The sequence below is a fragment of the Nitrosomonas nitrosa genome (assembly GCF_003051105.1).
Classification (GTDB): Bacteria; Pseudomonadota; Gammaproteobacteria; order Burkholderiales; family Nitrosomonadaceae; genus Nitrosomonas; species Nitrosomonas nitrosa.
In genome coordinates this window covers 1-52,700 of record NZ_QAOO01000020.1, presented here as the reverse complement: position 1 = coordinate 52,700, position 52,700 = coordinate 1, and the positions used below count along the sequence as shown (strand labels likewise).

Genomic DNA, 52,700 nt, shown 5'->3' with positions numbered 1-52,700 from the left:
ACAGTAAAGGGAGAAGGTGTTGAATATGTATCCCGCTTCCCATTTGCAGTGGGAACAGGGGGTAAATCAAATATGCCTTATATCATTGGTGCAGTACTCTTGATAGCAGGCGTCGGCTTCTTCTTCATGCGCAGTGGTGGTAGTAATAAAAATAATACCGAAGCTGCGTAGCCAGCATGTCAGAGGTAGACGACGATAATGCGTGAGATATCCAATCTTCTCTGACCTGCGCAACGATACCTGACTAAATAATGGGATTTAGGAGTACCTCTAAAAGTTCGTAGATTTAAACAAGATGGGGTGAGAACAAAAAATACTGACGCAGCCTATACGAGGTATTGTGACAAAATATAGTTCTTTAGAGATACTCGTAGATTAAGGTTTCCTTCGATTCTTTTGGTAATGCCAATAAACCCCTATGCAGATCGCACACGCAACGATTAATATCGCGATAATGTTATGCAGGTATTCCTTAATCAGATGCTCATTGGCACCAATGTAATAGCCGAGTAACGCCAAAATAATGACCCAGATTCCTGCACCGAGACTGGTATAAATACTAAATACCGCTAAATCCATTTTTGCTAATCCGGCAGGAAGTGAGATATATTGTCGCACGACTGGTATGAGTCGCCCTGTAAAAGTAGAGATATGGCCATGGCGCGCAAAAAAATCTTCCATTTTTTGCATTGTAATCTCGCTAAACATAACATATCTGCCATACTGGATAAGGAACGGCCGCCCGAATCTAACTGCTAAATAATAATTAAATAAAGCGCCAGCCAAACTGCCCGCAATACCACTGAGAATCGCAGCGAAAATGTTCATTTCTCCTTTGGAAGCAAGGTAACCGGCAGGAATCATTACGACTTCGCTAGGAAAAGGAACAAAACTGGATTCTAATGCCATCATTATAAAAATTCCTGGATAGCCAAGTGCACCAACAGTTTGCACTATCCAGTTAATGATCTCGTACAAAAGTAACGACCTAAATTAGAATTGAAGTGGATTGCCGCAAATTATGGCAGGGCTTCTTCTTGCTGCTTTTTTTCTGGTTTTACAAGATCTTCGCGCTTGACGCCTAGTAGCATGAGTATTGGGCTGGCAACTAGCGTCGAAGAGTAAATGCCGAATAGAATGCCGATGGTCAATGCAAGCGCAAAATAGTAAAGTGCTTCACCACCGAAGAGCAGCATCGCAATAACGACCATTTGAGTGCTGCCATGTGTAATGATAGTACGAGACATGGTGCGAGTAATCGCATTGTCAATAACTTGTGTAACAGGCGCCTTGCGTAGTTTACGAAAATTTTCTCGGATTCGATCGAATATGACGACCGACTCATTAACTGAATAACCCAAGATCGCAAGCACGGCAGCTAAAACGGTCAAAGAAAATTCCCATTGGAAGTAAGCGAAGAAACCTAGAATGATGATAACATCATGGAAATTCGCAATGATGCCTGCAACACCGAATTTCCATTCAAAGCGCACTGCAAGATACGCCACAATGCCGAGTGAAACAAACAGCAAGGCCAATGCGCCATTTTCAAGTAATTCCTGGCCAACTTGAGGGCCAACGAATTCAATTCGGCGAATTTCGATAGTGTGATCGGCATTCTTTAAAGCGTCTATCACAAATTCTGATAATTTGGTACTGGAGAGTTCATGTTTAGCGGGTAACCTAATCAATACATCGCGCGAACTACCGAAGTTCTGAACTGAAACATCGGTGATCTCCAATGTATTAAGCACCGAACGAATCGCACCCAGATCGGCTGGTTGTGAATAACTGACTTCCAGCACTGTTCCGCCAGTAAAGTCAACACCCAGGTTTAAACCTCTTGTAGATAAAAAGAAAATGGCAAGAACAAAAGTGATGACAGAAATGGTAGTGGTATATTTCCCCCAGCTCATGAAGGGAATATCGCGTTCAAATCTAAAAAATTCCATGGTTTTGAGAGTCCTGAATAGCTGCTTGAGAGCCGTTTCTAATACTGATTTGAGAATATGAGGCGCAATATCAATTGTAATTGGTTACGAGCGCTTTGAGGTTTTAGGTTTCCAGACTGCACCAATCGAGATTTTTTCTAATTTACGCTGATTACCATAAATCAGATTGACCATGGCGCGTGAAATTGTTACAGCACTGAAGACGGATGTAAGAATACCTAGGCATAATACTACGGCAAATCCCTTGACTGGACCTGAACCAAAAGCAAACAAGGCAATACCTGCAATCAACGTGGTAATATTCGAATCCAAGATCGTGCCGAATGCGCGTTCATAGCCCGCATTAATGGCAATGTGGGGAGATACGCCACTACGAAGTTCTTCTCGAATTCGTTCGTTGATAAGAATGTTTGCATCAATTGCCATCCCAAGCGTTAGTGCAATCGCTGCCATGCCAGGGAGCGTGAGCGTAGCTTGTAGAATCGAAAGTAAACTGATCAGAAGCAATAAATTTGCACTGAGGGCAAGAACGGAGATGACGCCAAACGCCTGATAGTAAAGCATGATGAATAGTGCTACCGCCAGGAATCCAAATAAGGTCGAATTGAATCCTCTCGAAATGTTATCTGCACCCAGGCTCGGCCCAACGGTTCGTTCTTCAATGATTTCCATTGGTGCGGCAAGTGCGCCTGCTCTTAATAGCAAGGCTACGTCGCGTGCCTCTGTGCTACTCATGCGACCACTAATTTGGACACGCCCTCCACCAATTTCTTCACGTATCACCGGTGCAGTAATCACTTCTGAGTGATTCTTTTCAACGAGCAAAATAGCCATTCGCTTACCGACATTGGCGCGGGTGAGTTGTTTGAAAATCCGTGCGCCATTGCTATCAAGTGTGACATGTACCGCAGGCTGGTTATCGCTGTCAAAACCAGGTTGTGCATCCGTGATGCGATCACCTGTCAGTAAAACTTGTTTTTTGACTAGAAGCGGATTTCCTCCACGTTCAGTGAATAATTCGGCCCCAAAGGGAACCTGGCCTTGCAAAGCAGTCTCGAGATCACTTTCATCATCGACCATCCGAATTTCCAAGGTGGCCGTTCTACCCAAAATATCTTTAGCTTTGGCTGTGTCTTGCACGCCAGGCAGCTGCACGATGACCCGATCAGAACCAGCCTGCTGAATGATTGGTTCCGCCACACCGAGCTCATTAATACGATTGCGTAAAGTGGTAATGTTTTGTTGTAAGGCAGCACTTTGCATACGGGTATGCGCATCCGGCTTGACAGTTGCAAGCAAACGGAAATCTCTATCGGTATCTTGTGTGCGCAGCTCTAGATCGGCATATAATTTTTTGAGTTCTGTTTCTGCTTTTGAACGTGATTGCTCGTCTCTAAATTTGATAACGAGTTGAGAATTATCCCGATCTAATCCTGCCGAAGGAATTCTCAATTCGCGCAAATTGCTGCGAATATCGGCACTATATCGATCTAGAGACTTGGATAATGCGCCATTCATATCAACTTCCAGCATAAAATGAACGCCACCCCGTAAATCAAGCCCTAGATACATGGGAAGCGCACCAATACTCGTTAGCCACTGAGGAGAGTTAGGAATGAGATTGAGTGCGACAATGTAATCTGCGCCCAACTCAGATTGCAAAATGTCTCTAGCTTTAATTTGAATATCGGTGTCGGTAAAACGGACTTTAATGCTATTTCCTTCAACAATGGCACCATTGGTATCGATGCCATGCTTTTTAAGCGTTTCTTCTATTTTCTGTAGCAGTGTGGTGCCCGTTTCCGCTGTGATCCGTAAGGGTGAAATTTGTATTGCAGGCGACTCACCAAAAAAATTAGGTAAGGTATACAGAAGACCAATCAGAAGCGAAATCACAACAATCAAATTTTTCCAGACAGGGTAGCGGTTCATGATATTAATTGATTAAAGACAGAGGACAAAAGTGATTAGATTGAGATGAGCTTGAACCATTTGGATCATTAGCTTTTATCTGGCGTAGTTTATTTTTGTGATTCGTTGGAAGATGTCGCGTTGCTATCTTCGCTATCACTTTCTTGGGTATCACTTGCTTTTTGTGGTTTGTTATTTTTAGGCATTTTGTTGCCTTTACCTGTATCGATATTTTTTAATGTCCCTTTCGGTAATAAGGTTTGTACGCCTGCTTTGAGCACGGTAATTTCAATATTGGGGGCAATTTCCAGAGTAATGTAGCTTTCTCCTACACTTGTAACACGGCCTAATTCCCCTCCACTGATAATCACTTCATCCCCTTTTTGCAAACCTTCCCTCATCAATTTCTGTTCTTTTGCACGCTTGGTTTGTGGGCGAATCAACAAAAAGTAAAAGATAACGAGAATACCAATTAATGGCAGAAGGCTCATCAAACTTGGCTCGGCTTGTGTGCTAGTTGCCGCTTGGGCATAAGCTTCATTTATCAGCATTATATTTTCTCCCTAAGAGGTAGATTAAAAATAACCATTTTAGCATGCTGCGGCATAATGCTGTATTTTACAATTTGGAATAAAAATGCAGATCAAAAATCAGACCTGATTTTCTGCAACTCAATTTTTTGGAGAGACTGTCTATTGAATCTTTTAGTACAAGAGCCGTGTTGCGCTTCTGATTAGGTTTTAGCACATAATTTTGACGGAATGAGGTACTGCTGCTATTATGCGAACCATTGGCGCGGGGTGGAGCAGTCTGGCAGCTCGTCGGGCTCATAACCCGAAGGTCGTAGGTTCAAATCCTGCCCCCGCAACCAGCTTATCCTCGCTCAAAATATCCGTTTTCATACACCTTTTCAGTAGATGCAGATTTACGGGATGAACGTGTATTTAGGTTAATCATCACGTTCTTGTCTGACAAATCTTTTTCGAAAGAAAATTTGTCGACATCAGAATCTTCCTGCCAACGCTATTTTTGATCACATGATTCGGCCATCATTTTGACATGTTGCAACAAAAGATCGTGATTGCTAATCTTTCTGCTTGAAAATAATTCGGAATGCCCAGCTTAAAATTCTGATATGCAATCTTTCCGAGTCGTCTGAATGAGCGCATTCATTTTTTCGGATTTACTTTCTTTTTTGGCTCGATTGCGATTGGCAATATTTGTAAAAATTATTGATTTTGCTAAGTTATTGCGTTTTGTGCATGAGATTATGGCTATCTACACCAACGGTTCCGTACCTTCTTCCAGAATCGCCAGATAAGCCTTGTACGCAAACAGCCGGTCGCGCTGACGACCGGTTATTTCTTGCACGATTCCGGCTTTCTCCAGATGCTGGAGAGCTGTATTGATCGTCGGCATGGTAAGTCCCAATGGAACGACCAAATCTTTCGGAGCAATGATCGGTTTTTTTCGCATGTGGGCAAGTATCTTCAGAGCCGATGGCGCAGCTTTGCCGAGAGCTGTTTCGACTCTGCGCTGGTCGGCATTGAACAGGTTAAGAATGCGCTTGGCCGTAGCCACGCCCTGATCGGCGATTTCAATGACACCGCGCAGGAAAAAGCTGACCCATTCTTCCCAATCCCCGGTATCGCGGATATATTGCAGCTGATCGTAATATTCATCCCGTCGAGTCTTGAACCAGAGCGAGAGATAAAGAATCGGCTCTTTCAGAACGCCATCGGCGCAAAGCAGCAACGTAATGAGCAACCGCCCGACGCGGCCATTGCCATCCAGAAATGGATGGATGGTTTCAAACTGCACATGGGCCAGCGCAGCACGAATGAGAACCGGCAGGCCGTCATCATCTGCATGAAGGAATTTTTCGAAAGCGCCGAGGCATTTTTCCAGCCGTTCCGGCGGAGGTGGAACAAAACGGGCTTTTGAGGGCCGTGGGCCGCCGATCCAGTTTTGCGACCGGCGAAACTCCCCTGGTATTTTGGTGGAGCCGCGTCCTTTTGAAAGCAATATTTCATGAATTTCCCGAATCAGCCGCAAGGATAGCGGGAATCCACCACGCATCCGCTCCAGACCGTGATTCAGCGCTGCTATGCAATTGGAGACATCTTGGACATCCTCTTCAGTAGGTGCGCCGGGAGCTGCTTCGCTTTCATGAATCAGAAGACCGGAAAAGCTCGATTGTGTCCCTTCAATCTGCGAAGACAGTAGCGCTTCTTTCCGAACATACATGTAAATGAACAATCCAATATCCGGCAAAAATCCGGCTAGACCATCCAGACGGCCAAGAGCAGCGCTGGCAGAAGCCAGCAAACTGCCAAGCTGCCCCATATCCAGCGGCGGTTTAGGAGGCAGAGTGGACGGAACAAAGGCCTGATATTTTTCCTCTGCCACCGAGCAGGATACAAATTCACCCGTTTCTCTGACCTTCTTCATGGGATCGTTTCCGCCTTTAATTGGCAAACAAAGTAAATTAAAGAATGCATGACAAATTTAATTAGACGTCTTCATTAGTTAAACATCTTTCGCAGGGAAAGGAAATTAATTAAATATATGGCACTAAAATTAATTAACCATTTATGTTAGTGATGCCGCTGGAGAATTGATTTCACGTCTGGAGTCTTTGCTTGACGATTTGTTTGAGAGTGGTCAATTAATTAATCTCTCAGTGATTTTATGTATTTCTGAGTAAAACGCTGGCTCTTCTGTCTGGAAAGGATAAGTTTAAGGGCTCATGGCATCGCCAGTAGACTGTTATGCGAAAGACAGTATCCACTATTAGTTAGCATCTTCCGTACAGAAATGGTTTATATATAGATCATTGTCATATATTATGATCTTTATATGGATCATTATTGTCTTGACATAAAGCTCAATATCTATTATGGTGGTTCACAGAATAATCATAAAGGCTTTTTATGATCTATATATGAACCAAAATAAATTGATGCCAAAATCAATTATACGAACTTACTCACGTTATAGTCGTGAAGCGTCTCTCCTCCTTGGGGAGTTAATTCGCGTTGCACGAAAAGAACGAAAGCTGACCGCTCAAGAGGTTGCAGATCGTGCTGGTATTTCGAGAGGTTTGCTGCAACGTATCGAGAAGGGTGATCTTAAATGCGAGATCGGAGCCGTTTTCGAAGTGGCAGTCATCGTCGGTGTAAAGCTGTTTGATGCCGATGAAACCACACTGACAAGGCATATCCGTCAAACTGAAGATAAGCTGTCGTTATTGCCGAAATCCGTGCGCAGAAAATCCAAGGTGGTGCATGATGATTTCTAGTCATGACAAAGAAGCTTATGTCTGGATATGGTTGCCGGATGAAACGGAGCCTGTCGTTGCAGGAAGGCTCGAAGCTGATAACGGCAATATCCTATTTAACTACGGTAAGCGTTACCTTGAGCGTGCCCGCGACAAAAAACCAGCCATTGCAATTTACGAGCCGGAATTACCTTTAAAAGCAGGCGTATTGCCCCTACACGAAGGCTTGGCCATGCCGGGCTGTATTCGGGATGCCGCGCCGGATGCGTGGGGACGACGCGTCATTATCAACAAAAAATTGGGACGCAAAGGTGCAAGCACGGATACAGGCGAGCTGGATGAATTGTCCTATTTATTAGAATCTGGCTCTGATCGTATCGGTGCGCTCGATTTTCAGCGCTCGCCAACCGAGTATATACCACGCTCAGCAAACAATGTGAGTATGGAAGAGCTCGTTGAATCGGTTGAACGGGTTGAAAAGGGCGTTCCACTTACACCCGAGTTGGATCACGCGCTCTTCCATGGCAGCTCCATCGGCGGGTCACGTCCAAAGGCATTGATCCTGGATCAAGGCAAAAAATACGTCGCCAAGTTTTCTTCCAGCGCTGACTTGTATAGCGTTGTCAAAGCTGAATTTGTTGCAATGCGGCTCGCTGCGTTATCTGGCTTGAATGTTGCGCCTGTAAAGCTCATCAAGGCTGCCAATAAAGACGTGCTTTTGATAGAGCGCTTCGACCGCACAAAAAAAGATCAAGGCTGGTCGCGTAAAGCAATGGTCTCGGCACTGACACTGCTTGGTCTTGATGACATGATGGCGCGTTACGCAAGCTATGAAACCTTTGCGGAAATTATCCGCCATCGTTTTACTGATCCAAAAGCGACACTTGAGGAAGTCTTTTCGCGCCTCGTCTTTAATATTCTTTGTGGTAACACGGATGATCATGCGCGAAATCATGCTGCATTTTGGAATGGCAAAGAACTGACGCTTACACCGGCTTATGATATTTGTCCGCAAGGCCGCACGGGTAACGAAGCTTCACAGGCTATGCTTATCTCCGGCAATAATAATCTTAGCCAATTAAAATCTTGCCTTGCAACCGCTCATAACTTTCTGCTTTCCAAAATTCAAGCACGTGCCATCTTTGAAAAGATGATTTCTGCAATTAAACGGCATTGGGATGGCGTATGTGAAGAAGCTGAACTCAGCGAAGTTGACAAGAGACTGCTATGGGGTAGACAGTTTTTGAATCCCTTCTCGATAGAGTGATTTTCCAAACTAAGTCGTGGAAACCTCGGTAGTTTCAAATGAACGTTCAGTTTCTGAATTGAGAGGCGCTTTCTACCTCGATAATAAACCCATTAAGAAATCAAAATGAGTTTTGCGAATTTGTTTATAGCGTCCGCCCAGAATGTCATAGATTTTGTTCTCATCAAGATTACCAGGGCAATCACTTGCGTGTCGTATCAATATGCGGGGATTGAGGTGCAAGCGATTGCGCAAATCGGCTAAATCGGAGAGGTGTTGCGGTGTAAGTCTGATCCATTCCATCGGGGGAAGCACACGCCAAGCGTTCAGGACAAATTGAACATGTTCCTCCGGCGCTTTGTCACGGACACCAGCCAGCCAATGATCGATTGCGCTGGGCTTGATTGCGTCATTCAGTGATCCTGCAATATTGAGAAGAGCTATTGCGCCGATACCCGTTCGTTCATGTTCGAGTTGAAGCTCCTTCTGGATTTCGGGAGTAATCTTGATCCATTTTGGCATCTCCGACCAGCGCCTGAACACATCATTCCAATGATCAGGCCGCGCCGTTCTCGTCTTGCCATTGAGCCAGCGATTGATCATCGCGGCATCAAGACCTTTTGGGCGATCATTTGCGCCACGTTACATGGCTGAAGCACCAGCACCGCTTGAGCTTTTCAAGTCCTGAAGATACCGTCGCAGCTCATCAGATATTATGATCAATTCCATATCCATGACCTGCCAATTCCAAATCCTGCTCCTTTAAAGAATATTCTCGCAATCGCTGGATTCATGCAAGAAACATAAGCAGATGCGGCGAATAGCGATCATAATATCCGCATAATATGCGGTTATTGCAGTTGCAAAATGCGGAGAATATGGCGGATAATCTCCGCATGAGGTGCGTAGGATGAATCGCTATATCCATGAGTTGTCTGACTGGCCTGATTTCCGCTGGGATCATAAAAAATTATCCGGGTTGCTGGCGTCTGTGCGTCACCGGCAGGGACGTCTGATTGGCAGGATGGATGCGTTGGGATTTCCCTTAAAAGTGGAAGCCACGCTCCAGACCCTGACGCTCGATGTGCTAAAATCTTCCGAAATTGAAGGTGAAATTCTGGATCGTGACCAGGTTCGCTCATCTATTGCCCGGCGGCTAGGGTTGGACATTGGCGCGTTAGCACCCGCTGATCGTCATGTTGATGGTATTGTCGATATGATGCTGGATGCGATGCAAAATTATGCGCAACCACTAAGCACTGAGCGTCTGTTTGGCTGGTATGCAGCCTTGTTTCCGACTGGTTATAGTGGCATGCATAAAATTATCATCGGGCAATGGCGCGATGATTCAAGCGGGCCGATGCAGGTGGTATCCGGCGCTGTTGGAAAAGAGCGGATACATTTTGAAGCCCCTGCCGCCAAGCGCCTTAAAAAAGAAACCGATATGTTCCTGAAGTGGTTTAATGGCAAGGACGATACGGATACCGTTCTCAAGGCAGGCATTGCCCACCTTTGGTTTATCACACTTCATCCTTTCGAAGATGGCAATGGACGTATCGCGCGTGCGATTGCCGATATGGCATTGGCACGATCAGAACAAAGCTCGCAGCGCTTTTACAGCATGTCGGCACAAATCCGGCAGGAAAGAAAAACCTATTACGATATGTTGGAAAAAACTCAAAAAGGTGGCCTCGATATTACATCCTGGCTGGAATGGTTTTTAAATTGCCTTGACCGTGCAATCAACAGCACGGAAGAAACGCTGGGCAGCGTGCTGCACAAAGCCCGATTCTGGCAGCATTATAAGAATGCGCCATTCAATGATCGACAGCGCCTGATGCTGAACAAGCTGTTGGATGGGTTTGAGGGTAAGCTTACATCCTCAAAGTGGGCAAAGATCGCAGAATGTTCTCAGGATACGGCTCTGCGGGATATTTTGGGTCTGATAGAACGCGACATTTTGATTAAAGATGTCGGTGGTGGGCGCAGCACTAGCTATTCCCTAAACAGGATACCAGAAGCCCAATGATGGCTGCTTTTGCTAGTTGATTAATATTATTGGGAATTTTGGATTGCCCTAACATTGCCAAAATTTGTGAATGAGTCTGTTCATCTTTGATGAAGAAACGCTCTTTGGCTCTTTCTGTGAGCTGGAGTATTTTCATCAAATATGCGTGAGCGTATTATTCAGTCAGAGAAGTACTCTGGGCCGGCTGATTTAATTTTTACCGTTCCACATAGGTTATATGGTAATATTTCGTTCTGAAAGGCTGATTGCGGAAAAACAGGTTAAGGGGGTTGTGCATTCCCGCAACCATACAACAATCGAGCGCAATTACAATTAAAGAATCTGCTAAAGTTGGAATTATGAGCCCTTTGCTGAGAGGATTTGCAAAGGGTTTTTTAATTGCAAATCAATGATAAGCTATCCGCAGATTAATGTAGAATAGTCCTTTATACGGCGGGCCTCCCCGCATTGCATGGTAGTGAACCTGGTCAGGTCCGGAAGGAAGCAGCCACAGCTATTTTCTGCAAGTGCCGGGGGTTTGGCTCGCCACCCTAATTTAACCGGCTACGGATAGGTAATATTTGCTTTCATTCTTTGTCTGGTAAATAGCGTGTCCCAATCACAAGTTCTTGCCCGAAAGTGGCGTCCCAAAAATTTTTCCGAGTTGACAGGGCAAGATCATATCGTCACTGCGATTACACATTCTCTCGAACAAAACCGGCTGCACCACGCCTACCTATTTACGGGCACACGCGGTGTCGGCAAAACGACGATTGCAAGGATATTGGCCAGAGCGTTGAATTGTGAAACAGGGGTAACGGCTATGCCTTGTGGGCAGTGTTCAGCTTGTATTGCCATCGATAAAGGGAATTTTGTCGATTTGGTTGAGTTGGATGCCGCCTCTAATACGCAAGTAGATAGTATGCGCGAGCTGCTTGAGAGCGCTTGTTATGCGCCGACCGCTGCGCGTTATAAGGTATATCTGATCGATGAAGTGCATATGCTATCCAAATCGGCTTTTAACGCCATGCTCAAAACCTTAGAAGAACCCCCGGAGCACGTTAAATTTATTTTGGCGACAACTGATCCGCAGAAGATTCCGGTTACAGTACTGTCTCGCTGTCTTCAATTCAATTTGAAACAAATTCCTGTTGCCTTGATTGTGACGTATTTGGAAAAAATACTGTCGCAGGAACAGGTGGTTTCTGATTCAGCCTCTTTACGCTTACTAGGCAGAGCGGCGCAAGGAAGTATGCGCGATGCGCTGAGTCTATTGGATCAGGCCATTGCTTATGGTAAGGGTGCTGTTACGGAAGCAAATGTCCGTGCTATGCTGGGTGTTATTGAACAGGACTACCTCCTTGCATTGCTGGAAGCGTTGGTTCGTAAAGATGCTGTGAAACTGTTGTCGATAGCTGACGAAATGGAGGCGCGGAGTTTGTCGATGGACAATGCTTTACAGGATCTCGCGACCGTGCTCCATCTCCTGGCAATGGCGCAGGTAGCCCCGCAAGCGATAGATGAGACGTTGCCGGAGCGTGAGCAGATATTTGCGTTAGCTGAACGTTTTACTGCTGAAGATATTCAATTGTTTTATCAGATTGCACTTCATGGACGGCAAGACCTGAATTTGGCGCCCGATGAGTATGCCGGGTTTACCATGACATTGATGCGGATGCTAGCATTTTTTCCTGATCGGCTATTGCCAGAAAAGGGGTTTCCTAAGCAATTCGCAAAAGATGAAAGCGCCTTGCAAGCATCGATACAAACAAAGGAGCCACTCCCGGACAATGCTTATCCAATTCCACAGAAAAAGAGTGAACAATCAGATGCGCCTAATCAAGATTGGCTAACAATCGTTAAACAATTGAATTTGGGCGGTATGGCAAAGATGCTGGCACAACATTGTGAAGCACGCTCTTATTCTGGTGATAAGATTGAACTATGCGTGCCGGAAGAGCATAAATATTTGTTAGAGAAAATTTATCAAGATAAGCTGAAGGCCGCAGTGGAAAGCTATCTTGGGAAACCGATAAGCATGACTTTTTCGATAGGCAGCGTAACGGGGATGACATCGATTGCAATGCAAGATCGCGCAAAGCAGGCAAAACAGGCTGAGGCGATCGCTGCAATTGAATCCGATCCTGTGGTGAGAGAATTAATTGAAAATTTTGACGCTAAGCTAATTGTTTCGTCGATCAAACCAGTTGAACAACGGAGACAAAAAAATGATGAAAGCTAATTTAGGTAACTTAATGAAGCAAGCCCAGCAAATGCAGGAAAATATGAAGGCGATGCAAGAGCAGTTGGCTACCATGGAAGTGGAAGGTCAATCGGGTGCTGGCATGGTCAAAGTAGTGATGACTTGTCGCTATGATGTAAAGCGAATCAACATAGACAATAGTTTGATTGGTGAAGACAAGGAAATGCTGGAAGATTTGATTGCTGCCGCTGTGAATGATGCTGTGCGCCGTGTTGAAGCAACGACACAAGAAAAAATGGCCAGTTTGACAGGTGGAATGGGTTTGCCCCCAGGGATCAAGCTACCTTTTTGATCGATAAGGGTGATTTCCTTTGTTTCGAGTACAGGATCTTTCATAGTGATGTCTGAGCAAGGACTAAATGCATAACAAACAACGGCCGCTAAGAGCTCGCAAGAAGATCGCTCCGGCTCCGATGAAGGATGCTGCTAAAGCGGATGCCGCCGTCACTCATAAGCTTCACAAATTGTTAGCGCAGAGTGGCTTGGGCTCTCGGCGTGAAATGGAAGCGTTGATAGCGGCCGGCCAGGTCAGTATTAATGGCAAAGTTGCTAAATTAGGTGATCGAGTTGGACTCAGGGATCTGGTGCGTGTCAATAAGCGAATTATCCGCATTAATGCGAGTGAGCGCCTGCCGCGCGTGATTCTTTATCACAAACCGGAAGGCGAAATCGTGAGCCGCCATGACCCTGAGGGTCGGCCCACCGTTTTTGATAGCTTGCCGAGATTGAAGTCATCACGATGGGTAGCGGTGGGCAGATTGGACTTCAATACGAGCGGATTGCTAATATTTACAACAAACGGCATGTTGGCAAATCAGTTGATGCATCCTCGCTTCGAAGCAGAACGTGAATATGCAGTGAGAATTATCGGATGTTTGACCCCTGAGCAAAAAGATCAGTTATTGAGAGGGGTAGAACTAGGGGATGCGCTTGCAAAATTCAGCGATATATCAGAGCGGGGAGGAGAAGGAACCAATCGTTGGTATCATGTGGTGATAAAAGAAGGCAGAAATCGAGAAGTGAGGCGGATGTTCGAAACGCTAGGTTTGGCAGTCAGTCGATTGATTCGCGTACGGTTCGGCCCGATTACTTTACCTGCCAGATTGAAGCGGGGTATGTGGCAGGAACTTGAGGAAGGAGACATCAAGCATCTGTTGAGTGCGGTGAACACGCTACCTGTTACCCATCATTTTTCCAAGCTTTAGTCGACTGTACTTTGTTCGTAGCTTTTTTATCAGCTAAACAAAGGTATTGGCTTTTACTGCCAGGAGACCGACAGTCCATACCCATCACTCTTCGCAAGCTGTCCATGAATGCTGAAACGAGTCGCTAGAAAATGTTCAAATCAAATCTTTTCGTTCGAGCATAAATACAAACTGATCACCCCCACTTGTTTCCAACCAGGTGAATGGAATGCGTGGAAAGGATTGTTCCAGTACCTCGCGATTATGGCCGATTTCGACAATCAGTAGACCGTTTTCAGTCAAGTAGTTGGCAGCTTCTTTTAGTAAGTTGTGTATTATCTTTAATCCATCCTGGCCACCTGCAAGTGCAATGTTGGGTTCATGGTGATACTCATCCGGTAAAGTGGCCATCGAGGCTGCATTGACATAGGGTGGATTACTGATAATGACATCATAACGTTGACCGGCTAATGCGCTGAAAAGATCTGATTGAATGGGGCGAATGACGTGTACTAGGTCGTAACGCTCAATATTTTTTTGAGCGACATCAAGCGCGTCTGGAGAAATATCAACGGCATCGATGCGGGCATTCTCGAAAGCGTGTGCAAGCAAGATCGCAAGGCAGCCTGAGCCCGTACAGAGATCTAAGGCTGTGTGAATGCCTTCAGGCTGGCTAATCCATGGAGCTAGCCGAGTCTGCAGTAATTCGGCGATGAATGAGCGTGGAATAATCACGCGCTTATCGACATAGAAACTGAAATCTCCCAGCCAAGCTTCGTGTGTGAGATAAGCAACTGGAATTTTTTCGGTGACACGCTGCAAAATGAGTTGCACGATCTGATCACGTTCGATCTGGGTAAGGCGTGCATCCAGAAATAACGTTAATTGGTCTGGGGCAAGATGGAGGGTGTGCAAAATTAAATGAGTTGCTTCATCATAGGCCGTAGCGAAGCCATGCCCAAAAAATAGATCGGCTTGATTGAAATAGCTGACGGTAAAACGTAACCAATCGCGCAATGTGCGTAATTCACTGCTCGCGTGATTGATCAGGAGTCTATCGGGTGTATTGGCAGGAGTAACCATAATAGGTGATAAAAAAATTAGCGAAGGAAATGTAGCATAAATAAATTACCGAATGCTCGATTATTCGATTGATAAGTAGAAATGAATGACGAAGATTTTATGCGCGCTGCGCTGGATTTGGCTCGGATGGCGCAGGAATTAGGCGAGGTGCCGGTGGGCGCTGTCATCGCTAGGGATGGCAAAATTATTGGCCGTGGCTATAATCGATCTATTAGTGCGATGGACCCAACTGCACATGCAGAAGTAAGCGCTTTGCGCGATGCGGCTCAGTATGTGCGCAACTATCGGTTGCCAGAATGTACCTTGTTCGTCACGCTTGAGCCCTGTGCGATGTGTATCGGGGCGCTTTTTCATGCGCGGATCAAGCGGCTGGTGTATGCGGCGGCAGACCCTAAAACCGGGGTGTGTGGCAGCGTCTTGAATTTGCCGGCCGAGACGAGGCTCAATCATCACCTGGAAGTGAGTGGCGGGGTGTTGGCACAGGAGGCTGGCGCGTTATTGAAACAATTTTTTATTAGAAAGCGTCATTCCGGCAAGAATATTTTATATGCGAATCCATATCAGCATTGATCAGCAACGGCTCGATTTGCTGGCCGAACAAGATAATCTTGTCAAAAGCTATTTGATTTCATCTGCAAAAAATGGTGTCGGTCAGCAGCGAGGCAGTTTTTGCACACCATTGGGTAAGCATATTATCCGTGCGAAGATCGGCGATCAGCAGCCGATCAATACTGTTTTTGTGAAACGTCGCCCTACAGGGGAAATCTATACACCCGAGCTGGCCAGCCGCTATCCGGGGCGAGATTGGATTCTAACGCGCATCTTATGGCTTTCCGGCTGCGAGATTGGATTTAATCGGTTGGGACGGGTGGATACCATGCGCCGTTATATTTACATTCATGGCAGCCCGGATAGCGCTGAAATGGGCAAACCTGGCTCGATTGGCTGTATACGCATGCATAATCACGATTTGCTGGATCTATTTGATCGAGTGCCAGTGGGAACGCCAGTCGAAATTACCCGATAACTTTTTTCATGGCATGATCGTAACGTCGATTGAAGCCTGAAAAGTACCATTGGCTACGCCATCCAAATTGTCGTCGACAGCAAAGGTGAGCGTGTACGTTCCAAGAGGAAGCTGATTGGCCGGTATGGTTAAAATAGGGAAACGGTCGATAACGAAGAGCTTTCCGCCATAAGCCCGGATGGGTTGATCAGAAGGGATAAATTCGAATCGATCACTTAGCCAGAATACTCCCATGGGGGTCGCCGCCCGTAGCCAGTAATCGGCTAGTTTACCGATATAAACTCCTGGGTTGAGCGAGAGGGTAATCTTCAATGTGTCATTTTGCTGCAAGGTAATCGAGCCGGCTATGTCATTGGCAAAAATTGCTGGAGAAGGTGTCGAATATTTGGGCGGGGTAGGTGCAGGCACATCGTTGAAGAACCATGCGATATTCGCATTGAAATAAATCCGACCCTGGCTGATGGTAAAGTGTAACGGGTCAATTTGTACCGCCCTAATTTCGCATACCGCAAAGGAGGCTCGACTGCCATCGAAACTAAAGACGATATCAGCATTATCGCTCAATCCGACAAACTCCAGCTGTACGGTGTAATCATCGGTCGTGCCAGCCAGTCTATCCAAACCGCTCATGGCCAAACGCAAAGTGGCGACATCATCGCCAGTGAGTGTGCGTTGTGCCTCTCCAGAAATAATGCCCTGTTGCATAACAGCTTCTGTATCGTGAATACCCCATAGTCTGCCGACATTGCGGTCAGCATTGGCAGCAAAGCTTTGGCCTGGAGGTAGATCGACAAGATCGCGGCTATAGGTGGTCTGATCGACGCGCTCAGCGACACTAAAAGGATTGTTGTTACTTTTCTGGAACCAGTGCAGATTGACGTCATCGCCCCGTAGATCATCGCCAGAGCCAATGACGGCATCTGCACCGCTGGCGAGATTGAATTGACCATCTGCACCTTTGGTTGAACTCGTGTAGTTTCTATCCATACCCGTCAAGCCTGATTCAGAAGCGAGATTGGGGTGCCCTAGCCCAAGGCAATGTCCCAATTCATGCAAGGCAACCGATTCAAAGTCAAACTGGTGAGCAGGGACATTGCTGCCTTCTCTGACGACATTCTCGGTGGTTGGAATCAAATTATTCCAGGTATCGACGGCATTCTGTATAGGAACGACCATTTCTGCCGCATAAGTGGATGAAGGTGCTATACCGACTGTGACAATCATATTACCTCCTCTGCCGTCATAGCCGGGCGGATGGGTAATAACGTTGGCGCCGTATTCTCTACCTGCAAATTCGAAAGTGCCTGGGGAAACAGGCAAGGCTATACTCATGATGAGAAATAGCAGCGTACCTGTCAGTCTGTGAAGCACAAGCGATCTTTTTGCGGCCATTATTCAATTTTCTTGAGATCAGGCCGCTCCATCAGCGCTGCCAATTGCTGTTGAACAAAAAGTAAATAGCATATTTCCACAATATCCGGGTAACGCTCCGCAGTCCATCTGAGGGCATACCAGGCAATACTCTTTTTTGCCTGCCAGTCTCCTTGCTCAAACAGGATCGTGGCTTGATAGCGATTGGGATAAATTTCAATTTGTGTGGTTGGTGCATCCGAAATGCTGTCGACAGTGGAAAAAAGCGTTGGTTGCGGTTGCTTGATTGCTTGAATTTTGTTTTGGATCAGCATCGGGTCAAACGCCAGGATTTTTTCATCTGTCAGGTTGTGCCAAAGCTGATCAAGGGTGGCGGCATCCAGATAGGTTTCATAGATACCGGCTAGCCGCATGTAGGCTGGGCGGAAAACCAGCATATAGCCATCGTTGAAAATCATCAGTGAAGCCCCTGAGAGCGCTTCTCTTGAGCCCCCTAAGGTTTCGCTATAGTAGACAATTGCCGTATCCAAGCGCGATCGATCCGGTAAAGCGGAGATCAAGGGACGCTCAGAGGAAGTTGTGATATTTTGAGATGAAATACCCTGCTTGGCATCAAGCATGAGGAATCCGATGACCAGCAAGTAAACGATCCAGTTGCAAAAAACACGTTCGGATAATAGACGCATGATCGGTAACCTCTGATTTGCTTTAAGGCTTTATGAGAGTGAGAGTCTTATCATATTACGAATGAAAAAAATTCAGAGTGTGGGTCGATCAATCACGCCCATATGGAAATGGATTTTTCCTTGCTGGCGTTCTTCCAAATAGCGTTTCAAGGGATCATGAATGACGCGAAATGCAATTTCGTTCCATGGAATCTCATGCTCTTCGAAAAGTTTGACTTCCAGACTTTCGATCCCTGGAAAGAAATCCAAATCCAGTAAGCGAGCCTGAAACAGGTGATAGACCTGACTGATATGAGGCAGACTATACACCGCGTAGAGATCGCCAATCTCTACGTGAGCATTGGCTTCTTCCAAAGTCTCACGTAAGGCAGCTTGTGCCAATGTTTCGTTGTTTTCCATAAAACCTGCGGGGACTGTCCATTTCCCTTCCTTGGGGGCAATGGCACGGCGGCACAATAGAATTTTGCCTTCCCATTCTGGAATGCATCCAACGATTATTTTTGGATTTTGATAATGAATAGTATGGCAGGTGGGGCAAACGAAACGCGGTAGCGTATCGCCCTCGGGAACGCATAGAATGACCGTTGCACTGCAATGACTACAAAACTTCATAATGAATTCTGATCGATATACGAAAACAGTGTATTTACTTTATTCCGGCTGGCTTCTTCGATGGAATGATATCTTCTGGTAGTGAGGGAGGCTTGGTGGGAGAGGATATCGGTTTGTTTGCGGGAAGTATATCGACCGTCTCGGTGGCATTATCGGAAACCGTATTTCGATCGTGGGTTGTATTGACCGATTCGCTTGGGTTATTGGGCAACAAGCCATCATTATTGTTGACGGGATGGTCGCTGTCTGTGGATGAAGATGTCGTAATGGGTGACTCATTTTTCTCAGCCGACCACCAGTATACAATGCCACCGAGTATAAAGGTGAATAGCAGTCCTGCTATGGTTATTTTTCGCCAATCGAACGGTGGTTTCTCGAAAGGAAACCGGTTATCTTTGACCACATTGTCTGAGTAGGTATCTTCAAGCGATTGCGGTATCTGATTGAGCTTGATGCGAATTTTAAGTTGCTGGTCGTTCATAATAGGATCAATAAAACATAGCCTAAACGACTTACTATTGTAGAGGGCTATGGAGCAAACAGCGAGAACATTTTAACAGTAAGTTAAAATCTGTCTGTACGGTTATTGCGTCAGAAACAGGGCTTGATTCCTATCGTTCTCGTTTATCGTTGTTCTAAACGAGATCAATTGCTAGGATGAGTAAAATCACTCAGTCGTATCGGCAATTTTCAACAATCTGCTAAAAAAGTTAGCTGTAAACATCATAAAGTTCACCGAGGAAGAAGCGAGCAAAGCGGGATTTGATCGCAATGGCTTCAGTAAATGACCCTGCTTCTGTGGCTTGAAAACCTTTGATCAAGTCCTTAATGCCGGCCAAAGATAGACGTACTGTTCCAACGGCGAGAAGTTGGCCATTTTCCGCTGGGCCTTTAAATAATTTGAGACTTAAATTGGATAAGTCACGCCACATATCAAGCCCAGGATCGTCATTGAGGATATGCTCAAGGATGATTGTATAAACCTCATTATTTTTTTCTATTTCCATTTCATAGGTGATTTTCCGTGTTCTTTTCGATACTTTCTCAAGTGTGTAAGCACCGTTGGTAATCATGCGGAAAGAACCAAGTGAATCGCTGCTGATATGTCCTGTTATCTGCGCAGGATGCGTAGGATTATCCAGGAATGCTTCGAGATGGTGAATATGAACCGTTAAAGCGAGCTTCATGGTTTCATTCACGCTGGGCTGTGTTTGAAAGTTTAAACGGCCTTCCAAAGTTTGCGAGAAACGAATGCCGGGCTTGGGATCATGCATCCGTGATGGATTGAACGGAATTTGGCGAGATGATGAAGCAAGATGCTGTAGGTAAGTTTTGCTATCAGCATAACCCATCTCGATCAAGGTGGTATGGTCAATTTTCCCAAGATATAAATCTGGATCTAACGGCAATGGATAGTCTGGCCGAATGACATGGACTTGAATCGGTTGAGACTGACCATAAGGGCTGTCATTTTTCTCAATCCGCTGATTGAGTTCATGAATGATTGCCAGTTGATTGTTTAGGGCAGTATTGGCACTGACTTCGAGCATTTGTACATAGAGATGGAGCACGCCTCCCCGGTAGACACCGGTATTGCCTAACCCCCAAAGTATCCAGATTTCTTCCGCACCTTGTTTGACTGCTTCAATGAGATTGGCATCCTGCACAAAACCGGTATCCAGATAAATTCCACCATTCTTACGCACTGGAGGGAACACACCCGGCAAAGACATGCCCGCGATGACCATATCTTCATCGATTTCTCGATGTGATATCACCTTGACGATTTTGTTTGCGTAGTCCAGCACGTTATAGGATGCACGCACTGTATCCACCTGGTTTATGGCCGTGAAATCGATGCCGAAGTGAGGCAATACCTTGTGGCGAAATGCATCGGTGTCACCAAGCCCCTGTAGATTCTCAACTTTGAGATAATCTTCGAGCGGCAGAAAAGAAATCGTATCGATGAGGCGCAGAGTACGCCAACGTTGACATATTTCATTAGGCGAGAGTCCAGACAAGAGCATGGAGAGATTGAGGCTGCCACCCGATGTCCCATCCATGAATTGAAATGCGATACCCGCTTCTTGCAGCGCCACCAAGATACCCGCCTGATACGATAAACGAAGCCCGCCACCCGGCAATACTAATGCTCGTTTAGGTTCACCAGATTTTTGAGGTGCTGTCAGAAAAACAGTTGAAGTTGTACTCATCGAGAATGACACTAACGGTTAAAATTGCCAAAAATTTCTCCGACAATGGGCGCACTAGGTTGCGGTGGCCAAGTTTCATCCAGCGGTAAATCGATGACGCTTTCAAAACCCTCTGGTGCAGTTAAGGGTGGCTCTGCTTGGTACAGGAACCAGGATTCGATATGATCATCCAAAGTGCCGACCACGCCGGGAATGAATGCGGTCATTAAAGGCTGATTCTCGATATCCAGCGTTTTTAAGATATCGGCACGAGGGTGGTCGCCAAGCACCAGCTTTGCTTTCGCGAACTTGAACAGCTTTACGCCTGCCCGGCCTTTAATATAAATACTGGATTTCATCAGCATGCCGCGAAATGCGCAGTAGTTGACTGCAGGGATATTCCACAGGGGTAGAAAGGAGAATGAAGGGCGAGCAATCTCTATGTAGGTAACGAGCTGCCCATCCAAATCATATTGGCTGCTCACGCTTTTATCGCCGATTTTAAAATCCAGATTACCTTGATGCTTGGGCATGCCCCAGATTCCTTTTCCACCTTTTACTGAGATCTTGGTAGATACCGGTAATTCGAGCACATATTGGCCCGTGCCAAAAGTGTTCATCAATGCGAGAGGAAGCAAGGGTGGGGCGGGTTTAAGCCCATGGGTACAAGCAATACCGATGCTATATTCGATATATTTGCCGATGTTCGTTCCTAAATAATTGATGACGGCAACGACCAACAGCCCTTTGTTGTTTCGCATACGCAAGGGATGTACTTCAGACGGTAAAGCGGCTTTAGCCTTATCTGCATTGATAGGAAAAACAGCCATGAGTACAGGTGAGGGTGTGCATTGCACGGGTAATTGAAAAGGGATGCCATCGACCAGTGAATGCTGGCCAGAAGTTGTTTTTATTCGCTTGGGAATACCCATATTATGTTTTCTCCAGGTTATTTGGCGAGTTCTTCAATCATGATGGGAAACACATCGCGTGCGGCATGCTTACCCATGAAGATATCCAGGTGACTGTATTCAGGTAGCCTATGCAGGGTATGAAAGTTTGGTTTTAGTTTGTCAAAATAAGCCCACGATTTTTCCTGGCTTTCTGGCAAAAAGCAGCGGTTCTTACCTCCACAAAAAAATGAGAAGCGTGCGTCCGTTTTGGGTGGCATGAGACCAAAGTCGTCCGGTAATTCAGGGTAACCCTCGACCGCAACCAAATGGCCTTTATGCACGCAACGGGCCATCTGTTTGAAAAATCTCATCGGGACGTTGCCGAATTCTTCTTTTAGCCATTCATGGGTGTTTTCGCTTATATTCTCGTGACGCCATAATGCCGGAAATCCGCTGCCATAGGTGAAGCTTACCCATTTGCAAACGGTATTGTTACATTCGTGATGTGTAAGCTTGACCAGTGCTGTCATGATTTTGGCGATCCAGTTTGGTGCTTCGACTCCCCAGTGAGGATTGACATAAGGGGTAAACACATTTACCAACGGCACGACGAAATTGAGCTTGAATCTTGACCAAGCGGGAACCACGGGGTGCAGCGTAACGGCGTTGGCAATGATCGTTGTCACTTGTGGCACCAGACCTGCTACAGCAGACATCATAAAGCTGGTCGAGCCCTGGCAATGGATGATCGCCTTCAGCGTAGCATGACCGGTTTCTTCACATATTTTTTGTACCGCCTTGGGATGATCATAAAGCGCAGCCTGATCAAGGTTCCAGGTATTGGCGGGAAAATCGATGCTGGCGCGCCAATTTTCCAACCAGACATCGTAACCCGCATTTACCAACGCATCGACGATGGTCTCTTTTTCGGGTGCACGGAAGATATTGGCACGCACACCTGCGCCATGCACCAGAATAACTGGCCCAAGTGTCGGAGGATGGGCGGCAGAACGAATATTGATCAGGTTCAACGCCATTCCATCGCCCGCCGTGAAAGGAACAATGCGTTCTGTCAGCTCCATGGAGTATTCCTTCAAGTTTAGGTCGTTAATACATCAAGGGTTGATCAACTCAGCAATACGCTCCGCAAGCGCGGCAATCGTGCGCGAAGGGTTCAGTCCAACCGCTCTAGGAATGATAGAACCATCAGCGATGTACAGGCCTGGATGGCCGAATACTTCTCCTTTATGGTCGACTACACCATCCATACTGCTTGTACCCATACGGCACCCTCCTAGCGGATGGGGTGTGATCAAATTTTTTAGGACGGACCACGTCAGGGGAACCTTGGCTTCGCCCCCTGTTACCTTGGAAAGTTGTACGTGCATATCGATTAATGCCTGGACAGTCTTTTCAGATTTCTTGATATTCCAATCGAGATGCATTTTATGGCGGAAAGGGGGGATCCAGCTTCGTGAAAGCTTTAACACGCCATCTGAAGCGTCAACAGCTTGCCCAAACCAGGGCATGATGGATGATAACGGGCTTTTATTTTTAACTAGCGTTTGTAATGTACTGAAGAAGTGCCCATAGTGATGATCCTTGCTCAAGCCAGTGACCGCATCTTTCATCAGATTCGGGAACCCCCCATCTTGCACCCAGAATCGTTGTCCTTTGAAGGAGCCATCCAGAAAATCGATGGCACTGGTGATCGTAGGTCCATGAGTGGGCGAGATATCGCGGTTCGGGTAGATTGCGGGTGTCAGGAAATCACCGTTTGAGCTCCAGCCTGTTCCAAGGACCGGGCTGAGATTAGGGAGTGTACCGTATTGATCACGACATCGTAGCAGTAATTCATTGGTACCCATGGTGCCGGCTGCTACGATCACTTTCTTGGCGTTCAGAAAGCCGGGTGACAGTTTATGCCTGTCAATATCGATGACATTGAAATCAACGCGATAACCTTGGCCATTTTGCAGAGGGGTGATGCGTTGCACCAAGTGGAGTGGTTTGACTATTGCGCCATGCTGTTCGGCAAGCGGGATGTAATTCAAATCCAGTGTGTTGCGTGCTTTGACTTGGCAACCGATATCGCAATTGCCGCAATGAACACAGGTTCCTTGTTCTTGACCAAATGCATTGATATGGTATTTGGTGTGTTGGTCACCGAAAGCATCTGGGCGATCGTAGCTAAATTCAGGATCAAAGGTGACTGCCAGCGGTATTTTACGAAAGCGGTCACCATAGCCACCTTTATCGGCAGCCTCTTTCATCAGTTTCATCTTGGCGGGCCACTGATTATCGGGCACTTCCTGCACATTGAGCATTTTGCCAGTTTTTTCATAATACGGTTTTAAGGATTGATAGGTGATTTCCTTAGGCCAATCGGATTCGAAAACAAAGGGTTCAGCTTCAACAAAAATATTAGCGTATATCAATGAACCACCGCCGACACCACTGCATTGCGCGACAGCCATATCTGGATAGGCGCGGATATCAATCCAGCCATTTAATTCTGCGGGTTTCTCGTTGGACCACCACCAGGCATCTTTTGGATCGCGCGGATAATCCTTGACTTCCCAACGCCGACCTCGTTCGAGAATACAAACTTTCAATCCTTTTTCTGCTAGCCTGCAGCCTGTAATCGCCCCCCCAAAACCGCTGCCAATCACAATGACATCGTAGTGCAGCGTTTCGTCATGGGATTTATCGATGATCTGCTTGCCAAATTTTGGGATGACATAGCTATCCCATAACTTACCTGCAAAGAAGGCACCAAATTTTTCAATCGCCCGCGTTTTTTCAGCGAGACTCGCTGCGCCTGGCACTTCGATGGTCGAAAGCAGATCAGTCAATTGCTTGACACCCAGTGTCAGAATGCCTGCTCCCACAATCGGACCTTGTTTGTTTTTCCCTTGATATAAACAAGTGTATAGGGTGGTGGTATCAGACCAGAGATCAAAACCATGATCATCCCTCACATTCTTGTGGCCAGCTAAATAGTAATCTTTTCCTTCATGCTGGAAAGCTAATTCGTAGACCATATAAGTCGTATCGGGATCATCAGTGGGCTTGAATAAATTGAAAACCCCGCTATTTGCTACGATACCCATTCCCAGGGGGGGGAAGTCTATTGTCCCGGTTAATGAGCCTAAGTGAGTTGGGTCGCTCAGGAAGCGATCCAGATCATCTAAACTAACCCTAGCGTGCATTGCAAGTGTAGTACCGTTTTGTTTACCTTCTTGCACACCCGCAGCAGGATCGATTGCTCCGAGAGCGAAGTAGCCCGACATGGTTTCTTTGAACGTCAAAGATGTACTCATAGCCCTTTTCCCAAAAAAGAATTAAAAGATAAGAATTTCAATGGGTTTAATAGATGATCTTAGATAAATAATGCTCTCGGAATATAATGCTGTCAAGTGATGACTCATTTCGCCAGGTGTTTTTGTGCGATTGAAATTCATAAGTTCTGAGAATATCGTGATGTTAGGTGTATGGTGGATTGGAAAACGCCTAGAATAGCGGTAAAAAATGATGCCATTTCCAGCTTGACATAAATATCTTAATGACACCTCGTGTGAGCAGCGTTCGAAAAAAATGGAAGAATCGATCGAAACAATACGGCAGCAGATGCAATCATTGCGTGAAACAATAGAAAATCATAATTATCGCTATTACGTTTTGGATGCGCCCATCATACCGGATGCGGAATACGATCGATTGTTTCGTGAATTGCAGCAGCTCGAGCAGCGCTATCCAGAACTGATGAGCCCTGATTCACCTACACAACGTGTGGGTGCAGCTCCGCTCAAGGAATTTAGGTCGGTCGTCCACCGTACGCCGATGCTATCGCTCAATAATGCATTTGAAGACAAGGAGGTGGAGGCGTTTGACCGGCGCATCAGAGAAGAATTGAAGATAGATGACGTCGACTATGCAGTGGAGCCTAAATTTGATGGGTTAGCGGTGGGTTTGACTTACGAAAACGGGCTGTTGGTAAGAGGAGCGACACGGGGTGACGGCTATACGGGCGAAGATATTACCGCTAATTTACGTACCATCAAATCCATTCCGCTCAGATTGCCTGTTCAGTTCCCGCCTGCTTTACTGGAAGTGCGGGGCGAGGTGCTGATTCTGAAAGCCGATTTCGAGCGGCTTAACCTAGAGCAGCAAAAAAAAGGTGAAAAGTTATTTGCCAATTCGCGCAACGCTGCTGCCGGTTCACTCAGGCAGCTCGATTCCAGTATCACAGCGAGACGCAGATTGACATTTTTTGCCTATGGCCTTGGTGTTCACGAGGGGGGGACGATTCCGTATAAGCGGCATAGTGAAGAACTGGCCTATTTAGCTTCGCTGCATTTTCCGGTGGTATGTGAATATAAGGTGGTAAGCGGAGTTGCAGCCTTACTGGCTTATTATCGACAGATGGCTGCGTCGCGGGATAGGCTGCCTTACGACGTCGATGGTGTCGTGTATAAAGTGGATGATTTGACGCAACAGAAACAACTCGGATTTGTATCACGTGCGCCGCGGTTTGCGATTGCACATAAATTTCCCGCCCAGGAAGCGGTAACCGATTTACTGGATATCGAGGTACAAGTAGGAAGAACAGGCGCTTTGACCCCGGTGGCCAGATTGGCGCCCGTATTCGTCGGCGGCGTCACGGTAACCAACGCAACGTTGCATAACGAAGATGAAATCAAGCGTAAACAAATTAGGATCGGTGACAAAGTGATCGTGCGTCGGGCCGGAGATGTCATTCCGGAAGTAGTCGGGATTGTTCCCGAGCAGCGTTCCAGTCATGCTAAACCGTTCTCGATGCCTGATCTTTGCCCGGTATGTGGTGCCCGTGCTGTGCGTTTGCCGGGCGAAACGGTTACCCGTTGTACCGGTGGCCTATTTTGCCCCGCCCAACGGAAACAGGCCATTTTGCACTTTGCTTCGCGCCGCGCTATGGACATCGAGGGACTTGGGGAGAAACTGGTGGAGCAATTGGTCGATCAATCTATTGTGCGTACGCCTGCCGATCTCTATAAACTCGGTCTAGCCGCTTTGGCGAGCTTGGCGCGCATGGCGGAGAAATCTGCCAACAACGTTTTGCAAGCAATCGAAAAAAGTAAGAATACGACACTTGCCCGATTCATTTATGCGCTGGGTATTCGTCATGTAGGCGAATCGACAGCCAAAACGCTAGCGCAATATTTCGGTCAGCTTGATCGGTTGATGGTTGCGGATGCCGGTCAATTGCAGCAAGTGCCGGATATCGGCCCGGTGGTTGCGTTAAGTATCGCTGATTTTTTTGCCGAATCACACAATCGCGAGGTGATCGAACAACTGCGAAGCTGCGGTGTGACATGGAGCGAAAGCAACGAAATGGCTGTACCCAGAAGTCACCTGATACAGGGTAAGACTTTTGTGCTGACAGGCACATTACCCAACATGGCACGTGATGAAGCCAAAGATCGAATTGAGCGTCTGGGTGGAAAAGTCACGAGTAGTGTTTCCTCGAAAACCGATTATGTTGTCGTGGGTACTGACCCGGGCAGCAAATACGACAAAGCCGTTCAATTAGCTGTGCCATTGCTCGACGAAGCTGGGTTGATTGAATTGCTGGAAGGCCGAGCAGAGAAGTGCGAGAGCAAGGATGATGTTGGTTGATGAAAAGGCCAGACAGCTTCTGGCGGATGCTGAGTTGATCGTTCCTGCTGATGTGTTGACATCGACGATTCACGGAATGGCACAAGCGATTACTGCCGAACTCTCAAATCAATATCCTTTGGTTTTGAGTGTGATGAGTGGGGCCATTGTATTTACCGGCCAAATACTACCCCTGTTAAATTTTCCTCTGGATTTCGATTATCTGCATGTGACCCGCTATAATCGTGCCCTTCAAGGTGGGTCCATTCAGTGGGAGGCATTACCTCGAACCGATTTAACAGGGCGGGTTGTTCTGGTTTTAGATGATGTGCTGGATGAAGGACTCACGCTGGCCGCAATCCGTCAACGCCTCATGGAAGCAGGAGCGAAAGCGTTTTATAGTGCGGTGTTGGTGGATAAATTGATCGATCGTGAGAAGCCGGTTTATGCAGACTTTGTCGGGATTTCGTTACCAGATCGGTATATCTTTGGTTATGGCATGGATGTGCAGGGAATATGGCGGAACTTGCCCGCTATCTATGCGATGAAAGCGTAAAGTGGAGAGAAGTATGCTCGCAATTATTGGGGGGAGCGGGATGACCAAGCTTCCTTGCTTGGAAATTTCACATCGACAGATCGTGAGAACGCCCTATGGCGAGCCATCGGGCCCACTGACATTTGGTAAGATTCGAGATCACGAGATTGTGTTTTTAGCACGGCATGGTCATGGACATACCATACCGCCTCACGCTGTCAATTATCGCGCCAATCTTTGGGCTCTCCATTTGTTTAAGCCCAAAAGGGTGATTGCAGTCGTATCGGTGGGGGGCATACGATCGGATTTGTCGCCAGGGAAAATCGTAGTGCCTGATCAAATTATCGATTATACCTATGGCAGGAAATTTACCTATTTCGATAACACTGATAGGCCCATTACCTATACCGATTTTACTTATCCTTTTTGTTCGAGAGCGCGTGATTATTTGTTTAAAGCTGCAAAACTAGCAAATGAAGTCGTAATAGATGGCGGGGTGTATGCTGTAACGCAGGGACCGCGGCTCGAAACGGCGGCCGAAGTGAATCGATTAGAGCAAGATGGCGCTGATATGATCGGCATGACGGGTATGCCAGAAGCCGTACTTGCTAGGGAGTTGGGGCTTTCCTATGCGGCAATCGCGGCAGTGGCCAATCATGCAGCCGGTCGGGGTGCGAGTATACGTGCAATTCCGTTGGAAGAGGTTTATGCTGTTTTGGATAAAGCTATGGAAAGTGTGAGAAATATATTGGAACATTTGGTAATAATAAATGACGATTAGAACTGTTTTGAAAATGGGCGACCCTCGTCTGCTGCAAGTCGCTAAGAAAGTGAACAAATTCAATACGCCCGAGCTCGATGGACTGATTCAAGATATGCAGGATACGATGGCAGCGCTCAATGGGGCGGGTTTGGCTGCACCACAAATAGGCGTTGATCTGCAAGTGGTCATTTTCGGGGTGAGCTATAACCCTCGCTATCCAAAAGCGGAGACCGTGCCCTTCACCATTTTGATCAACCCAGTTTTGACCCCATTAACGAAAAAGATGGAAGAAGACTGGGAAGGCTGCTTGAGTGTTCCAGGACTGCGCGGTAGGGTGCCACGCTATACACAGCTGCGGTATCAGGGAGTGGATCAATTTGGTCATGTCATCGATCGGAGTGTGGAGGGGTTTCATGCACGCGTGGTACAACATGAGTGCGATCACCTGCAAGGCATACTCTACCCCATGCGCATTACCGATTTTCGCACTTTCGGTTTCACTGATGTGTTGTTTCCGGGTGAAGAGGTCATGGATGAATAAATTCCATTCTTGGATCTACTCAATTACCAGGGCTTGACCACGACGAGGATAACGACTGCAAATAGAATAATAACCGGGATTTCATTGAACCAACGATAATAAACATGGCTATGTCGGTTGCGGTCATGTTTGAAATCGAGTAACAACTTGCCACAATAAATGTGATATGCGATTAGCAGAATGACCAAAGCGAGCTTTACATACAGCCACAAACCTGAGAAACCGTATCCAAGCCATAACCAGGTTCCGAAAATGATCGTCAACAGTGCGCCAGGCGTCATGATGCCGTAATAGAGTTTACGCTCCATTACTTTGAAACGATCAATGCCTGCCTGATCGGTACACATGGCATGATAAACAAACAGCCGTGGTAAATAAAACAAGCCTGCGAACCAAGTGACCATAAAAATAATATGTATTGATTTAATCCAGAGCATAATTAGGCAACCTTACGTTTATCGAAAAGATAGATCATATTTTACGCTACTGTCAGACAAGCAAACTTCGATATGATAAATTGTGGTGATAATATAGTTCAACCTGGAATCCTGACTTGAGCAGAGCAGAGCAGAGCAGAGCGTACGTCGGCCGAATGCAAAACAAGGCAGATGATGCTCGGAGGCGCCGATTGAGGGCGCCGAAGAACAAGATATATCTGTATCAGGACGATTTGGGTACGCGCCATGGCGTCTTTCAAGCGGGTGAAGAGAATAAGCCATCAACTCGTTTATAGCTTGTTTTATTTTTAGGCAACAAATGATAGCTTTGGGGCTCACTATGAACCGAATTGACTGTGTTTGTAGGCAACTCAGCATTAGACGGTTGGCAGTAGGATTTTCTTTCGTGATGATTGCATTGCCGGTATTCGCTGGACAAACTTATATTGAATCTCCGGATACCTATCTGGCTAAATTGAGGAGTTTGCAGGCTGGTGATCATTTGCAGCTCATGCCTGGTGTGTATAGACATGGCTTGCCCATTCATCATTTGCAAGGAAGTAAGAGCGCCCCTATTACCATTTCTGGTCCGGAGAATGGGTCACGCGCAATCTTTGTAGGGCGGTCAGGCCATAATACGATCAGTATCGTTAATGCGCGCCATGTCGTGATACGCGATTTGGAGATCAATGGGCAAGGCTTGCCTGTCGATGGAGTGAAATGTGAAGGCCATGCAGACTGGGCGCACCACATTACGCTTGAAAAGCTATTTATTCGCCGACATGACCATAACCAGCAAATCGTGGCCATTTCCACTAAATGCCCTGCGTGGCATTGGGTCATTCGCGACAATGTCATAAGTGGAGCAGGCACGGGGATTTACCTGGGAGATTCGGATGGGCGCGCTCCCTTTGTGGCAGGGTTGATCGAACATAATCTCGTTATCGATACCTTGGGGTACAATCTGCGAATCACGCATCAACAATCACGCCCAACCTTGTCAGAAATGCCGGGTGATGCGAGTAAAACCATCATCAGGCATAATGTGTTCAGTAAAGCCGCTAACAATGGTGTGAAGAAAATGGCTCGCCCTAATGTGTTAGTGGGACACTGGCCTCTTTCGGGAGCAGGGCAGAATGACCAGTATCTGATTTATGGCAATTTCTTCTACCAAAATCCCTATGAGTCGTTATTTCAGGGCGAAGGGAATATAGCGTTATACAACAATATTTTTGTCAATCACCTGGGTAATGGCATACGCATTCAACCGCACAAAGATAATCCCCGGAAGGTAAGCATTTTTTTCAATACAGTATTTGTTGCCGGCAGCGGGATCCATCTTGCGAACAGGCACAAAGTAGTTTCATTTCCTCAATGGATTGCTAATAATGCCATTTTTGCGCAAAGACCCCTGACAGGTATTGCCACTCATCATGATGATAATAACTTCCTAAGAAGTTATCAGGCTGCACAAAACTACCTCGTGCAACCTTTCCGGCCACCCGGACAGATGAATCTCACGCCACAGATTCAGACAATGAATCAAATCAAAATCGATCGTTCAAAAGCAAGCGTGTATCCTGATTGGAATCAGGATTTCGATGGTCATTCGAGTGATCAACGCTTTGGTGCCTATGCTTATCCTGGGTCGGTAAATTGGTTACCTCAGCTGGAGATAAAGCCAAAGGTTATGCCATAATGCATCGGACAATTAGGTGCAATAACGATATGATCAGTGTAGCTGGTACATTCACGTGCTGATCATGCCGTGCACTTCATTGATCGCCCATTCCTTGAGTATAAATCAGAGATAAGGGAGCGATAATTGCGATCACCTATATCGTCTCGTTATTCTATTCGCGATGCAGCTGGAAGTGCTACCGAAAATCGGGGTATATCGATTTACCTGGTGATCGGCTATTTGATCCTGGTGATCTATGGCAGCTTGTTACCTTTCACGCGGAATGATCTTACGTTTGATGATGCGTGGACGAACTTTCCTCATATCCCATTTCTAAATCTAGGCGTTGCAAACCGTGCGGATTTAGTAGCCAATCTATTGCTATATATTCCACTTGGTTTTCTGCTATGTGGTTTTCTGGCAGGTCGGCGTCGACATCAGTGGGTACGCATTATTGGTTCGATGGTGGCACTATTATTTTCGATTGCGATCGCAGTAAGCATCGAATTTACTCAGCAATTCTTCGCTCCTCGAACGGTTTCGTTGAATGATTTATATGCTGAAATTCTAGGTGCGGTGCTAGGTATCGTCTTATGGCTTGTGGCAGGTCGGCGCACTGTTCAACTTGTCAGTACGATTTATATTGGTGGCGAACAAGCACGTCACGCTATTTTATTGATCTATGGGTTGGCTTATTTGCTTCTGAGCTTATTTCCCTATGATTTTTTGTTGTCACTCGACGAATATGAGGGGAAATGGTTATCGGGCCATATAGGATTACTATTTGCACCCCTTTGCGGAAGCGGCTGTATGTGGAAACTCATTCCCGAGGTATTGGCAGTCATGCCTTTGGCCATACTTCTGTTTCGATCATTGCCGCATGCACCGCTTTTTCTTGCTGCTATTACTGGGGCCATGTTAGGCATTTTGATCGAGGGGCTACAGTTTGCGATAGCTTCCGGGGTTAGCCAAGGAGCATCAATCGTTTCTCGTGCAATCGGGATGATGCTAGGCGCAAGTCTGATGCGATTCATCTCGGAAATCGACTGGCGCTGGATACGTCAATATACTCGCGGGATAGTTTTAATTGGGATCTTACCTTATTTGTGTTTGCTCGCTTTGGTAAGCCACTGGTTTTCTGGCGATTGGTACAGCATATCGGATGCCATTGACCGTCTTGACGAGATTCGTTTCCTTCCTTTTTATTATCACTATTACACGTCAGAACAAAGGGCGCTTATCAGTCTGTTATTTCAAGCAGGGATCTATGCACCGGTTGGTATTTTCTTCTGGTTATGGCGTTGGGGGGTATGGTCGATTGATCTCGTTCGCGGGAGCACCCTGTTACCAGGTCTAGCTGCAGGTTTACTTGCTTGTATCATCGAAATGGGTAAGCTTCTCGTGCAAAGGACACACCCTGATCCTACCAATATTTTGATTGCAGCAGTATCGGCAATACTGGCGTATCGATTGTTGAACATGCTATTTATTACTAAAGTCAGTGGTGGTAAGCCGATTGCCAATACTGCCTCAGATAATAACCAAATAGAAAATGAAGTCAGTGCTACAAAATCAGTAGCGCAAGCTGAAGCGATTCATCAGATTGATCGCTATGCAACATTTACCGTCCAGCATAATCATTCAGATCAACAGTGCGTTAGACGGCCGTTATGGTTGACCGTATTCGGTTTGCTTGCGTTGGTTATAGCAGGATTCGCGGCTTTTACCCATCCACTGGGAGCAACCTGGACTTTACTATGGTTAGTGAGCTATGTAGTCCTGCTTTGGTGGCGCCCGGATTTGTGGTTGGTATGGGTGCTCGCTTTACTGCCCGTGCTGGATTTATCGCCCTGGAGTGGCCGTTTATTTTGGACGGAATTTGATACTTTGCTGTTAGCAACCATCAGTGTGGGTTATTTGCGCCTGTATTCAGGCCAATCCATCTGGTCGATTTTAGGCCTACCCGTGAGCATGCTAATGATGTTATTTATCATATCGGCACTCATCAGCTTAGGATTTGGCATCTGGCCATTGGCGCCACTCGATCATAATGCATTTACTAGCTACTACAGTTCTTATAACGGATTACGTGTAGCCAAGGGCTTATTGTTCTCTTTGGCCTTCATGCCGTTATTAGTGCATGCCTGGTCTAAACCTTCGTGTGCGGTACATAAACTTACTTGGGGGATGGTGTTAGGGTTAACCCTAGAGGTAGGGTACGTGTTGTGGGAAAGGGCTACCTTTTCTGGACTCTTTAACTTCCAAAATGATTATCGTATTACGGGTTCCTTCCATGGCATGCATGTTGGCGGGGCCTATATCGAGAGTTATCTGGCAGCCGCATTACCGTTTGTAGTGCTATGGGCGTGGCTGCAGCGGAAGGTGTGGGTAACAGCGTTTGCCATCGTTTTATATGGTTTGGGGGCTTACAGCATCATGGTCACGTTTTCGCGTGGCGGACAAATTGCGTTTGCAGTAGTGACATTTATCGTATTGCTGGGATTTATGTGGCTTTCGCTACGAGGCAGGACGCAACGGCTGGTGAATATATCGGCTATATCGCTGTTAACGATAGCCGCATTGGCTGTTGCATGGCCAATAGCACAGGGTGGATATAGCCAATCCCGCTGGGCGGCATTCGAAAGAGATATGATCAAGCGCACTGATCATTGGCAGGAGGCCATTCGTATTTTTCAGCTTCGTGATGCGGCACTATTTGGCGTCGGCCTGGGCACCTTTCCTTCAGCATATTATTGGGGTGCAGAAGTAGCTTCGCGCTTCACCACGTATCGTTTTATCACAGAAAACAACAATACTATCCTGCGCCTTGGAAGTGGTGATCTGACGTACCTCGAGCAATCAGTAAACGTTAGGCCCGGGCAGAAATACACGCTGACAATAGACTTGCTCAGTCAATCTGATAATGCTGCTCTGACTATGACAGTATGCGAGAAATCGCTTCTTCATTCATATACTTGTGTAACAAAACCACTTCGGATTAGTGAGCCTGGTGGAGAGTGGACACAGTACAAGTTACAGATTGATACTAAAGATTTTCTTTCTTCTTGGATGCCGTTTCAGCGTCCGGTAAAACTTTCGCTTTTTAACGATCGGCATGGAACGCTGGTAGATATTGATAATGTAGCTTTATATGATGAAATAGGTCGCAATTTGATACAAAATGGCCATTTTTCAAATGGAATGCATCATTGGTTTTTTTCGACCAATCATCATTTGCCATGGCATATTGAAAACCTTTATTTGAGTATTTTGTTTGAACAAGGCTGGATTGGGCTGATTTGTTTTACGATACTGATTATTTATACGCTTATCCGCTGCCTGTTTAATGCTCGTCAACGTGATTCTTTCAGTATTACGCTATTCGCCTCGTTTATTGCCTTACTAATGCTTGGGATATTAAATAGCTGGAACGATGAACCGCGGCTTACTTTCTTATTCTACTTTTTATTGATTACGGGATTGATAGCCGATCAACGCTCCCTATCCACTCAATATCAGATGACTTCTCTTCAGAAACAAACATAACCGTAAATTGATTATTGATGGCTATAATGGGCGAACAATACCAAGTTAACTGCATGGATTATCAACTTAATGCAGATCATCGAGAGTGTTTATCTTATTGTGTTATTGTAAAGGTTAAAATTACTTTTCGATTAGGGTGCTAGTTTATTTAGCTATGCAAGTATCAATGTTCGTAAAGTCTCACTAAAATGATCCGATATAAAACTACCACTTTAATTAATATTCTGAGTTTTTAGAATAAAAAACCCTTCTGCATCCTTTATGTTTTTTTGTTCCCGACATACCTTCCTCGTTAAGAGAAAAGCAGCTTGGCGATATGATTATGAAGGAGATATCAATAAGGGGGGTAATCTGTGAGAGATCTGCTGGTTGCCACCATATTTTTTGGTGTATTACCTTTTGTATTCGCTAATCCCCATATCGGTGTGCTTCTATGGTCATGGATTGGCTATATGAATCCTCATAGGCTGGGGTGGGGATTTGCCTACAATTTTCCTTTTGCACTCATAGTTGCTGTGGTGACTTTAATCTCTTTAGTGGTCTCCAGGAAGAAATTAACGTTTTTTTGGCACCCTATCATCGGCTGGCTAATTGTTCTGAATATTTGTTTCCTGATTTCCACGATTTTTTCCCTTCAACCTGATAGTTCATGGGCTCAATGGGATAAAGTGATAAAAATCCAGCTTTTCATTTTTATTACTTTGTGGGTGATGGGCGATAGGAAGAAACTTGAAAGCCTGATATGGGTTATCATCGCTTCAATTGGTTTTTTTGGGGTAAAAGGGGGCATCTTTACACTGGTTTCTGGCGGTGCAAACCACGTGTTAGGGCCAGAGGGTAGTTTTATTGCTGGCAATACTGAAATTGGCTTGGCATTGGTTATCATACTGCCACTTGTTTGGTATTTATTTCTTCAAGCGACTCACAAATGGGTACGTGCTGGATTAATTGCTTCCTTGGTGCTGATACCTATCGCTATTTTAGGTACCCAGTCACGTGGAGCGTTACTCGCGATCGCAGCTATTGGCTTCTTTCTTTGGATGAAAAGTAGTAAAAAGCTCGTGCCGCTTATGGTCATTCTTTTCATGATTCCTTTTATTTTCATGTTTATGCCGCAAGAATGGCATGATCGCATGTCGACAATCAGCGATTACGAACAAGATGCTTCAGCGCAAGGCAGGATACAAGCATGGACATTTGCCTATCAATTGGCTCTGGCGCGACCGCTAACGGGGGGTGGATTTGAATCTTTTCATAAGGAAAATTATGAGCGTTTTACTCCTGGCTTAGTCGAGCAGGGCACTGGAAATTATCATGATGTACATAGCATTTATTTCGAGATGCTGGGTGAACAGGGATTTTTGGGTTTGGTAGTTTTTTTGATCCTAGGATTTCTTGCTTGGAGAACTGCAAGTAAAATTATGAAATTGACCAAAAAATCTGTAGAACATAAATGGGCCTATGATCTTGCTGCTATGATTCAGGTCAGTTTGGTGGGTTACGCGGTCGGAGGAGCGTTTCTGGGATTGGCGTATTTTGATCTTCCTTACCATTTAATCGTCATGCTGGTTTTAACGCAGCGTATTCTACAGCGAGAATTAGCGATGAACGTTCAAAATCAGATCAATGAGCCTGCATATCGATTAACTTCCTATTCTGGGAAGCGGGGTAATGGTCAAGTACAAACTTTGCGAAATGGCTGAGCTGCTGCCACAGCGTCGATTCGAAGAAAGCTGGCGCAGACGGATTGAAAAGTATACAGATCATGTTCATTATGGTGTTCGGGTTGCGGGATGGTTAGTGACTGGCTTAGAAAACCGATTATGCTACTTAGTCATGTCTTTATCGTCTGTGGTAAACGCTCTTTACCCTTTTTGCTTGATCAATATCTTTCATGACACACGTTCGTAGGTAAGTCTATGAAAATATTGTCTTCCCTGTTTTCACCTGCCGGTAAAAATGCAAGATTATCTATTGTTATTTACCATCGCGTTCTACCTAATCCCGATCCCTTAGTGGGAGGAGGGGACGTCAATAGTTTTGAGAAGCAACTTGGTTATTTGACTAAAAATTTCAATGTCTTGCCTTTGTACGAGGCTATTAAGCGACTGCGGCAAGGCACATTGCCGAGTCGCGCGGTCAGTATCACTTTTGATGATGGTTATGCGGATAACGCAGAAATTGCCTTGCCCATTCTCCAGAAATATAACGTATCGGCAACCTTTTTTATCGCTTCAGGTTTTCTTGATGGAGGCAGAATGTGGAATGACACAGTAATTGAATCTGTACGCCAAGCGCAAGGGGAGCGGCTGGCTCTCGATGAGATCAATTTGGGCACCCATATAATTTCTACCTTGACGCAGCGGCGAGAGGCACTTTTTAACATTATAGAAATTCTCAAATATCTGCCTCACGAAGTTAGGCAATTGCAGGTTGAGGAAATTAGAACACGTATTGCTGCAAATCTACCGAATGATCTCATGATGACTTCCGATCAAGTCAGGCAGTTACATAATGCGGGTATGGAGATTGGCGGGCATACAGTAACTCATCCTATTCTGTCAAAGGTCAACAATACTATCGCGCTGACTGAAATAGCCAATGGTAAAGAAGCCCTAGAAGGAATTATTGGCGCGCCAGTCCGTTTGTTTGCTTATCCAAACGGCAAACCGGGAAAGGATTACTGTGCAGATCACGTCGAAATGGTCAAGCAGTTAGGGTTTGAAGCGGCTGTATCCACTGCCTGGGGTGCGGCTAAAGGGCATGATGATGTATTCCAGCTGCCACGATTTACCCCATGGGACAAAAGTGAGCTTTTCTATGTGTTACGAATGGCGCAGAATACCTTCAACAAGATCGAAGTGGTCTGATTGATTAGATTAGAAGTTGCGTAAATAGGAATCCATGAACTTTGATCCAGCTTTAAGTAATCCCCTGATGTATTACGACTGGTGTGGTGTGTTATCGTGTAAGTTCAATCAGGCTTAATAGGGGATTGAACCATTTTCAGCACAAATTATTTACACGGCAAGATTCTTTAATCTTTTCCTCCATGCCGATTTGCATTCCTGCTGTGCGACCCTCTTCCAAGGCGATGTCGAGCGCAATCCCTTTGTGCAAGCGATAAGCAGCCCACATCGCACCGGCACGATTACCCGATGCACAATGCACGAGTATGGGTGGGGTGGCGTGTTCAATGGTGTCAATAAAAGCGGATAGTTGGACATCATCGATACCTTTTGCTGTGACAGGGATATTGATGTAGCGCATGCCCGCTTGTTCGACGGCCTGTTTTTCAATATCGGTACCTTCGGCTTCAGTACGCAAATCGATGATTGTCTTAAAACCTTGCGTAGCCAGTTCCTGTACACCGCTTTCACCCAATGAGCCGCCAGTGGCAACTTGCGTTGTGGCCCGATTATAATTCGAAACTCCTTTTATCTGATTGCCGAAAGGTGCTTGGTTATGGGCTTGAATAATACTTGCAAACGATAAGAGTGACCAAACTAAGATGATGTTCTGCATGTGGTTCATCCTGATCTCCTATAATAAACTGGGCCATGTTTCGTTTTACTACAAGGTAACATAATTAAGGCTATAAATTAAGCGGATGATGAAGGAGCGATACTTGGCCATACTTGAACCCCCTCGCAACAGTACATGGCATAGCCAATCAGTAGAACAGGTATTGCTTGATCTTCAATCCCAACAGAATGGTCTTTCAGAAAAGGATGTAATACAACGTCAGCTGCAATACGGACCTAACCGTTTGAGACCACCCCAGCAGCGTAGCGCATGGAAGCGATTTTTTTTGCAATTCCACAATGTATTGATTTATGTGTTGCTGGCCGCCGCAATGGTGACGGCGGTGCTTGGTCAATGGGTCGATACCGCTGTTGTGATTGGTGTCGTCGTGATCAATGCTCTTATCGGATTCATACAGGAAGGCAAAGCAGAAAAAGCCTTGAGTGCCATCCGGCGTATGCTCTCACTCAATGCGATGGTTCTGCGCGATGGCAAGCGCATGCAAATTCCTGCCGAGGATCTGGTGCCAGGCGACATCGTGTTACTTCAACCTGGCGATAAGGTCCCGGCTGATCTACGGTTATTCAATGTTAAAAATTTGCGTATCGAAGAAGCCGCTTTGACTGGTGAATCTGTCCCCGTGGAAAAAGCGGTTACCCCTGTTCCCGAACAAGCCTCGATTGGTGATCGTTTTTGCATGGCTTATTCGAGTACGCTCGTGGTGTACGGACAAGGGGCAGGTATCGTGGTGGCGACCAGTGACCGAACCGAGATTGGACGTATCAGTGTACTGCTCGAACACGTGGATACTATCGAGACGCCCCTACTGAGACAATTGGCTGTATTTGGTCGCTGGTTGAGTGGTGTGATCATGGTGTTGGCTATCGCTATGTTGGTGTACGGCATGCTGCTTGGGCATTATCGTTTGGATGTAATGCTTCTAGCGGCAGTCAGTATAGCAGTTGCGGCCATTCCTGAGGGATTGCCCGCGATCATGACCATTACGCTGGCGGTGAGCGTCCAGATGATGGCTAAGCGGCATACCATTATCCGGCGTCTGCCTGCCGTGGAAGCTTTGGGTGCAGTCACCGTTATTTGTACCGATAAGACGGGGACCCTGACACGAAATGAAATGACGGTGAGGCAGATCATTATGGCCGATTATCGACTGGAGATCAGTGGCGCAGGCTATGCACCAGTCGGAGGATTCAGCCTGAATGGCCAGGAAATTTCAGTAGCTGAATTCCCGGAGATACATGATCTTTTTCGGGTGGGATTGCTATGTAATGATGCACAATTACATGAACGTGAAGGGCAATGGGTTATTGAGGGTGACCCAACAGAAGGTGCTTTGCTAACACTCGCCATGAAGGCGAGGTTGAACACTTTGTCAGAACATGTAAGGTTACCGCGTATCGATGTCATTCCTTTTGCATCTGAACATCGCTTTATGGCGAGCTTGCATCGTGATAAGGCTGGGCAGGGGTATATTTTTCTCAAAGGCGCACCAGAAGAAGTGCTGGCAATTTGCACACAGGAGCGGTGTAGAAGTGGTGACCGTCCATCGAGTCACCATTACTGGCTCAGCCAAATGCAAGCGGCTGCGGCATCAGGGCAACGAATACTCGCCATTGCGGTTAAATCCGCTGAAGAAGGTCAAGTGAAGCTGACATTTGATCATGTTCGTAGCGGTTTTACGATACTTGGATTAGTCGGCATTATCGATCCTCCTCGAGAGGAAGCTATTGAAGCTGTACAGAAATGTCGGTCAGCCGGAATAAACGTCAAAATGATCACGGGAGATCATATCGCAACCGCTCTGGCGATTGGTATGCAGCTTGGCATTGGAGATGGGCGGGCTGCATTACATGGGGTCGATTTAGAACGGATGGATGAAGAGCAGTTACGCGCTACTGTTTTGCACACCGATATCTTTGCTCGATCCAGTCCAGAACACAAGCTGAGATTGGTGCAAGCTTTGCAAGCAAACGGCGAAATCGTTGCCATGACTGGTGATGGCGTTAACGACGCGCCTGCTCTGAAGCGGGCTGATATCGGTGTAGCCATGGGGAAGAAAGGAACCGAAGTTGCCAAAGAAGCTTCGGAAATGGTGATTACCGATGATAACTTCGCCACGATTACGCATGCAGTGGAAGAAGGGCGGACGGTCTACGATAACATCAGAAAAACTATCGTCTACATCATGCCTACCAGTTGTGGAGAAGCCGGTATGCTAGTAATCGCTATTCTTCTTGGCATGGCGACATTGCCGATTACCCCTGTGCAGATACTGTGGGTCAATATGGTGACTGCGATCACACTTTCCTTGTCGCTTGCTTTTGAGCGAGCTGAATCGGATATTATGCAGCGTCCTCCACATCGTTCCAATGAACCCATCTTGTCACGTTTCATGCTATGGCGTATAGCATTCGTATCCTTGCTGCTGACCGGTGGTGTGCTGGGATTGTTTCTATGGGAACAGGCGCAGGGGAGCGGTATTGAGGTGTGCCGGACTGTTGCGGTAAATGCATTAGTGATGGGAGAAATCTGGTATTTATTCAATTGCCGTTATTTGCTGGCATCCGCACTATCTTACAAAGGGTTGATGGGAAACTTATACGCCCTATTTGCAATTGTCTTGCTCATAATGATTCAGCTTTTATTTACCTACAATCCTTTAATGCAGCACTTATTTGGGACGGCTGCGATTGATGCCGCTGCTTGGTCCAAGATCGTTGCATTGGGCGTAATGCTTTTTCTAGTGGTTGAAATTGAGAAATATTGGATCCGTCGCTATTACGTTGTTTGATGTTAATCACTGCTAAAGCAAGCAGGTAGTGGCTTATTCAACAGATTTTTCAATTCGCCAGCCTCTATCGTGATTTTCATTGATCGCATTCTTTGACATTTCTTGAATCATGTTGCTCTTCTGGAATGCATTGACCGATGCATTCAGTAGTGGATACAGTAAAGACCAGCTTTTATCTGCTTGTAATAAAACTGTAACAAGATTGTAATAACCTGCCTTCCAGTTATTGTTCATTGAAGAAAAAAATGAGTAAATCTGGAAAAAATCAAGATAAAAGAATTGGCAAGTTGCTGAGTAATGTTGCGCTTTGCATGGCTTCTCTTGGAAGTCCGGTTTTATCAGCCGCCACGTTAATTTTGTATGTGGATGTGGAAACAAATCAGGTCTATACCACACCAGGAAAGAATCGGGTCAAGCTGGGTGAGTTCGAACAGGTAAAAAGAGTTGAGAATTCAGCTTCTCAGGAAGAAACTCACGTTCCAGCGGTCTCCAGGGTTAACCAAAAAGTAGAAGAACCGGCGATGCGTGGAGCGCCCGCTGCAGAGCAATCAACAGCAACACAGACGGTGGCTGAGCAAAGCCAGCAAGTAGCGCCACAGAAAGCTTCGGCTGGAAAGGAAGAAAAGAAATGGTATGACCGAATCAAGATTGGTGGATATACCCAATTCCGCCAAAGTGCCGGTTTATCTGGAGATGTAGAGAATTTGTCATCTCCAGGGGATAGATCAATTGAAGAGGATACTAATTTTTTTATTCGTCGTGCGCGTTTAGTTTTCCAGGGTGATATTTCAGACCACTTAAGCCTCTATATGCAATCAGAATTTGCAAATGGGACTGTTGGTGTTCGGGATATGTATGGTGATATTTATTTCGATAAAAAGAAAGAATTTAGGATTCGGCCTGGTCTTTCTAAAATTCCAAACAGCTTTGAATTATTGCAATCTAGCCGAGATCGCCTCGCGTTTGAACGCGCGGATCCTTTAGCCAGTGGTGTGCGTAACGAACGTGATACCGGGGTGTTTTTTTACTGGACACCAGAACATGTACAAAAACGCTTTGAATTCCTTAAAAAGGATTTGAAGGGCTCGGGCGATTATGGCGTTATCGGCTTTGGTGCCTATACGGGACAAGGTCTCAACCAGAGCGATAAAAACGATAACGTGCATCTTGCCGCTAGGGTGACTTATCCATTCGAGTTCAGCAATGGGCAGTTTTTTGAAGCAGGCTTTTATGGTTATACAGGGCGTTTTGTGCCAACCGTAGCAACCAATGTGGCTGCTGGGATCTTGGATAAGCCTACCTTTGATAGTAAAGGTCATCGAGATACGCGTGTAGGTTTGCATGCCGTCCTTTATCCTCAGCCCTTTGGTTTCCAAACTGAATGGAACTGGGGTAAATCACCTCAACTGAGTGCAGATCTAAGCCGGATAGAGTCCGACGATATCCATGGTGGTTATGTGCAAGCCATGTATAAAATCGATGGTAGCTGGGGCACATGGATTCCTTATGTCAAATGGCAGAGATACGATGGTGCAGAAAAAGACAGCGTTAATGCGCCTTTTAGTAAGGTTCGCGAGACAGAAGTAGGCGTCGAGTGGAAGTACTGGTCAGGAGTTGAATTAACGGTTGCTTATGCAAACATGGAAAGGACCAACGTGAGAACGCTCAAGCATGTCAATGATGCGAATATCATGCGTTTCCAGCTGCAATGGAATTATTGAGATGTGGATACAAAACGCGTGCAGGCGATGCGTTGTGTCATCATTCTTTAGCTTAGCTATACGAAAATTGAGGGATGCCGTCATTCAAATTTATACCAGGTATATAAAGGTTTGTAGACCCATCCAACCGATTTCCCTGTGAGAAACAATTCTTTATTTCAAAGCAATAGCGTGTTTATCGATATTCCTACACCAGAGAAAATATTGATTATTTTCAATCCGATCTCTAGTGTAGGGAACACGCGGGCATTAGCTCACAGATTAGGAGAATTTCTCGTTCATCACGGTAAACTCGTTGAAGTAAGCGAGTCTGAAAAAAAGATGAAAGCCTACATGCGTAGCGTAAGTGAAATAAGCGCTTATGATTTGCTGGTCGTCGTGGGGGGGGATGGTACAGTCAGAAAACTACTTCCTTTGCTCAGTGAAACGAAACTTCCCCTTTATGTGGTCCCTGGCGGGAATGAATCGTTATTTGCCCATTCGTATGGTATGAGCGCAAATACAGAGAATTTACTCAAGGCGCTTGAGCGCAGTCAATGTTTAGAACAATTTTATGGGGTAATCAGCGGTAATGGGATTCGAGGGGCGAAACCATTTTTTATCATGGCATCGATGGGTTTTGACTCGTTGACGGTCAAACGAATTGGTAGGCGAAAAGGGCCGATCAGCGATTTTACTTATGTCTGGTGTGGATTGAGCGCACTGGCTTCATTGCATCATCCAACCGTCACGATCTCAGTCGATGGTCAAGTGGTTGTCGATAGTCAATCAGGATACATTATTGTGGCAAACAGCGCAGCTTACGCTAGAAATTTACAACTCGTACCTTCTGCTAGTCCCTCCCTAAAAGAACTGGTTGTTGGTTTTTTACCCGGAGCGCAGCGCTATCATGAAATGATCAAAGCGTGGTACATGCTCCGGCGCAAGCGTGCCGACCTCCCTCTGCAATATTATTCAGGAAAAAATATATCGCTTATGTTACATGCGCCATCCTACCCAATGCAGGTCGATGGCGATTATTTTCGCAACCGTGATATTGTAGCGGGCAGCATGCTTGAATTCAGTATCAACCCAAAACCGATCCATGTATTGATCCAGCCTCATTTATCTGTCATGTAACCTGACGTGTGGGTTTTGGGTCTACCGCTCTGCAGCATGATAGAAAAACCAGCCAAGACCTATGGTAAAAACAAAGCAGCCATATAGCGCATGCTCGATCGAAGCAAGCAGCAGCGAGCGATGTCGATGGTAGGTATAGGCAAACATAATTCCGCCTGCAAAAGTAAATGTGACCGAAATCCAATTATTGAATACGATATGTGCGTAGCCGAACAATAATGAGTTGACGGTAATCATCAACCATGGCGGTTGGAATATGGGGCGATAGCGCGTAAAAAAATATAAGCGATACAGCAGCTCCTGAGGATAAACCGAGAGAATAGGATAAAGTAGGATGATCAGGAGCCAGACCAGAGGTTGTGTATTAACAAGTGAAAAAAGCCGTTCATGATGGTAGTAATAAGTAAAAGCAACAATGGCGGGAGCAACCAGCATGAAGCGCAGCAAAATAGGTCTTAGGGCAGATAAGGTCACCGCCTCCATATTGATGAGTTGTGATTTGTCAAATCCGGGCTGCTTCAAGAGATAGAAGCAGCAGCTCAGAGAAATGATCCATAGTGTCAGGTGGATCAGTTTTGCGCCCTCAACGCTATAAATCGCTAGAGGTAAACCCACGAACAAAACGAAGCATTCCAAATAGAGATGAGAGGTATTGGGGCGTGTCAGGTTCATGCTATTCCGCAGGATTGGCTCATCTATCAATTGTAACAAAATTGTGGTAGCGCAATTTTGAATTGCAGGCAAAGCGGATCTGCCGATTTGTTTAACCATCACGCTGCTTAAGAAAGCATGTTGATGTGAGAATGCTTAGTCTATGAGTGCTGCTTGATACATCTTCCACGAGTGTTATTCGAGAATTAAGCTATATTCCATTCTTCAAGCTCATCATAGTGATCGTTGTTGGCTTAAGCCTATATCTGATAAAGTAACAAAATTAATCCCTATTTTTAAAAAGGGAATAAGGAAGGTATCCAAGGCTATGCATTGATGGGTTGCTTGTTAAGTCTTTCATCTTGTTTATGTTGGCATTAGACATTTTCAGATATCGATTAGATAGCAATAACGATAAATATAATGAACATCACAACGAGGCATTTTTTGTGTGAGTAAAATGGTATGAAGTGCAAAGGGTGTCTTGTTACTATGCATGTAGATCTTACGCCATGATGCGCTTGCTCTGCTTGTACGTGTTGGCGATATCCCTAATGAGCATGCCGAGTTACGCTGAAGAACTCCAAGTTGAACGCAGTCTGAGCGGCGTAGTCATCAATGATCGGATGGCAGCGGCAACCGATATTGCAGCACGTACGCTCTGGCGTCAAATGATCGCTGAACCGGAACGATTTGCCCCTGCAAGCGGATTCAATGGGGTTGGTTTAGGTTCTGACGCGCACTGGTTGCGTCTGGATTTCCAAAGAACCGAGCCAGAGCGGAGTGCGCCGTGGTGGCTGGTAGTTGAGCCACTCAATCTTTATGATTTGCGTCTATATCGCCGCAATATTCATGGTGAATTCGAGGAATTAGCCTCCGGCGAGCGCGTGCCGTTTGCGGCAGGGCGTGAGCGGGAGTGGCGCCAATACGCTTTTATGCTGCCGGCGCATGGGCCGGTTTATCTTCGTGCTTATGATCCCGGTGGCGTGAGTTTCCCAGTCGCATTGTGGCATCAACATGATCTGGAACGCTATGAACAATGGGGCGAATTATTGCTGGGAGGTGTCTATGGCGCGCTCTTGGCTTTGTGTTTATATAACCTTTTCCTGGCGGTGAGTCTGCGCGATCCCGCTTATGGTTGGTATGTCGCCACGACGTTGGCATTGGCTATTTTCTTGGCTTATCTCTATGGTCATGCTGCTCAATGGTGGTGGCGCGATTGGCCTCATTGGGTAGCAATGGGGCGAGTGATCTTACCGAGTCTTTGGGGGATGGCGCTGACAGGCTTTGTGATGAGTTTTTTCCGCACGCGCATTCATCTTCCTATCGCGCACCGGATCTTGCAAATTTTTATGTTGAGCTACCTAATGATCATCACAATGCGTCTAGCGGGTGCGCATGGACTACCCTCTCTGCTATTGACGGCACAGTCATTACCGGGTGTGGGGCTTGTACTCTATATTGCGATTCGCCGTTGGCGGCAAGGTATGGCGGGAGCACGCTATTTTCTGGCAGCTTATGGCATCGTGTTGGCGGGTGTCGTTATTTTCCTGTTGCGGGTTTGTGGTCTATTGATGCCGAGTCCATTGACTGAGTTTGCCATGCCAGTATCCGCCACATTAGAAAGTTTGATTTTCTCGTTGGCACTGGCAAGGCGTATCAAAAGTCTGCGTCATGCTAGCAAAGCTGCTTTTATTGATGAATTGACCCAATTGCCTAATCGTCGGGCACTTGAGCAGCGATTTAAGCAGTACGCCGAAAGTGAGGCAGGGCGAGGATTCAGCTTGTTGACAGTAGATTTGGATAAATTTAAGCCTGTTAACGATCAATGGGGGCATGCTGAAGGCGATGAAGTGTTGCGCATTCTGGCGCAACGGATGCAATCTTGTGTTCGGCAAGAAGATATCGTGGCACGAATCGGTGGAGATGAATTTATCGTACTTCTTGCACCCCCGGCCAATACAGATATTGTTTCGGCCGTCATTGACCGCTTGATGGAGGTGACACGCCAGCCTGTTAGATTGGGAGATCGCAGCCACTGCCTATCGGCAAGCGTGGGGTTAGCGTACTATCCTCGTCATGGACGCAGCTTCAGTGAACTGAGCCGTTATGCCGATATGGCTATGTATGAAGCCAAACGTGCTGGCCGTGGTACCTGGCGGGAAGCCGTACCCACTATTTAGGATTAATAATGAAACAAATATTCGTACTAATGACAGTTATCGTAATGACCTTGTCAGGTTGTGCAACAAATCAAAAAAAATCACGCGCTGAGTTTGAATCCAGACTTTGTGATGCTCAGTATGCTCAACCGAGTATCGTGATCAACCATATCGCACAACACGGCGAAATGGCTGGAGAGGGGCACACTCATGTCAACGAACCGAATCTAGAGTGGAAGGCCTCCGCTTTGGCGGTCACGCGAGACGATACGCTTCGGCCGCCCAGAGAAGGTTGGGGTGAATGTTGCCAATGGGTGCCTGGCTATATCCCGAAATATAACTGTGCTTACCAATACTGTAGAAAGTTTGAAGGCCATAGCCTAACTGGCATACTTGGATTGGCGCGGGCGGCTGATATTGAGCAGGCAGAGAACATGGCATTAAAAAATTGTGAAACGGCATTACAACAATTCGCACGTAACTTTTCCCCGACCTTCCTGCGTTCTACCCAACAATGCAAAATTTTGAGATCCAAATGGTGTGATTGATTGAGATTGATGAACCTACGTAGGAGGCTCGTACGCAGTGGATCAGTCTCGGACAGCCCTTCCTAGTGATCGCTTTGCCCCAACATAACACGTTCATAGCGCAAAATATCAATGCACCATGGGTCCGGCTTCACCAAAGATCGCTTCAATTGCGAGCGCATCGAAGCGGTACTCGTGATTGCAAATATCGTCATGCACAATCACTTCGCCAAATTCCTTCAAGATTGCATTGACTTCCGCACGACCCAGCGATTGCAGCATATCGAGCACCTTGGCCGTGTCCTTATGACAGCCATAGCTAACAACCTGTGGCTCAAAAATGCGGATTGTTTCTTCAACAAACAGGCGTGTCAGGATTGCCTCGGCTGGCAGACCAACCATGGTTTGATCTTGTACGGTTGCTGCGAGGGCTTCGATGCGTGTCCAGTCATCGGGATCGCGTTGATCCATCGTGGGCAGCTTTTGTAACAAAATACCGAAAATAGCCTCGGCTGAAGTGGTTAAGAATAAACGAGAAGGCAGTTGCTCAGATTGTCTGAAATAGTGCTGAAAAATTTCAGCTATCGAATCACCATCAAGCGGCACAATGCTTTGATAGGTTTCTTGCATCGACTGCCTGTCCAAAGTCAACACCAGTTGACCATGCCCCAATAAATCAGGTACAGGTTGAGGTGTGATGGAATGGGAATATTTTGCCATACCACGCAAATCAAGGCTTTCATTGCAATCGATAACCAGCATGGAGACGGGGCCATTGCCTTTCAGTTGCACCGTTAGCCTTCCTAGCTGCTTGAGGTTGTAGCTTAGCAGCAGCGTAGTGGCACACATTTCTCCCAGGATTTTCATGACAGGCACGGGGTAATCCCGATCTTGCAGCATTTGCTGCCATACACTATCCACATGCACGATTGCACCGCGGATATCCAAATCTTCCAGTAAAAAACGTTGTACGTAGTTGTTCATGAAGTTTGTGAATTTTTTTGTCGATGGCTAAATTTTGACATAATGGTAGAGATATTTCTTCGAATTTGATTTGCGCGGGTTGTACCTTCGGGTAAGCAATTGAATTTAAAAATTCCGTCATAGTTCAACCAGCGGACGAGCGGAAAAAACTGAAAGAGTAGTTACTGCATTGAGCCACCATAAAATAATGGGACACATGACTAGCGTTGAAACGGAGCAGGAGGATGATCGATCCAAGCGGGCGACTCGGTCATCAATGCTTGCCAATCGGATTGTTTTGCTGGGTGCGAGCAATTTGACATTGTCTTTACCTTTGGCTATTCAGCAAATACAACATTGCTGCGGAGGGCCAAGCGAAGTGTTGGCAGCTGTAGGGCACGGCCGCTCCTACGGTCAGAGTAGCCAGGTACTGATACGCGAATTACCGGGCATTATCGAGAGCGGTTTATGGTCGCAACTCGATTCGTGGTGCGCCCGACCGACATATGCTTTATTGACCGATATCGGGAACGATATCCTTTACGGATATCAGCCTGCTCAAATCTTGCAATGGATAACTTGGTGCATTGACCAACTGCAACGGCAATCAGCTTCTATCGTAGTCACCAATTTACCGATCACTTCGATTGAATCCCTGTCCGAATGGCGCTATCAATTTTTCCGGAATGTGTTTTATCCGTTTTGTCAGCTTTCCAGGAGGGAGGTTATCGAATGCGCACACGCTGTGCATCAGGGCCTGATCGAACTGGCAGCGCGAAAGCATTATGTGTTGTGTGAGCAAGATCCCGCCTGGATGAGCCCGGATGGTATCCATTATGCTTTTGGAAGCCGAAAGAGGCTATATCAGCATATCTGCAAGCATTTTAATGAGGTTCATGAGCTAGCTAGTAGAGCCGAGAGGAAGCAGACTTCTTTTTCATCATGGCAGCAACGCCCGCAATTTGCTTATAAAAAGATGTGGGGAAAAGAGCGGCTCTGTCCACAGCCTAGTGGATTATTAGCCGATAACACGGTCGTATCCCTCTATTAGATGAGCGCCTCTAATCTTGATCGATTCTATGAATCTTGGTCTGGGATCAACATCAATGTACCAATCCACTCCAAAACTGGAACACGGCTGTGCCAGCAACGGTTCCCAAGGCATAGCCAAATACACCCACCAGAATGCCGGGTGTAATGAGCTCGTGCCAACCCTTAGCGGCAGCTAATGCCGGAGCTGTGGTGGCGCCTAGCACCGCTGCATTGGAAGCGATAATCAGCTCTGGCAGCGAGAATCTAAAGAGCAAACCCAGACCGAAAGTGATCAGCGCATGCACGCTTAGCAGAATGATGACCAGTAAAATCAAGAGCGGAGCAATTTGGATCATGGCCAGGATATTGGCTCCAGCCGCAATCGTTGCAAAAAATACGAAAGACAACAAAATACCCAGTTCGAAACCACCGTGAAGACGAGCCATCTGCCGAGGAAACAGCGTGGCTGGAACGATTGCCAAAAGCGTGATCATCACATAGCGCCAATTGGGGTTGGCAAGCCAGCTAGTCAGCATATCCGCAATGGCGACGATCAACAGGGCTAGTGTCAGGGATAGCGCCAATGCCGGCAGCATGATACGCTCCGGTGCGTGATCGTGGCTTGCTGCAGTATGATCACGGGCAAGGTAGCGCCGTGCAAGCCAACGCCACGCTGGTAGCATGGCTAATAGCGCAAGATAGAGCGCGCTGAATAGATTATCGGTCGCTGTCGCTGCTGAGAAGAATGAAGCATCTTCACGCAGCTGGGTGATTTCTCCAAGCGCTGCGTAATTGACCGATCCCCCGATGTAAGTCGCGGTGAACAGCCCGGCGATCGCGGCTTCCCGTTGTGCAGTGTCGATGGTTACGCCTGTGCCGAGTGAAGACAAATCGAGCAAGAATACAGCTGTGATCGCACCCACGACCGTCCCTGTGCAGGCGAGCAAAAACGCCATGCTCATGCGGGTCGTTTCAAAGAACATCCGCCTGAGATCTGCCTTGAACAAAAACAGTGGAATCAATACAGGCACAAAATATTCGAAAACGAAGTCGTAGCTGGTGGACGCATGCGGAATAATTTTCAAGTTTGCAGCAACGATGGCGCCAAGAATCGCGATAACCGCTCCAGTAAGCTGCGCACCAATACGGGTTTTCTCCGCGAGAATAGCAAGCGAGGCAATCGCGAATAGCGCAGCCATGACGGCAAAGGGATGATCGGCAGGAATTAAGGTAATCGTCAGACTCCTGTCACCATATGGTTTTTGAATATCCGTAAGCCTTGTGTTTAATTGGCCGCATCGTGTGGATTGATGGCATCCATGATCTGGTTAAACGGCTTGTTTTGTAAAAAATGCCGGATATTCTCTGCAATCAGATCGAGTAGCCGTTGTCTAGAATCTCTGCTTGCCCAAGCAGTATGGGGTGTGATAATGAGATTCGACCGTGGATAGTTCAACAATGGATTACCCTCGACAGGCGGTTCTTTCTGCAAAACATCGGTGGCTGCACCCGCAATACGTCCGGATGACAGGCTATGCAGCAGATCGTCTTCATTGACCAGTCCGCCACGTGCCGTATTGATCAGATAAGCCGAAGGCTTCATCAATGCGAATTCTCTTTGGCTGATCAGATTGTGCGTTTCTTCTGACAGTGGGCAATGCAGGGTAATGAAATCGGCCTGACTGAGCACTTGATCGAAGGCAGTCCGGCCAGGACGAGGAGGTTTATCCTTGTGGTCGGCTATCAATAAGCGCATACCGAACGCTCGTGCTATATGAGCGACTGCTTGACCCAATTCGCCATAGCCGATGATGCCGAGTGTTTTGCCCGATAATTCTTCGATACCGAAATCGAGCGGACAGAAATGTACGCTTTTTTGCCAACCCCCTTGCTTGACCAGTTGCCGATATTCCACAAAGCGGCACGTTAAATTGAGCATCAGCATGAAAACATGCTGAGCGACGGAAGGCGTGGCGTAGCCGCGCACATTGCACACCGGGATATTGCGCTCAGCCGCTGCGACAAGATCGACGTTGTTATAACCTGTGGCGGCAATACAAATCAGCTTCAAACGATGTGCATAGGCTAATGTCGCGCGGTCCAGCAGTGCTTTGTTGATGACGATGATCTCTGCATCCTTGATCCGCTCCGGGACTTGCTCGGGTGTGGTGTCATCAAAAAACTGCCAGGGCGAGATGGCTTCTTCCAATGCCGTACAGTCCATGTCGCCTCGTGTAACTGAACCGAAATCGAGAAAAACTGCGCGCATAATGTCTTCGATAAGTTGGAAATGCTTGCTGTTCTCATGGAATGTATTGAAATCGTGAAAAGTTGTCAATTGAGAACTTGTTTCGCGATTATTGCCGCTCATAAAACAAGCAGCCCGCGAGAGAAATCGGATGGTTTTATTGAGTGATCCGACGATAAGAGGGGCTATTCTGCGCAAGAACAACAATTCTTTATTGGAGAGTAGCGGCATGCCTCACACTTGCCGCCCTCGCAGAACCGGACTTGGAGCGTTACACCATCCGGCTCCCAGCTTGAGTCATCCACAATGGTGAGGATATAAGTTGTGCTTGATACGTACCGGCGGTAGCCATGTTTTGAGCACCTCACCAAAGCGCGCCCAATCACACTCTTACACTGACTGCGTCGATTGAGCCACTTGAACAGAACTCGACTCACGCGGTAGATATATGTTTTCAGGCTGCGGCTGTTGCCGCTGACTCCAAAGTACGCAATATGTCCCTGCAAGTGCCGTTTCGTATAATCCATCATGGCGTGTCCACCGCTTGTGCGCAGCTTTGCTAGTCTTACGCCCACCTCTTTCAGCTTTTTGTTGATTCGGCTTCCCTGTGTTTTCCGCCCCACCATGAAGCGCTTGCTGCGACTCCATGTGACGTAGTGCGTGAAACCCAAGAAATCGAACGAGGGCGGGCGACTCAAGCCTAGTTTTGCGCATTGCCGCTTGGCATAGCTGCCAAATCGCAACAGCGCGGTTTTGCTCGGCTCTACTTCTAGCGCAAATTCTGCCAGTCGTTCGATCAGCGCTGCTGAAAATCGCTTGGCATCTTCTTCATGGGTAAAACAGGCCACGAAGTCGTCCGCGTAACGTATCAGTTTTGCCCGTCCTCTACAGCTTCTGGCAAAGCGCTTTTCAAACCATATATCAAGTACGTAGTGCAGATAGATGTTGGCCAGCACGGGCGAGACCAGACCACCGGTGAGTCGGCCGAGAGAACTTCCCCCTCAGCCGCTCTTAGAACCGGACGTGAAGCTCTCGCTTCATCCGGCTCCCATTAAACAAATGAACCTTGTATTCCCCTTTTCCAGTGCGCAAATA

The 52,700-nt window shown here is 46.5% G+C and carries 44 protein-coding genes, 1 tRNA gene and 1 other RNA gene; 24 read left to right on the top strand and 22 right to left on the bottom strand.

The window, feature by feature from the left end; all coding sequences use genetic code 11:
• Window positions 1-375: 375 nt before the first annotated feature.
• From C8R30_RS11535 to yajC, 4 genes are all read right to left on the bottom strand, one after another.
• On the bottom strand, window positions 376-912 hold the full coding sequence (locus C8R30_RS11535) for a DedA family protein (RefSeq protein WP_090672687.1): 537 nt from the start codon (window positions 910-912) through the stop codon (window positions 376-378).
• A 107-nt stretch (window positions 913-1,019) separates the two neighbouring features.
• Window positions 1,020-1,952 (bottom strand): protein translocase subunit SecF, encoded by a 933-nt coding sequence (secF, locus tag C8R30_RS11530; protein WP_107790169.1) that lies wholly within the window; start codon window positions 1,950-1,952, stop codon window positions 1,020-1,022.
• A gap of 84 nt (window positions 1,953-2,036) precedes the next feature.
• A complete protein-coding gene (secD, locus tag C8R30_RS11525) occupies window positions 2,037-3,884 on the bottom strand; it encodes a protein translocase subunit SecD (RefSeq protein ID WP_107790168.1) in 1,848 nt (615 codons plus the stop codon).
• 89 nt (window positions 3,885-3,973) lie between these two features.
• Window positions 3,974-4,414, bottom strand: coding sequence for a preprotein translocase subunit YajC (yajC, locus tag C8R30_RS11520; RefSeq protein WP_107784596.1), 441 nt, complete (start codon window positions 4,412-4,414; stop codon window positions 3,974-3,976).
• 243 nt (window positions 4,415-4,657) lie between these two features.
• Here yajC and C8R30_RS11510 point away from each other — a divergent pair.
• Window positions 4,658-4,734 (top strand) — tRNA-Met (locus C8R30_RS11510).
• Between the two features lie 407 nt (window positions 4,735-5,141).
• Here C8R30_RS11510 and C8R30_RS11505 read toward each other — a convergent pair.
• Window positions 5,142-6,314, bottom strand: coding sequence for a Fic family protein (locus C8R30_RS11505; protein WP_107790166.1), 1,173 nt, complete (start codon window positions 6,312-6,314; stop codon window positions 5,142-5,144).
• Window positions 6,315-6,825: 511 nt separating this feature from the next.
• Between C8R30_RS11505 and C8R30_RS11500 the strand changes: the two genes are divergently transcribed.
• Both C8R30_RS11500 and C8R30_RS11495 read left to right on the top strand, forming a co-directional pair.
• On the top strand, window positions 6,826-7,164 hold the full coding sequence (locus C8R30_RS11500; RefSeq protein WP_090670941.1) for a helix-turn-helix domain-containing protein: 339 nt from the start codon (window positions 6,826-6,828) through the stop codon (window positions 7,162-7,164).
• A complete protein-coding gene (locus C8R30_RS11495) occupies window positions 7,151-8,410 on the top strand; it encodes a type II toxin-antitoxin system HipA family toxin (protein ID WP_107790165.1) in 1,260 nt (419 codons plus the stop codon). Before C8R30_RS11500 ends, C8R30_RS11495 begins: the two co-directional genes overlap by 14 nt.
• Before the next feature lie 72 nt (window positions 8,411-8,482).
• Here C8R30_RS11495 and C8R30_RS11490 read toward each other — a convergent pair whose 3' ends face one another.
• A complete protein-coding gene (locus C8R30_RS11490) occupies window positions 8,483-8,992 on the bottom strand; it encodes a hypothetical protein (RefSeq protein ID WP_107790164.1) in 510 nt (169 codons plus the stop codon).
• Between the two features lie 307 nt (window positions 8,993-9,299).
• On the opposite strand from C8R30_RS11490, the gene C8R30_RS11485 reads away from it, so the two are divergent.
• From C8R30_RS11485 to rluB, 5 genes are all read left to right on the top strand, one after another.
• Window positions 9,300-10,418: a Fic family protein gene (locus tag C8R30_RS11485; RefSeq protein WP_107784575.1), complete on the top strand. Its 1,119-nt coding sequence runs from the start codon at window positions 9,300-9,302 to the stop codon at window positions 10,416-10,418.
• A 431-nt stretch (window positions 10,419-10,849) separates the two neighbouring features.
• Window positions 10,850-10,948, top strand: an RNA gene (gene ffs, locus C8R30_RS11480) — signal recognition particle sRNA small type.
• Between the two features lie 59 nt (window positions 10,949-11,007).
• Window positions 11,008-12,639, top strand: a complete 1,632-nt coding sequence (dnaX, locus tag C8R30_RS11475) for a DNA polymerase III subunit gamma/tau (RefSeq protein WP_107784574.1) — start codon at window positions 11,008-11,010, stop codon at window positions 12,637-12,639.
• Complete coding sequence (locus C8R30_RS11470; protein WP_177182351.1) at window positions 12,629-12,952, top strand: YbaB/EbfC family nucleoid-associated protein; 324 nt, start codon at window positions 12,629-12,631, stop codon at window positions 12,950-12,952. Before dnaX ends, C8R30_RS11470 begins: the two co-directional genes overlap by 11 nt.
• A 67-nt stretch (window positions 12,953-13,019) precedes the next feature.
• Window positions 13,020-13,865: a 23S rRNA pseudouridine(2605) synthase RluB gene (gene rluB / locus C8R30_RS11465; protein ID WP_107790163.1), complete on the top strand. Its 846-nt coding sequence runs from the start codon at window positions 13,020-13,022 to the stop codon at window positions 13,863-13,865.
• Window positions 13,866-14,000: 135 nt separating this feature from the next.
• On the opposite strand, the gene prmB is transcribed toward rluB, so the two are convergent.
• Window positions 14,001-14,927 carry a 50S ribosomal protein L3 N(5)-glutamine methyltransferase gene (prmB, locus tag C8R30_RS11460; RefSeq protein WP_107790162.1) on the bottom strand — a complete coding sequence of 309 codons (927 nt, stop codon included), beginning with the start codon at window positions 14,925-14,927 and terminating at the stop codon, window positions 14,001-14,003.
• Window positions 14,928-15,008: 81 nt separating this feature from the next.
• Here prmB and tadA point away from each other — a divergent pair, with 81 nt between their 5' ends.
• Window positions 15,009-15,497: a tRNA adenosine(34) deaminase TadA gene (gene tadA, locus C8R30_RS11455; protein WP_107790161.1), complete on the top strand. Its 489-nt coding sequence runs from the start codon at window positions 15,009-15,011 to the stop codon at window positions 15,495-15,497.
• Window positions 15,475-15,954 carry a L,D-transpeptidase gene (locus C8R30_RS11450; protein WP_107784625.1) on the top strand — a complete coding sequence of 160 codons (480 nt, stop codon included), beginning with the start codon at window positions 15,475-15,477 and terminating at the stop codon, window positions 15,952-15,954. The genes tadA and C8R30_RS11450 overlap by 23 nt, the downstream gene beginning before the upstream one ends.
• A 6-nt stretch (window positions 15,955-15,960) precedes the next feature.
• On the opposite strand, the gene C8R30_RS11445 is transcribed toward C8R30_RS11450, so the two are convergent.
• From C8R30_RS11445 to C8R30_RS11410, 8 genes are all read right to left on the bottom strand, one after another.
• Window positions 15,961-17,346: a zinc metalloprotease gene (locus C8R30_RS11445; RefSeq protein WP_090670868.1), complete on the bottom strand. Its 1,386-nt coding sequence runs from the start codon at window positions 17,344-17,346 to the stop codon at window positions 15,961-15,963.
• The gene (locus C8R30_RS11440) at window positions 17,346-18,011 is read right to left on the bottom strand and encodes a hypothetical protein (protein WP_107784623.1); all 666 of its coding nucleotides are present in this window, start codon (window positions 18,009-18,011) and stop codon (window positions 17,346-17,348) included. Before C8R30_RS11440 ends, C8R30_RS11445 begins: the two co-directional genes overlap by 1 nt.
• Window positions 18,012-18,083: 72 nt before the next feature.
• Window positions 18,084-18,623, bottom strand: coding sequence for an NUDIX hydrolase (locus C8R30_RS11435; RefSeq protein WP_090670875.1), 540 nt, complete (start codon window positions 18,621-18,623; stop codon window positions 18,084-18,086).
• A 34-nt stretch (window positions 18,624-18,657) separates the two neighbouring features.
• Window positions 18,658-19,104 carry a hypothetical protein gene (locus tag C8R30_RS11430; protein ID WP_107784622.1) on the bottom strand — a complete coding sequence of 149 codons (447 nt, stop codon included), beginning with the start codon at window positions 19,102-19,104 and terminating at the stop codon, window positions 18,658-18,660.
• 229 nt (window positions 19,105-19,333) lie between these two features.
• Entirely contained in the window at window positions 19,334-20,836 is a 1,503-nt protein-coding gene (locus C8R30_RS11425) for a patatin-like phospholipase family protein (RefSeq protein ID WP_107790160.1), read from the bottom strand.
• 11 nt (window positions 20,837-20,847) lie between these two features.
• A complete protein-coding gene (locus C8R30_RS11420) occupies window positions 20,848-21,747 on the bottom strand; it encodes an acetoacetate decarboxylase family protein (protein WP_107790159.1) in 900 nt (299 codons plus the stop codon).
• Window positions 21,748-21,764: 17 nt separating this feature from the next.
• Window positions 21,765-22,790 carry a lipase family protein gene (locus C8R30_RS11415; RefSeq protein WP_090670887.1) on the bottom strand — a complete coding sequence of 342 codons (1,026 nt, stop codon included), beginning with the start codon at window positions 22,788-22,790 and terminating at the stop codon, window positions 21,765-21,767.
• 33 nt (window positions 22,791-22,823) lie between these two features.
• Window positions 22,824-25,031: a GMC oxidoreductase gene (locus C8R30_RS11410; RefSeq protein WP_218143468.1), complete on the bottom strand. Its 2,208-nt coding sequence runs from the start codon at window positions 25,029-25,031 to the stop codon at window positions 22,824-22,826.
• Between the two features lie 274 nt (window positions 25,032-25,305).
• Between C8R30_RS11410 and ligA the strand changes: the two genes are divergently transcribed.
• From ligA to def, 4 genes are read left to right on the top strand one after another with little or no spacing between them, the layout of a single operon-like run.
• Window positions 25,306-27,366 carry an NAD-dependent DNA ligase LigA gene (gene ligA, locus C8R30_RS11405; protein WP_090670890.1) on the top strand — a complete coding sequence of 687 codons (2,061 nt, stop codon included), beginning with the start codon at window positions 25,306-25,308 and terminating at the stop codon, window positions 27,364-27,366.
• On the top strand, window positions 27,356-27,901 hold the full coding sequence (locus tag C8R30_RS11400; RefSeq protein WP_090670893.1) for a hypoxanthine-guanine phosphoribosyltransferase: 546 nt from the start codon (window positions 27,356-27,358) through the stop codon (window positions 27,899-27,901). The genes ligA and C8R30_RS11400 overlap by 11 nt, the downstream gene beginning before the upstream one ends.
• Window positions 27,902-27,914: 13 nt before the next feature.
• On the top strand, window positions 27,915-28,661 hold the full coding sequence (locus C8R30_RS11395) for an S-methyl-5'-thioinosine phosphorylase (RefSeq protein WP_107790158.1): 747 nt from the start codon (window positions 27,915-27,917) through the stop codon (window positions 28,659-28,661).
• Window positions 28,651-29,184, top strand: a complete 534-nt coding sequence (gene def, locus C8R30_RS11390; protein ID WP_090670899.1) for a peptide deformylase — start codon at window positions 28,651-28,653, stop codon at window positions 29,182-29,184. Before C8R30_RS11395 ends, def begins: the two co-directional genes overlap by 11 nt.
• Window positions 29,185-29,207: 23 nt before the next feature.
• Here the strand turns inward: def and C8R30_RS11385 are convergent, their stop codons facing one another.
• The gene (locus tag C8R30_RS11385; RefSeq protein ID WP_090670902.1) at window positions 29,208-29,621 is read right to left on the bottom strand and encodes a CopD family protein; all 414 of its coding nucleotides are present in this window, start codon (window positions 29,619-29,621) and stop codon (window positions 29,208-29,210) included.
• Between the two features lie 340 nt (window positions 29,622-29,961).
• Between C8R30_RS11385 and C8R30_RS11380 the strand changes: the two genes are divergently transcribed.
• The 4 genes from C8R30_RS11380 (at window position 29,962) to C8R30_RS11365 (ending at window position 37,718) form a co-directional block, all read left to right on the top strand.
• Window positions 29,962-31,320 carry a right-handed parallel beta-helix repeat-containing protein gene (locus C8R30_RS11380; protein WP_107790157.1) on the top strand — a complete coding sequence of 453 codons (1,359 nt, stop codon included), beginning with the start codon at window positions 29,962-29,964 and terminating at the stop codon, window positions 31,318-31,320.
• A 126-nt stretch (window positions 31,321-31,446) separates the two neighbouring features.
• Window positions 31,447-34,848 carry a VanZ family protein gene (locus tag C8R30_RS11375; protein WP_258192024.1) on the top strand — a complete coding sequence of 1,134 codons (3,402 nt, stop codon included), beginning with the start codon at window positions 31,447-31,449 and terminating at the stop codon, window positions 34,846-34,848.
• A gap of 353 nt (window positions 34,849-35,201) precedes the next feature.
• A complete protein-coding gene (locus C8R30_RS11370) occupies window positions 35,202-36,551 on the top strand; it encodes a putative O-glycosylation ligase, exosortase A system-associated (RefSeq protein WP_090670905.1) in 1,350 nt (449 codons plus the stop codon).
• Between the two features lie 216 nt (window positions 36,552-36,767).
• Window positions 36,768-37,718: a polysaccharide deacetylase family protein gene (locus C8R30_RS11365; protein ID WP_107784315.1), complete on the top strand. Its 951-nt coding sequence runs from the start codon at window positions 36,768-36,770 to the stop codon at window positions 37,716-37,718.
• A 136-nt stretch (window positions 37,719-37,854) separates the two neighbouring features.
• Here C8R30_RS11365 and C8R30_RS11360 read toward each other — a convergent pair whose 3' ends face one another.
• A complete protein-coding gene (locus C8R30_RS11360) occupies window positions 37,855-38,382 on the bottom strand; it encodes a protein tyrosine phosphatase family protein (RefSeq protein WP_239654138.1) in 528 nt (175 codons plus the stop codon).
• Between the two features lie 94 nt (window positions 38,383-38,476).
• Between C8R30_RS11360 and C8R30_RS11355 the strand changes: the two genes are divergently transcribed.
• The 3 genes from C8R30_RS11355 (at window position 38,477) to C8R30_RS11340 (ending at window position 44,022) form a co-directional block, all read left to right on the top strand.
• Window positions 38,477-41,182, top strand: coding sequence for a cation-transporting P-type ATPase (locus C8R30_RS11355; RefSeq protein ID WP_258192023.1), 2,706 nt, complete (start codon window positions 38,477-38,479; stop codon window positions 41,180-41,182).
• Window positions 41,183-41,427: 245 nt separating this feature from the next.
• The gene (locus C8R30_RS11345; protein WP_090670917.1) at window positions 41,428-42,903 is read left to right on the top strand and encodes a porin; all 1,476 of its coding nucleotides are present in this window, start codon (window positions 41,428-41,430) and stop codon (window positions 42,901-42,903) included.
• 171 nt (window positions 42,904-43,074) lie between these two features.
• Window positions 43,075-44,022 (top strand): diacylglycerol/lipid kinase family protein, encoded by a 948-nt coding sequence (locus C8R30_RS11340; RefSeq protein ID WP_244888080.1) that lies wholly within the window; start codon window positions 43,075-43,077, stop codon window positions 44,020-44,022.
• A 21-nt stretch (window positions 44,023-44,043) separates the two neighbouring features.
• Here the strand turns inward: C8R30_RS11340 and C8R30_RS11335 are convergent, their stop codons facing one another.
• Window positions 44,044-44,694 carry a CPBP family intramembrane glutamic endopeptidase gene (locus tag C8R30_RS11335; protein WP_177182348.1) on the bottom strand — a complete coding sequence of 217 codons (651 nt, stop codon included), beginning with the start codon at window positions 44,692-44,694 and terminating at the stop codon, window positions 44,044-44,046.
• A 533-nt stretch (window positions 44,695-45,227) separates the two neighbouring features.
• Between C8R30_RS11335 and C8R30_RS11330 the strand changes: the two genes are divergently transcribed.
• Window positions 45,228-46,856 carry a diguanylate cyclase gene (locus C8R30_RS11330; protein ID WP_181258738.1) on the top strand — a complete coding sequence of 543 codons (1,629 nt, stop codon included), beginning with the start codon at window positions 45,228-45,230 and terminating at the stop codon, window positions 46,854-46,856.
• An 8-nt stretch (window positions 46,857-46,864) separates the two neighbouring features.
• Window positions 46,865-47,383, top strand: coding sequence for a hypothetical protein (locus C8R30_RS11325; protein WP_090670928.1), 519 nt, complete (start codon window positions 46,865-46,867; stop codon window positions 47,381-47,383).
• Between the two features lie 108 nt (window positions 47,384-47,491).
• Here C8R30_RS11325 and hslO read toward each other — a convergent pair whose 3' ends face one another.
• Window positions 47,492-48,346, bottom strand: coding sequence for an Hsp33 family molecular chaperone HslO (gene hslO, locus C8R30_RS11320; protein ID WP_090670931.1), 855 nt, complete (start codon window positions 48,344-48,346; stop codon window positions 47,492-47,494).
• 187 nt (window positions 48,347-48,533) lie between these two features.
• On the opposite strand from hslO, the gene C8R30_RS11315 reads away from it, so the two are divergent.
• Window positions 48,534-49,376: a hypothetical protein gene (locus C8R30_RS11315; RefSeq protein ID WP_258192022.1), complete on the top strand. Its 843-nt coding sequence runs from the start codon at window positions 48,534-48,536 to the stop codon at window positions 49,374-49,376.
• A 52-nt stretch (window positions 49,377-49,428) separates the two neighbouring features.
• Here C8R30_RS11315 and C8R30_RS11310 read toward each other — a convergent pair whose 3' ends face one another.
• From C8R30_RS11310 to C8R30_RS11300, 3 genes are all read right to left on the bottom strand, one after another.
• Window positions 49,429-50,556 carry a DUF819 family protein gene (locus C8R30_RS11310; protein WP_181257806.1) on the bottom strand — a complete coding sequence of 376 codons (1,128 nt, stop codon included), beginning with the start codon at window positions 50,554-50,556 and terminating at the stop codon, window positions 49,429-49,431.
• 86 nt (window positions 50,557-50,642) lie between these two features.
• Entirely contained in the window at window positions 50,643-51,836 is a 1,194-nt protein-coding gene (locus C8R30_RS11305) for a 2-hydroxyacid dehydrogenase (protein WP_258192020.1), read from the bottom strand.
• The gene (locus tag C8R30_RS11300) at window positions 51,791-52,573 is read right to left on the bottom strand and encodes a reverse transcriptase domain-containing protein (protein ID WP_258192025.1); all 783 of its coding nucleotides are present in this window, start codon (window positions 52,571-52,573) and stop codon (window positions 51,791-51,793) included. The genes C8R30_RS11305 and C8R30_RS11300 overlap by 46 nt, the downstream gene beginning before the upstream one ends.
• Between the last annotated feature and the right edge of the window lie 127 nt (window positions 52,574-52,700).

Bases quoted from the DNA above. Each gene is read 5' to 3' on its own strand.
- C8R30_RS11535 (WP_090672687.1), bottom strand. From the start codon at position 912: ATGATGGCATTAGAATCCAGTTTTGTTCCTTTTCCTAGCGAAGTCGTA.
- secF (WP_107790169.1), bottom strand. From the start codon at position 1,952: ATGGAATTTTTTAGATTTGAACGCGATATTCCCTTCATGAGCTGGGGG.
- secD (WP_107790168.1), bottom strand. From the start codon at position 3,884: ATGAACCGCTACCCTGTCTGGAAAAATTTGATTGTTGTGATTTCGCTT.
- yajC (WP_107784596.1), bottom strand. From the start codon at position 4,414: ATGCTGATAAATGAAGCTTATGCCCAAGCGGCAACTAGCACACAAGCC.
- C8R30_RS11505 (WP_107790166.1), bottom strand. From the start codon at position 6,314: ATGAAGAAGGTCAGAGAAACGGGTGAATTTGTATCCTGCTCGGTGGCA.
- C8R30_RS11500 (WP_090670941.1), top strand. From the start codon at position 6,826: ATGCCAAAATCAATTATACGAACTTACTCACGTTATAGTCGTGAAGCG.
- C8R30_RS11495 (WP_107790165.1), top strand. From the start codon at position 7,151: ATGATGATTTCTAGTCATGACAAAGAAGCTTATGTCTGGATATGGTTG.
- C8R30_RS11490 (WP_107790164.1), bottom strand. From the start codon at position 8,992: ATGATCAATCGCTGGCTCAATGGCAAGACGAGAACGGCGCGGCCTGAT.
- C8R30_RS11485 (WP_107784575.1), top strand. From the start codon at position 9,300: ATGAATCGCTATATCCATGAGTTGTCTGACTGGCCTGATTTCCGCTGG.
- C8R30_RS11470 (WP_177182351.1), top strand. From the start codon at position 12,629: ATGAAAGCTAATTTAGGTAACTTAATGAAGCAAGCCCAGCAAATGCAG.
- rluB (WP_107790163.1), top strand. From the start codon at position 13,020: ATGCATAACAAACAACGGCCGCTAAGAGCTCGCAAGAAGATCGCTCCG.
- prmB (WP_107790162.1), bottom strand. From the start codon at position 14,927: ATGGTTACTCCTGCCAATACACCCGATAGACTCCTGATCAATCACGCG.
- tadA (WP_107790161.1), top strand. From the start codon at position 15,009: ATGAATGACGAAGATTTTATGCGCGCTGCGCTGGATTTGGCTCGGATG.
- C8R30_RS11450 (WP_107784625.1), top strand. From the start codon at position 15,475: ATGCGAATCCATATCAGCATTGATCAGCAACGGCTCGATTTGCTGGCC.
- C8R30_RS11445 (WP_090670868.1), bottom strand. From the start codon at position 17,346: ATGGCCGCAAAAAGATCGCTTGTGCTTCACAGACTGACAGGTACGCTG.
- C8R30_RS11440 (WP_107784623.1), bottom strand. From the start codon at position 18,011: ATGCGTCTATTATCCGAACGTGTTTTTTGCAACTGGATCGTTTACTTG.
- C8R30_RS11435 (WP_090670875.1), bottom strand. From the start codon at position 18,623: ATGAAGTTTTGTAGTCATTGCAGTGCAACGGTCATTCTATGCGTTCCC.
- C8R30_RS11430 (WP_107784622.1), bottom strand. From the start codon at position 19,104: ATGAACGACCAGCAACTTAAAATTCGCATCAAGCTCAATCAGATACCG.
- C8R30_RS11425 (WP_107790160.1), bottom strand. From the start codon at position 20,836: ATGAGTACAACTTCAACTGTTTTTCTGACAGCACCTCAAAAATCTGGT.
- C8R30_RS11420 (WP_107790159.1), bottom strand. From the start codon at position 21,747: ATGGGTATTCCCAAGCGAATAAAAACAACTTCTGGCCAGCATTCACTG.
- C8R30_RS11415 (WP_090670887.1), bottom strand. From the start codon at position 22,790: ATGGAGCTGACAGAACGCATTGTTCCTTTCACGGCGGGCGATGGAATG.
- C8R30_RS11410 (WP_218143468.1), bottom strand. From the start codon at position 25,031: ATGAGTACATCTTTGACGTTCAAAGAAACCATGTCGGGCTACTTCGCT.
- ligA (WP_090670890.1), top strand. From the start codon at position 25,306: ATGGAAGAATCGATCGAAACAATACGGCAGCAGATGCAATCATTGCGT.
- C8R30_RS11400 (WP_090670893.1), top strand. From the start codon at position 27,356: ATGTTGGTTGATGAAAAGGCCAGACAGCTTCTGGCGGATGCTGAGTTG.
- C8R30_RS11395 (WP_107790158.1), top strand. From the start codon at position 27,915: ATGCTCGCAATTATTGGGGGGAGCGGGATGACCAAGCTTCCTTGCTTG.
- def (WP_090670899.1), top strand. From the start codon at position 28,651: ATGACGATTAGAACTGTTTTGAAAATGGGCGACCCTCGTCTGCTGCAA.
- C8R30_RS11385 (WP_090670902.1), bottom strand. From the start codon at position 29,621: ATGCTCTGGATTAAATCAATACATATTATTTTTATGGTCACTTGGTTC.
- C8R30_RS11380 (WP_107790157.1), top strand. From the start codon at position 29,962: ATGAACCGAATTGACTGTGTTTGTAGGCAACTCAGCATTAGACGGTTG.
- C8R30_RS11365 (WP_107784315.1), top strand. From the start codon at position 36,768: ATGAAAATATTGTCTTCCCTGTTTTCACCTGCCGGTAAAAATGCAAGA.
- C8R30_RS11360 (WP_239654138.1), bottom strand. From the start codon at position 38,382: ATGAACCACATGCAGAACATCATCTTAGTTTGGTCACTCTTATCGTTT.
- C8R30_RS11345 (WP_090670917.1), top strand. From the start codon at position 41,428: ATGAGTAAATCTGGAAAAAATCAAGATAAAAGAATTGGCAAGTTGCTG.
- C8R30_RS11335 (WP_177182348.1), bottom strand. From the start codon at position 44,694: ATGAACCTGACACGCCCCAATACCTCTCATCTCTATTTGGAATGCTTC.
- C8R30_RS11330 (WP_181258738.1), top strand. From the start codon at position 45,228: ATGAGCATGCCGAGTTACGCTGAAGAACTCCAAGTTGAACGCAGTCTG.
- C8R30_RS11325 (WP_090670928.1), top strand. From the start codon at position 46,865: ATGAAACAAATATTCGTACTAATGACAGTTATCGTAATGACCTTGTCA.
- hslO (WP_090670931.1), bottom strand. From the start codon at position 48,346: ATGAACAACTACGTACAACGTTTTTTACTGGAAGATTTGGATATCCGC.
- C8R30_RS11315 (WP_258192022.1), top strand. From the start codon at position 48,534: ATGGGACACATGACTAGCGTTGAAACGGAGCAGGAGGATGATCGATCC.
- C8R30_RS11310 (WP_181257806.1), bottom strand. From the start codon at position 50,556: ATGGCTGCGCTATTCGCGATTGCCTCGCTTGCTATTCTCGCGGAGAAA.
- C8R30_RS11305 (WP_258192020.1), bottom strand. From the start codon at position 51,836: ATGCCGCTACTCTCCAATAAAGAATTGTTGTTCTTGCGCAGAATAGCC.